Below are 57,671 nucleotides of genomic sequence, written 5' to 3' on the forward strand. Positions count from 1 at the left end.
TTTTTTTTTTATTTTTTATAAAATTATACCCGTTTGGGCCCCCCCCCCCCCCCCCCCCCGATACTATCTTTTAACGTTGAAAATTTCAACGACTATTATTTCTTTTTCAAAATTTCGTCAATCTTTGAAAGCATTTCCTTAGCATTTTGGTTTGCAGGTTCAAGCTCTAAAACCTTTTGATAATCTTTTCTCGAAGTCAAATATTCTTTTTTATTAAAATAAGCTTCACCACGACTGTCGTAAACATTTGCTGAATTTGGAAATTCAGAAACATTCAAACTGAAAATTTTGATTGCAGAATCTATTTTATGGTTTTGTAAAAACTTGTAGCCTAAAGAATTCAATTCACCTTCATTAGAGAAATTGTATTGATTGAGTTGAGTTTTCTTAAGATTTTTGTAGAGTTGAATACCTTTATCGATATTTTTTTTACATTCTTTTTTGATAGCCAAGGCAATAGATTCTTTAATCGGTTCCAAAGGATAATTTTTCCATTGATTCAAACTTGCAATACTTGAAACTATTTCTTCCACAAGCTTCATATTGCTTCCATTTGTCATTACGACGATCCCGTTTCCATCCTCAAGGCTTCCAACATAATGACAAACAAAACCTTCATTTCCACCGCTGTGACCGAAATATTTTGTGCCTTTAAAATCATTCAAAAATACGCCAAGATTATGATCTACTCTTTTTACGGATAGTTCTTTAGACAAAATTTTATTCGATTTTCCTAATAAAGACAGTTGCGTTTCGATAATATAATTGGCTAAATCTGTTGGGTTTGTCCATAAACCAGCCGCTGCTTTTTCAGGGTAAATATGGTATTTTCCTTTCACTTCTTTTCCGTTCTCATAAGCCGTTGCAAGCAAGTTTTCTTTGTCTTTAGAAGGAGGTTGATTGTAAGAACTGTTGCTCATTCCCAGTGGAATCAAAACGTTTTTCAGCATATAATCTTCGTACTTTTCTCCTGTCGTATTTTCAAGGATTAATTGAGAAATCGTAGTTCCACCGCCGGAATATTGAAACTTTGTAGAAGGCTCAAAAATAGAACGAACTGCGCTAGAATTAGAAGGTTTCAGTCCATCAAGAATCTGTATTGTCGTAGGCAATTCTTCCCCTTTTTTGTAACCACCAAATCCGTGTACAGACAATCCAGCTTTGTGAGATAGCAAATTAGCAATTGTAATTTTTTTACCATTTGAAGTTGCATCATACGGGAATTTCCAAGTTTTAAGATAATTATTAACGTCGTCATCCAAACCTAATTTTCCTTCCTGAACCAATTTTAGAATCCCAAGACTGTTGATAGATTTGCTGATAGAAGCCGCTTGGAAAAGTGTTTCTGGCGTTGCAATTCTCTTTTCAGAAACGTCTGCAAAACCGTAAGCTTTCACCCATTCGATTTTAAAATTTTTGATAACGGCAATACTTACAGCGTTGGCTTTGTAGAAAGCCATTCTGTCTTTTAAAGGCACTCTTTTGGTTTTCGATTTGTCCCAATAATTGAGATTGTTTTCTAAAATTTCGATTTTATCGTTTACACTTTGCGCAAAAGTGTTGAGCGATAAAAAAAGAAGGAGGATTAGGTTTAGTTTTTTCATTTAAAAATAATTGATTTTCTATTTAATAAGACAGTTTACACAATGATTTATTGCATTTTGAGACGGTTTTTATTTCCCAATTTCTTTCTCAATTTTCAAAAGCATTTGTTTTCCATTTTCATTCTCAGGATTTAATTTAATCGATTTTTTATACATTTCGACTGCCATATTTTTATTTCCTGTTTTTAATAATACTTCGCCATAACTATCATAAGCGTTCCAACTATTGGGAAACAAATGAACATTAAGCTTGAAAACTTCTGAAGCTTCAGTTTGCTGATTATTTGCCATCATTCTGTAAGCCCAATTATTCAATTCTACTTCTTGTGGATCAAATTCGGGATTTTTCTTTTTTGTCTTTTCTGTAAAATCAATCGCTTTATCAAATCCAATTTCTCGCAGGTTTTTCCTCAAAAAAGTTAAAGGATCGGCTTCTAAAATATCCGCATTGTAACATCCTGCAATCTCTTCCAAAAAATCTTCAGGAGCACTTCCGCCTAAGTTGGTCAAAACAATTATTGCCAATTTATCATCCGGATAAATCAACAAAGCAGATCTGTTTCCGCCAGACATTCCTATTGCTTTGTGGTTTTTTCTAAATTTTGCAATTCCCCAACCTCGTGTCCAGTTGGTCGGATTTCCATTGTTGAATTTGCTTGGCGACCACATCAAATCTAATGTTGCAGATTTTTGAAATAATTGACCACTTTGCAAAGCAATTACCCAGTTTGCCATATCTTCAGCTGTACTGTTGATTCCCGCTCCGGTTCTTGTGAAATCAGGAAATTCAGTATAATTATTTACCAATTTATCATCAGTTCTTTTGCCGTCAAATAAATTTCTGTAACGATAAGTAGGCGCAAATTGCGGAATCAAATCTCTGGAATCTCCAAATAATGTGTGTTTCATCCCAACAACTTCAAACTGCTTCTTTTCGAAATTATCCGAAAATGATTGATGACTAACTTTTTCGATAATCTTTCCTAATAAATAATAATTGGTTTGATTATAACTGAATTGTTCGCCTGTTTTAAATTCTAACGGAAGTGTTTTCAGTTTGTCCCAAATGGCATGTTCGGTTTTTAACGAGCCTATGCTACCTGTGAGAGGGTCAAGAAGTTCTAGGATTTCTGGCAAACCAGAAATGTGCGTCAACAATTGATCAACCGTTATATTTTGCCATTCTGAAGGTAAATCATTCAGATATTTTTTGAAAGGCGCATTGAGTTCTATCTTGCCTTGTTCTACCAATTGCATTACAGAAACACCAGTGAAAATTTTTGTATTTGAATTAATTGGAAAAATAGTCGTGTTTTTTACTGGGATATTATCTTGGATATTTGCAATTCCGTAAGATTTACTCAAAACAATTTTGCCATTTTGAACAACAGCCAATTGCAATCCAGGAATTCGTCTTTCTTTCATTTCACGACTAATGATTTCATCGACATTTGAATTTACGCTTTGTGCGAAAGTATTAAGTGATAAAAAGAGTATGATTATGAAGCTTAGTTTTTTCATTTGGGAATAATTGATTTCTAATTAATAAGACAACTCAGAAAAATGTTTGTTACATTCGGGAAGGTTTTTACTTTCCGATTTCCTTTCCGATTTTTTCTATCATTTTTTCTGCATTACCGTTGGTTCCACCAAGACTTATTGCTTTGTTATAGCTATCTAATGCCAAATCATATTGCTTATTTGCAAAATAGGCTTCTCCTAAACTATCGAAGAGATTGGCATCTTTAGGAAACTCTTTTGTAGCCAATTTAAATATTTCTATTGATTCATTATTTTTGCCACCTCTTAATAATTCATATCCTAATTTATTCAGTTCACCTGGGTTTTCAAAGCTATATTCATTTTTAGAATTTTTCTTGAGTAAATAGTATGTCGCTATCGCTGTATTTACATTATCGAGAGATTCCTTTCTTATCGCTTGATAAACAGATTTTTTAGGAATTTCGTACTCTTTCCCTAACATTAAATTGTGAATAGTATATCCTAAATCCCAAACTCTATTTAGATTATTGGACACTAGAATTATCGTAATATTATTTTTAAAATCGTTTAAAAAGATGGATTCAAATTTATATGATACGCCATTGTGTCTCTGTAGTTCATCTTTTTCAAAGTATCTGCCAAGTGAACCACCTTCATCTTTTGCGTATGGATTATTCAACAAAGTTTGAAAGGATTCTTTGGAAATTAAACGATTAGAGTTCATAGCCTCAATCCATTTATAGAAATCATTGATGTCTACCCAAAGCCATCCACTAATGAAATTCATTTCCGAACATCGTACATTGTCCATATCATAACAAGACGTTCGGTTTTTATAACCCAATTTTGGGTCAAAAACTGAATTTGTCATTTTCAAAGGTTTAACAATGTTTTTAATGACAAATTCTTGGAATGACATTCCGGTTAGCTTTTCAATGATTCTTCTTTGCAAAAACACATTGCCGTTATCGTATTTGTAACTTGTTCCAGGTTCAAACAATAAATTATCACTGCTTCTCAAAATCTTCCACGCATCTGCATCACTTACCGGATTTAGCCCAGACTCTATTTTAGGAATTCCGCTGGCGTAATTTATCAAATGTCGAATGGTGACTTTTTCTGCCCATTTTGGTAATCCCAAATTAAATTTGGAAATCGGGTCATCCAGATTGAGAATACCACGTTCCACCAAAATCATTATTGCAACAGCATTAAATTCCTTTGCAATAGAGCCAATGTTAAATATTGACTTGTTGTTTAGCTTAGTTTGTTTCGTTTCATCGGTAAAACCAAATGATTTTTGATAGATTATTTTATCATTTCTAACGATAAGAACATTTCCATTGAACAAACCTCTTTCGTAAGATTTTGTCATTAAGGAATTAATTTGATTGATTTCTGATTTTTGTTCAGTCGAATTTTGATGTAGCTTCTTTGTTTCTTTTGGATTATTTAATTCTTGGGCTAAAAGAACATTTGTAAATAAAACAGTTAGGAATAATAAGAAAAGTCTGTTTTTCATTTTAATTAATTTTTTGGAGGCAGGATTTGATTGATTGTTTAAAATCTTTCTGCAAAGATGCTTTAAAACGTCTTAGAACACGACCGATTAAAAAAAGTCGAACCCATTTTTCAGTAAATTAAATACTTAAAATGAATTTTTTCGAAACTCAGTAGGCGTTTTTCCCGTATGTTTTTTAAAAGAAGTGCTGAACGAAGATTTAGAATTGAAACCAACCTGATAGAGAATTTCCAAAATTGTCAGGTCTTTTTGGGAAGAATCTTTCAATATTTCCTTGGCTTTTTCGATTCGATATTCATTAATGAAATCAAAAAAATGTTTGTTCATATACAGATTAATCAAAGCGGATAAATCTTTGACCGGCATTTTCACCTGCTCTGCCAAATCCTGAATAGTCAACGATGAATCCAAATAGGGTTCATTTTTAATCATAAAATCTTTTAGAAATTCTATCTGTTTATTTTTTTCATCATCAATTGAAGGGGAAGATTTTTGTTTCGGGATAATTTCTTCGATTACTTTTAACTGTGAATTTACACCTCGAAAAAATTCCGGATTATTTAATGCTTCAAATAAATACCAACAAGTACAAATTAAAAATGCAAACCCATCAAGTGTTACAACCCATACCCGAATTTCGCCTGAACCGAAGATAAAAGTGACCAACCATCTTACAAGAACTATGAAATGCAGAAAGTAGTAGAGAATTGTTATTTTATGTAGGGCATTGAGTACAGAAATATTTGGATTCGTATAATTCTGAAGATAAACCGTTTTAGATTTTCTAATCACCAAAAATGAAGCAATAAAATAAACTTGAAACATACATTCAAAAAGAAACTGAAAAAACTGCATCAAAGGCATATCATTCATGCCATTAATAAACTGGATTTTAGAAGGTCTATCTACAAAATAAATTCCCCACATCAGATACAAATTGTAAGCAACGAATGGAATTGCATGCAATATATGTTTCTTTTTTAAACGGAAATTAGAATAGCAGACGGATAATGTATAAAGGTAAAACAATGCCGGAACCAAATACACAAAGCTCCAGCGAAATGCCTCAAGATTGATATAATTAACCGGAAATTCTCGCATCAAAAATTTTAATGCATCTAGGGCATTTCCGATAAGAAAAATAGCGAAAAGTCCGTTTCCTAATTTATGTTTCGTTTTCACGGTCAGCAAAAACAAGGCAAGAAATAGAATGACGAAAATTCCAATACAAGCAGTGATTTCTAAAAAGCTGAACTTATCCATGTTTTTTTTGCAAATCCAAATTTACTATTTCTGTGACTAATTTTTTCATAAAAAAACTCGGAACGACTTAGTCGTTCCGAGCTTCAATATAAATTAGTTTAATTTACTTTTCCAATTGCTTGTAACTTCTCTGGATGAAGTCTGTCAACTCTTTTCCTTTCAATAAATTCTGAGATAGTTTCGCCAAATCCAAAGCGTATTTAATCTGAGAACTTTTCTCCTCAGTATTTTCATTAGCCAAAATTTTAGTTGCAAATTCACTGTTAGAATTCACCACCAGATTATACATTTCCGGGAAGCCGCCCATTCCGAACATTCCGCCACCGCCGGTTGCTTGCATATCTTTCATTCTACGCATAAATTCCGGTTGGGTAATCGTGAAGGGTGCATCTGTACTGTCTAAATCTTCAAGTTGAACGGTGAATTTCTTGTCATTAATCGACTCTTCAACGTTTTTCTTTAAGGTTTCTTTTTCAGTTTCATTTAATTTAGAAATTGCAGGTTCGTCTTTTTTAATCAAATTATTAATGTGATCTGCATCAACTCTTGCAAAAGAAATTTTCTCTTTTGAAGTTTCTAATTTTTGAATTAAATGAGGAACAATTGGAGAATCTAAAAGAATAACTTCGTACCCTTTATCTTTCGCAGATTGGATGTAAGAGTGCTGTTCATCGGCATTAGTAGCATAAAGAATCACTAAATTTCCGTCTTTATCGGTTTGATTTAGTTTGATTTTTTCTTCCAATTCGTTCCAAAGGAAATATTTACCATCCGTCGTAGGATACAATGCAAATTTGTCAGATTTTTCGAAGAACTTATCTTCAGAAATCATTCCGTATTCGATAACGATTTTGATGTCATTCCATTTTTTGTCGTAATCTTCACGGTTTTCGTTGATTAATGACGCCATTTTGTCGCCCACTTTTTTCGTGATGTACGAAGAGATTTTCTTCACCGCACCGTCCGCTTGCAAATACGAACGAGAAACATTCAACGGAATATCCGGAGAATCAATCACACCTCTCAACAACATCAAAAAGTCAGGAACAATTCCTTTCACCTCATCAGTTACGAAAACCTGATTTTGATATAATTGAATTTTATCTTTTTCGATGTTTAAATTGTTCGCCAATTTCGGGAAATACAAAACTCCCGTCAAATTAAATGGATAATCAACATTCAAGTGAATATTAAATAAAGGCTCCTCAAACTGCATCGGATACAGCTCATGGTAAAATGCTTTATAGTCTTCATCCTTTAATTCGCTTGGAGATTTCGTCCAAGCCGGAGTAGGGTTATTAACGATATTATCTACCTCAACCGTTTCTGCAACGGCATCTTCCGCAGCACCCTCAGGTAAAGGAAGTGTTTCAGTTTTTGTTCCGAATTTGATTGGAACTGGCATGAATTTGTTGTATTTCGTCAACAATTCACGGATTTTATTTTCTTCTAAAAATTCTAATGAATCTTCTGCAATGTGAAGAATAATTTCCGTTCCTCTGTCAGTTTTGTCACTAGTTTCTTCTAAACTAAATTCAGGACTTCCGTCGCAGATCCAACGAACTGCGGGATTTTCGTCACGATAAGATTTAGTAAGGATTTCAACTTGTTCAGCCACCATAAAAGCAGAGTAGAAACCTAAACCGAAATGGCCTATAATTCCTGAATCTTTAGCAGAGTCTTTATACTTGTCCAGAAATTCTTCGGCTCCGGAAAACGCCACCTGATTGATGTATTTTTCAACCTCTTCGCCAGTCATTCCCAGACCTTGGTCGATGATGTGCAATTTTTTGTTTTCCTTATCGATTTTTACCTCGATTTTAGGATTTCCGTAATCTACTTTTGCTTCACCAATGTTGGTTAAGTGTTTTAATTTTAAAGTTGCATCGGTTGCGTTTGAAATTAATTCTCTTAAAAATATTTCGTGGTCGCTGTAAAGAAATTTTTTAATTAGTGGAAAGATATTTTCCACCGAAACATTGATATTTCCTTTTGTCATTGTATTTAATTTTTAAATTTGATTATCAATTCTCAAAAAAAATACCATTGAACGGAAAGTGACAGATTGGCATTTTTTTATCATCAATTTCTCCGAATAAAACATATTCAATAGTTCAGTTCAATATATGTTACGAAATAAAGAATACTGCATAATCGTAGTCAAAGGCTATACAAGTTTTCTTTAAACCTTCTTTATAAAACAAAAAAAGACAGCCTTTCAGCTGTCTTTTGTATTTCAATCAAAACAAATTACTTTTTGTTGTTGATGATTTCTTCTTTTACTTTGTTTTCAAGCTCTTCAGCCAGTTCAGGATTGTCTTTCAACAAATCTCTTACACCGTCACGACCTTGACCCAATTTAGTTTCGCCATAGCTGAACCAAGAACCGCTTTTCTTTACAATTCCCAAATCAACAGCTGCATCTAAGATTTCTCCAGTTTTAGAAACTCCTTCACCGTACATGATGTCAAATTCTGCCATTTTGAAAGGTGGAGCTACTTTGTTCTTCACAATTTTCACTTTCACACGGCTACCAACTGCTTCGTCACCATTTTTGATTGGTGCACTTGCTTTTCTGATGTCAACTCTTACTGAAGCGTAGAATTTCAATGCGTTACCACCGGTAGTTGTTTCAGGGTTTCCGAACATTACCCCGATTTTTTCTCTCAACTGGTTGATGAAAATTACGGTACATTTTGTTCTTGAAATCGTAGCTGTTAATTTTCTCAAAGCCTGAGACATCAATCTTGCATGAAGACCCATTTTAGAATCTCCCATTTCACCTTCAATCTCTGCTTTTGGAGTCAATGCTGCTACCGAGTCAATCACAACGATATCAATTGCGCCTGAACGAATTAAGTTATCTGCGATTTCCAAAGCCTGCTCACCGTTGTCCGGCTGAGAAATAATCAGGTTTTCAAGATCGATTCCTAATTTTCCTGCGTACCCTCTGTCGAAAGCGTGCTCAGCATCAATGAAAGCTGCAATTCCGCCTGCTTTTTGAGCTTCTGCGATTGCATGTAAAGTTAATGTTGTTTTACCTGAAGATTCTGGTCCGTAGATCTCAATGATTCTTCCTCTTGGATATCCGCCAACGCCCAACGCGATGTCTAATCCTAATGATCCCGAAGGAATAACTTCGATGGTTGTGTCAATCGCACTGTCTCCCAACGTCATTACCGTTCCTTTTCCGTATGTTTTATCTAGTTTATCAAGCACTAATGCCAATGCTTTTTTCTTATCTTCTAAGTTGCTCATTTTGTATTATAATAATTTATCAAAATTACATAATTTTAATTTCAAAAGCTAATATTATTTGTTTTTGGAAATTGTTTTTAGCGTTAAAAAATGATAAAGTTTTTGCTTTAAATTAAATACTAAATGAAGAAATTATAATCACAGATTGCTTATGATAGAGGATCCCTTTTCTTGGAGGTGGTGGTTCGGCCTTCGACCGAAGATGGTTGGTTTTTAGCCCCGATTGAACGGCTTGTTTGAGCTCTTTCTCTGTTTCGGCGGCGGCAAAGCCGCCGAAACAGAGAAAAGCGAGTAGTGAAAGCGGTAGTAAGCTTCTGAAAAAATTAATGAAAATTCGAATTCTGGGTAATACTTAGGTAATCTGACAAGACCTTCATTTGATCTTTATTTCCTTTTTTAATTCTGGCTTCACGGCTTACGGTAGAATCGTATATTTTATTGATGATTCTTTTCGTAGTAGGGAAACCTTTTTTGAAAGGCACATCAGGGATATGAAGTCTTTTGCAAACGTCATCACCCAATAAATACCAAGTACAGCAAATATGCAGATACCTTAGATTTTTTCTTTGAAACTCATATTTTAATATCGGATTTTCCAGCGATTCATTTAATAAAGAATGCGCAAGCAAAACCGAATCACTATCAGACGAAGGTTGTACAGAAGTCCATAAATAAAAGTACTCTGTTGCTTCTTTTTTATTGTTTGGTAAAAGCACTTCGGGAATTCCTAAAAGGTAGCCGACGTATTTCCAAAGGTGGAAATGACCTTTTTCTTCCTCTTCGGATATGGTATTTCCTAACTTGTGAAGACTATGCTGAAATACCAAGCTGAAACCAATGTAAGTCGCCATCATATCCCAGGAATTGATGGGTTCGCCCCAATTTTCTTTATCCCAGTTTTTATAATGTTTTTTGATAGAAAGTCTTGCGTAAGAATGAATTAGTCTCGTTTTAATGGCAAATTCATATCCTTTTTTATGAATTTCTAAAGCATCATATCTTGTCACATTGACCCAAAAATCCAACGTTTCCGAAAGTCTTTTTACTGCACCTTTTTTCAATGCTTCTGTGACAATTAACGGTTTGTTGAGGTAAGCGTAATCATAGCCGCCAATCAGACAGTAATCACGAAGGGAAATCAAAGAATCCAGATTGCAGCGCATGCAAAGCTCGGCACCTTTTTTAATTAAACTTAAATCAAGCCAATCGGGTAGGGCTTGTGTTTGCTGAAAAAGTTTTTTTACACTTTCCGGAACATCATCGTTGTCTGAAACTCCGTTTCGGATGTAGTTTTCAATCTCTCTTGAAGCTTCGTTGTATTTTTTGGTGAAATAAACATCTTTTACAACGTCATCACCAATTTCGTCTACATGATAAAAGAAATAAGAGAATTTATCAAAGTCCTTGAAGCTGACTTCGGCTCCTGAAAGATCAATCAGCTGCTTTCCGTTTCCTGTTGTCCAAAAATCTTTGAAATGTTGTGAATCTTTAAATCTTGGTTGTAAAGTATGCTCTTCCATCATTGATAAAGGTACACGTTTTACGCCGAAATAATATCGTGAGATTTGTCAGTTTTAAATTGAAGCTTGATTAGATTAATCCAAAATCAAAAGCTTTTTTCACCAGTTCTTTACTGTTCCTGCAATTAGTTTTGCTTAAAATATTTCTTCTGTGGGTACGAATGGTATGTTCTGAAAGTATTAAGATAGAGGAAATTTCTTTTCCTGAATAGCCTTTTGCAATGAAAGATAAAACCTCGGTTTCTCGTTTGGTGAGATTGTTTTCTTGCGTTGAAGATGAAAGTAAATTTTGATTAATTTTAATCTGATGGAAATCTTTTCTAGGCTCAATTCCTGTAATCAAAACGGTATAAGAATTCTCACTTGTAATGTGCTGGATGTTGGTGTGTATGTTGATGGACTGTACCAAATGTTTATTTTCATCTTCAAAAGTATGAATCGCCTGATGATGAAAAAGCTCATAATTTCCTTTGGCCGTTTTCATTCTGAAGCAGTAGCTTGGTTTTAAATAGAGTTGAAATTCTTTACCAATCTCAAGAATTTTATTGACTACAATTTGTTCAGCTTTTATAACAAATGGAATGTCGTCTGGATGAATAAGATCAATGAGTTCTTTGAGATGTAAAGGGTAGTTTTTTAACCCATGAATTTTGAGAATGCTTTCGTGATGATTCGTAATAGTACTGTTGTTGAGATTTAAAACGTAATAATAGTATTCTCCGATAGCAAACATCTCTCCGATAATACGCTCTATAGAAGGTTTCTCTAATATTTTATCGCTTCTTCGGGTTCCGGGATAAATATTCCAGACGTCTATGAGCGGATGTTTTTTCTCGGTTTTTTTCATGATGGTGATTTAGTAATTGAATTTAGTTAATTTTCCTTAAAAATACGCCTTAAGTGGTATTTTTTTATATTAAATAATTTAGAACCTTTGTGTGAACTAATAACCATGAAAACTTATTCTTTAAATAGTTTTTCTTCGTTTTATTTTAATTTTTATCTCTACACTACTAATAAGATATACCGAGTTTTGAAATGATTGAGAAACACATTTCATAACTTAATGATGAGAAGTTTATGTTTCAATGTGCCATTTAAATCTTATTTAAATGGTTTTTTTGTGAAAAATGATAAAAAAAATCCGCTTTCTTTCGAAAACGGATTCTGTATTTATAAAGTTTACTTAAATATTAAGCTAAAACTTCTTTTACTTTGTTAGCTGCTTCTTCTAAAGTAATTGCAGAGTGTACCGGAAGACCAGACTCGTCAATTAATCTTTTAGCTTCTACAGCATTAGTTCCTTGCAATCTTACGATCAATGGAACTGGAAGGCTTCCCATAGCGTGGTAAGCATCTACAACACCTTGTGCAACTCTGTCACATCTTACGATACCTCCGAAGATGTTGATCAAGATTGCTTTCACGTTCTGATCTCTCAAGATAATTTCAAAAGCAGTCTGTACTCTTGCAGCATCAGCAGTACCACCAACGTCTAAGAAGTTTGCAGGGTTACCACCAGATAATTTAATGATATCCATAGTAGCCATTGCAAGACCAGCTCCGTTTACCATACAAGCAACGTTACCGTCAAGCTTTACGAAGTTAAGACCCGCTTCACCAGCTTCAACATCTAAAGGATCTTCTTCTCTTGTATCTCTAAGGGCTTCAAGATCTTTGTGACGGAACAATGAGTTACCATCTAGAGTTACTTTAGCATCTACAGCGATAATTTTGTTGTCAGAAGTTTTCAAAACCGGATTGATTTCGAATAAAGATGCATCAATTCCTACATACGCATTGTATAAAGAAGTAATGAATTTTGTGAATTCTTTGAACGCATTTCCTTCAAGACCTAGGTTGAAAGCAATTTTTCTAGCCTGGAAACCTTGAAGACCCAAAGTAGGATCGATCAATTCGTTGTGAATCAAGTGAGGCGTTACTTCAGCAACGTGCTCAATGTCCATACCACCTTCAGTAGAATATACGATTGTATTTTTACCTTCAGCTCTGTCTAAAAGAATAGAAACATAAAATTCTTTAGTTTCAGATTCTCCCGGATAATATACATCCTCTGCTACCAATACAGAATTTACCAATTTACCTTCAGCAGAAGTCTGAGGCGTGATCAATTGCATTCCGATGATGTTTTGAGCGTTTTCTTTCAACTTATCCATGTTCGGAGAAAACTTTACACCGCCACCTTTACCACGACCACCTGCGTGAATTTGTGCTTTTACAACCCAAGCCTGAGCTCCGGTTTCTGCAGTAAGTTTTTCAGCAGCAGCTACAGCTTCGTCTACATTATTAGCTACGAAACCACGTTGTATTGCTACTCCGTACTTTGATAAAATCTCTTTTGATTGATACTCGTGAAGATTCATATTATTTTTATTATTATATTTTAATTTTTAAAGATTGACAAATTTAATAAAAAGACACGGAAGTTCAAGATTATTAGGATAAAAATTAAAACTTACATGATTTTGTCTGAAATTTAAACCAGAAACTGTTTTGTTTTTTGAAATATATTGTTGAAGATATTAGATTCTATTCTTTACAAAATAAAAAATCAACATTCCCCAACTCAAGATCATAAATAATCCACCAAGAGGAGTAATAGGTCCTAAAAATTTCAGGTTTGCTCCTAAATAATCCTGTAAACTCAAGCCGTAAATACTAAATGAGAATAGTATTGTTCCCACAATCATCAATATGGAAATCCATTTTTGAGATGAAGTATCAAATTTTAAAATATAACCTGCAATCAGCAAAAAGAAAGCGGCGTACATTTGATATCTTACTCCTGTCTCAAAACTCTCCAGTCTTTCTACAGATAAAATTTTCTTTAAAGCGTGTGCTCCGAAAGCACCTAAAATTACGGATAACATTCCGTAAACAGCGCCGAAGACTAAAGTAATTGTTTTCATTTTATAATTCTTCTAATTCTATTTTTAAATATTTTTTTGTTTTAAAATCTTGCCAAGTTCCAGACATTTTATTTTGTGTTAGATCCATTTCGATAGTGCTTTTAGTAATCCATTTTCTTGTTTTATCATCAAATGAATCTTTTTCAATTATTGAGATATGATTTCCTGTAAAATTTCCATCCCAAGTATTTAATTTTTTTTCGTCATCTGTCCAATAAATAGCAGAAAAAGAACCGTCTTCATTAATTGTACTAAAAAGAAATGTGATAGGATTTTTACCCTCTATTTTTCCTTTATATAATTTATAATTTAAATTTTTAGTTGGAATAGCATTTTCATTATTCGAAAGCAAATTTTTGGCATATTCGGAAAAATAAGATTCCAATTCTTTGTTGGAAAACGAAATGTAAAATGTGCCCAAAATATCCAAATTTGGTAAATTATTAGCACATCTTGGAGCCATAAAAGTTATAGATTGATTCTCAAAATAGTAATCCAAATACATTAAAATGTTGTCTGTGATACAGGTTTCGTAAATTTCTATCTGTAATTTGGTGTTTTTGTCAGGATTTTTTTTAGCTGTTATTTCTTTTAAAAAATCATCAATTTTTTTCTTAATTTTACTTTCAATCAGTTTTTCTACAGTAGAAACAGAATTTTCTTGAAATAAATCTGTGTTACTGATTAGATTTCCTGTTCTCGCATCAAAATTTTTATACAGATTAAACTTTATGGGGGTTCCATCAATAGATTCACCCAAAATAGATAAACTTAAAATGTTTTTTGGAGTGTTTAGCTTTTTCCATTCATAAAAATGCATAGGTTCTCCATAAATAAGTTTTTCTGACTCAGTATAAACAAAAGGATTTTTCTTTGAGTTGGGTATATTTTCCAGATGGGAAACTTGCAGAAAAGTATTAATTTTCTCTTCTGCTTTTTTGTTATTTGTAATAGAAACTAAAGGAAAAACGCTTATATCTGTTTTGGGTTGTAGATTTGTAATGCTTACATTTTGTTGAGAAAATCCAAACGCAAACATGGTAATTGCTGATAATAAAAATATTTTCTTCAAAATTTATATACTTCTTAGTTTATTTAATTCCGCAATCACCTCATGATGACTCACTGTTTTATCTTTAAAGTAGGTCACAAAATGTTGCTTTTCCGCTTCCGTTGCTCCCATTTGATTTAAAATATTAAATAAATGCATTTTCATGTGACCTTTCTGAATTCCTGTGGTTACCAAAGATCTCAGTGCTCCAAAATTCTGAGCCAATCCTGAAACCGCCAAAATACTCATCAATTCCTGAGCAGAAGGTTTTCCAAGCAATGCTAAAGAGAATTTTACCAAAGGATGAAGATTCGTTAAGCCACCGACAACACCTACGGAAATTGGAAGATCTATCCAGAATCTGAAAATTCCATTGTCAATCGTGCAATGCGTCAGTGAAGAATATTTTCCGTCTCTTGCTGCGTAAGCATGTGCACAAGCTTCGGTTGCTCTGAAATCGTTTCCGGTTGCGATGACTACGGCATCAACTCCGTTCATAATTCCTTTGTTATGAGTCGTTGCACGAAAAGGTTCAATTTCTGCAATCGTTACCGCCTGCTTGAATTTTCTTGCAAATTCTTCGTTTGAAATTCCGCTGTCATCTTTTAAATCTTCAATTTTACATGAAACTTCGGCTCTTACGATACAATCCGGAGTGAAATTGGAAAGAATATTCATCACCACCTGCAAAGAATCTTTTTCTTCCTGTGTGAAATCTTCTTCCAGAGAAATTTCCTCTTTTAAAGTTTTACCAAATTGTTCAAGGCAAGAATTGATGAAGTTGGCACCCATAGAATCAACGGTATCAAAACTTGCTTTCAATTGGTAATAATTTTGCATTTCAGCGGTTTTGTCCACCAGCTTTATTTCTAAAATTCCGCCGCCACGATTTCTCATGTTTGCCGTTATGCTTTCTGTGGCTTCAAACAATTTTTTCTTTAATTTAAAATTAAAAAAATGCTGAAGTTTATGAGATTCTACATCAATGATGAAATGAGTGTGACCTAATTTTTTGGTGTTGATAATGGTCGTTTTAAAACCTCCTTTATCAATCCAGAATTTTGCTGCTTTGGAAGCGGCCGCAACTACTGAACTTTCTTCAACAGCCATCGGTAAAGCCAATAATTTTCCGTCGATCAGGAAGTTTGGTGCAATTCCGTAAGGCATATAAAAATTGGAAATGGTGTTTTCAGAAAACTCATCATGAAGTTTCTGAAGATCTGCATTTTCATTCCAATATTGATTCAGTATATTTTGATAATCTGAGTTTCCTTGGAGATATTGATTGACGAGCCAGTCAATTTTTTCCTGCTTGGTCAGTTTAGAAAAACCTTCTACCGGTTGATGATTCATATAGTAAGTTATTTTTGATAAAGAAAAGTGGAATCGACCGTTTACGATTTCACGCATAAATTAATAATGGTAAATATAGTAAATTTGTTTGTGCCTATTGTGGATAAGTTCGTTGAAAAAAGAGTGATATTTCTCAATTTTGGACATAGTTTTGTATAGTAAATTGAATATTTATAATAAATTCCAACTACAATAAATGAATTTTGACCGCCTTAAAGAAAAATTAGAAATCCTTGCCGATGCTGCGAAATATGACGTGTCATGTTCGTCTAGCGGAGGTTCAAGGAAGAATAAGAAAGGCGCTTTGGGAGATAGTTCTGCAAGCGGAATTTGTCACACCTATACCGAAGACGGTCGATGTGTTTCTCTTTTAAAAGTTCTCTTAACCAATCATTGCATTTACGATTGTGCATATTGTGTTTCACGAAGTTCGAATGATATTAAAAGGGCAGCTTTTACAGTTGAAGAAGTGGTTGATTTAACCATTAATTTTTACCGCAGAAACTATATTGAAGGATTATTTCTAAGCTCAGGAATTTTCAAAAATGCTGATACCACAATGGAACGTTTGGTGCGTGTGGCAAAAAAACTTCGTCTTGAAGAAAATTTTAACGGATACATTCATTTAAAATCAATTCCTGGTGCAAGTGATCTATTGATGCAGGAAGCGGCTTTGTATGCTGACCGATTATCAATTAATATTGAAATTCCGACAGAAAGTGGATTGAAATTATTGGCTCCGGAGAAAAACCGACAAGATATGCTCAATCCGATGAAGTATATCCAAAGCGGAATTACCCAATATAAGGAAGAAAAGAAAATCTTCAGAAAAGTTCCGAAGTTCGCTCCGGCTGGTCAATCTACACAAATGATTGTAGGCGCAACCAACGAAAATGATTTACAGATTATTAAAGTTGCCGATCATTTTTATAAAAATTATAATCTTAAAAGAGTGTATTATTCTGGTTATGTTCCTGTTTTGGAAGATAATAGATTACCTGCTTTAACTACTGCGGTTCCTATGCTTCGAGAAAACCGTCTATATCAGTCAGATTGGCTGATGAGGTTTTACGGTTTTAAAGCTGATGAAATTCTGGATCCGCATATGCCGTTTTTAGATTTGGAGGTTGATCCTAAATTAAGCTGGGCTTTGAGACATCTCGATCAATTCCCGATCAATCTTCAGAATGCAGATTATCAGATGATTCTGAGGATTCCGGGAATCGGGGTGAAAACTGCGAAGAAAATTGTTTCAGCGAGACGTTTTCAGGTTTTGACGATCGATCATTTGAAAAAGCTTGGAGCAGCAGTAAATCGTGCAAAATACTTCATTGATTTTAATGCAGGAAACGTTTTTTTAAGGCATTTAACGGATTTAAATTTAAAAAAATTATTGATTGGTGGAAGTACTTCTAAATTTCAGGATCAGTTTTCGCAGCAGTTAACACTTTTTTAATGATGAGAACTAAAAAAGCTGTAAGATATGATGAACAGAAAATTAGAGATATTGAAAAAGCAGTTTCTCAATTCTCTCAGCATTTGATGTCAAATTCTAAGTGGATCAGATTAATTGAAGCAATTATAGACAATGCCCATGAATCCAAGAAAATCCAATTTAAAAAAATTCAGAATGATAGAATTGGAGAGCTGTATTTAAATGAAGACAGTATTTTTGAATTTGATTATTGGCAAAGAGGATTTGAGGGCAATAATTCTTTAGGTGACTGGCTTGAATATAAAGAAATTGAATATTTGATTTTCCCAAAAATTGTTGATTCTAATAACATTCAAAATTTAGAAGAAATTAAATTGATAATAGAGAAAGTTGGTCAGTTTTATCTTAAAATTAATGAAGATGAATTAAAACTGATTTGTTATAAAGAGTAATTTTAAACACAAATAGCACAAATATTTTTCACGAATTTCACTAATAATTCTTACTTGGCAAATCAGTTCACTCTAAAACTTTAGAACTTCAAAACCCTTCAACCTAAAATGACCACTTTACTCTACGACGGTAGTTTCGACGGACTTTTTACTGCGATATTCGAAGTTTTCGAGTATAAGTATAAAGATGTTGAAATTGTGAGCAGAGAAAGATTTCATCAGGAAAACATTTTTGCTGAAATTCATGAAGTGATCACACAACAAGAAAAATCGGAGAGAGTTTTAAATAAATTAGAAGGAAACATAGGCAAGTCGGGCATTCATGAATTGGTGAAAGTTTTTCTATCGGAAGAACCTGATTTGGATCAAGTTATATTGTCTGCTGTAAGGCAATCTATAAAATATCCCAAGGAAAATATTCTCCAAAATTATGCAGATCACGATATTTTGAGAATTGCTAAAATTTCAAAATCTGTTAGTCGGGAAAGACACAGAATGACTGCTTTTGTACGGTTTGAAAAAATGCAGGATGAAGTTTTTTTCGCTAAAATAGATCCGGATTTTAATGTGCTGCCTTTGATCAGAAAGCATTTCAAAGACCGTTATCAGGATCAGAAATGGATGATTTACGATCTCAGAAGAAACTTTGGACTTCTTTATGATCTAGAAACATGTGATTTCTTTTATCCCGAAGAAAAATTGGATCTAAAAAAATATCAAGAGAAATTTCATGATGAAGAAAATCAGTATCAAAAGCTTTGGCAACGGTATTTTTTTAAAACCAATATTGTGGAAAGGAAAAATTTAAAACTGCACATTCAGCATGTTCCGAAACGATATTGGAAATATTTAACTGAAAAGAATTGGTAAAAAAATACAGCTTCGAGTTTCATAAATTTAAAATGTAAATTATTCCTTAAACAATTTGCTTTAAAATTACAGGATACTAAAGGATGAAAAGTATTGGCAAGATACTGCCATTATCTGAACTTGTTTTTGTAAATTTGTGTTTGAAATTTTTTACTAAATGAATGAAAGTGCTGTAAAAAAAATTGCAGTTCTTACTTCGGGAGGTGACTCTCCGGGGATGAATGCAGCATTAAGAGCGGTAGTAAGGACCGCAAATTATTACAATATCGAATGTTACGGAGTGAGAGAAGGCTACAATGGTCTTATTCATGATGATTTCCTGAAAATGGGGGCTCGTTCTGTAAAAAATATAATCAACCAAGGCGGAACTATTCTAAAATCTGCCAGATCCAAAGAATTCAGAACCAAAGAAGGTCGTCAAAAAGCCTACGACAATTGCGTAAAATATGGAATTGACGGTTTGGTGTGTATTGGTGGTGACGGAACGTTCACTGGAGCAAAGATTTTCAATGAAGAATTCGGAATCCGTGTAATTGGTGTGCCAGGAACGATTGATAATGATATCTTCGGGACAGACAACACGATTGGTTTCGACACGGCTTTGAACACGGCAATGGATGCGATTGATAAAATACGTGATACAGCGACTTCTCACAACAGAGTTTTCTTTGTTGAGGTAATGGGTCGTGATGCAGGTTTTATTGCACTGAACAGCGGATTGGCAACCGGAGCTTTGGATATTTTGATTCCTGAGAAAAAAGACAGCATGGATGAATTGTTTACCAATTTCCGAAATGCTGAGAAAACAGGGAAATCGTCAAGCATCGTTGTTGTTGCAGAAGGTGAAAAGCTGGCAAACATCTACGAATTGGCAGAGCAGACTCAAAAGGAATTTCCAGAATACGATATTCGTGTCGCTATTTTAGGCCACATTCAAAGAGGTGGGTCGCCGAGTTGTGCAGACAGAGTTTTAGCGAGCAGACTGGGCTTTGGTGCTGTAATTGGATTAATGACAGGAGAAAACAATGTGATGGCAGGAATGCGTTCAAACGAAATTGTTTACACACCCATCGAAGATGCCATCAAAAAACACAACGAAATCAATAAAGATCTTTTACTGATTTCAGAAATTTTAGCAATCTAAATATTATATAATTAAATAAATCAAAACAATTATGTCAACAATTAAAGTAGGTATTAACGGGTTTGGTAGAATCGGTCGTCTTGTTTTCAGAGCAATGACTGAAAGAGACAACATCGAAGTCGTTGGTATCAATGACCTTATTAATGCAGAATACATGGCTTACATGTTAAAGTATGATTCTGTACACGGTATTTTCCCGGGAGAAGTTTCTGTAGAAGGTAATGACCTTGTAGTAAACGGTAAAAAAATCAGAGTTACTGCAGAAAGAGATCCAAACAACTTGAAGTGGAATGAAATCGGTGCTGATTACATCGTAGAATCTACAGGTTTATTTTTAGATAAAGAAAGTGCTACGGCACACATCAATGCTGGTGCAAAAAAAGTAATTCTTTCTGCTCCTTCTAAAGATGATACGCCAATGTTTGTAATGGGTGTGAACCACAAAGAATTGACTGACGATATCAAAATCTTATCAAACGCATCTTGTACTACAAACTGTTTAGCTCCTTTAGCTAAAGTAATTCACGATAACTTCGGTATCGTAGAAGGTTTGATGACTACTGTACACGCTACTACAGCTACTCAAAAAACTGTTGACGGTCCTTCAGTGAAAGACTGGAGAGGTGGTAGAGCTGCTCTTAATAACATTATTCCTTCTTCTACAGGTGCTGCAAAAGCAGTAGGAAAAGTAATTCCTTCATTGAACGGAAAATTAACTGGTATGTCTTTCAGAGTACCAACTGTTGATGTTTCTGTAGTTGATTTAACGGTAAGATTAGAAAAAGGTGCCTCTTACGAAGAAATTTGTGCTGTAATCAAAGCTGCTTCTGAAGGTGAATTGAAAGGTATTCTTGGATACACTGAAGATGCTGTAGTTTCTCAGGATTTCATCGGAGATAAGAGAACTTCAATCTTCGATAAAGATGCTGGTATTATGCTTTCTCCTAACTTTGTGAAGCTTGTTTCTTGGTATGACAACGAAATGGGTTATTCTAACAAATTAGTTGATATGTTGATCCACGCTTCTACATTATCTAAATAGTAAGCAGCACTCAGCTAAAAATAATGAAACCTTCCAGATTTGGAAGGTTTTTTTGTTTTATCTAAATTGAAATACATTATTAAATATTCTCTTTCGGTGGCTCAATTGCTGGAGTATTGGTGATGTTAATGCTCGTCGGAGTTACTAAAGGAATTCCTTGCTCATCGAGACTGCCTTTTATTTTCATTAAAATATCACTTTTTACGTGGGCTAAATTTTCTCCGACTTTCATCCAGAATTTAACCTGTAAATTAAAAACTCCTTGTTTCAAGCTTGTAAAAATAACTTCCACCTTATCCTGCTTATCAATATATTCCTGACTGAGAATAACATGATTAATGCTTTCCTGTGCTTTCACAATATCCTCATCCGCCGGAATTTCAAAATCTAAAATAATCCTTCGCTGAGGTGAAGCCGTAATATTGTAAAATGGAGCATTGAAAATAACCTGATTCGGGATGTAGGCTTTCTTTCCGTCATCAGTAATCAGTTTTGTGGTTAAAAAACCAATATCCTGCACTGTTCCGGAATGATTTCCGATGGTAATATAATCTCCGACTTTAAAGGCTTTATCAATTCCAATCAGCATTCCTGAAAATATACTTGAAACCAAATCTTTTAAAGCAACCCCGGCAATCACCCCCGCAACCCCTAGACTTCCGATAAATTTCCAGAGAAATCCACTGAAGCCCATGATTTCTAAAGCAATAAAAGATCCCATCACGATAATGATAAATCTGAAGATATTAATGATTGTGATTACAGATCCTTCATTTTTACTTTTCGGAAAAAGCTTGTGCATGATTTTTACTGCAAGTTTACTCAAGTATTTACTTGTCATTAAGAAAAACGTGAAGACAAGAATTCCTACCACCAGCTTTGGAGTAAGTTTCGCAAAAGCGATATACCAATTTTGTAAAACTTTATAAACGGTATCTACATAGCTTAATCCATATTCCATAAAAACATTTTTTTTCAAAATTATAAATAAATTCTTTAGCAAAAATTTTGCCAGTTGCAAAAAGTCTATTAAATTTGTAGACTAATAGAAACAACATCGTATGTCAATTAAACTAGGAGATACCGCACCCAACTTTCAGGCAGATACTACTGCAGGAAATATAGATTTTCACGAATATCTTGGAGATTCTTGGGGGATTTTATTTTCCCATCCCGCAGATTACACTCCGGTTTGTACTACTGAATTGGGCTACACTGCAAAGCTGAAATTAGATTTTGACAAAAGAGATACTAAAGTTATAGCCTTGAGTGTCGATGGAGTAGAAGATCATAAAAACTGGATCAAAGACATCAACGAAACTCAAAATACAGAAGTGCAGTTTCCGATTATTGCAGATAAAGACAGAAAAGTTTCAGAGCTTTATGATTTCATTCATCCCAACGCTTCGCTTACCGCAACAGTCCGTTCTTTATTAATTATTGATCCCGCTAAGAAAGTAAGATTGATTATCACCTATCCTGCTTCAACAGGAAGAAATTTCAATGAGATTCTTAGAGTTTTAGATTCACTGCAGTTGGTAGATTCTCATAAAATTGCAACTCCTGCCAATTGGTATGATGGTGATGATGTTATTATTCCGCCATCAATTTCTACCGAAGATGCGAGAAATATTTTCCCGAAAGGTGTTACTGAGATTAAACCGTATTTGCGTTTTACTCCTCAACCCAACCAATAGGTTTAGATTTTTTATTTATTATATATAGTTTAGTTTTAATTTGAAAAAGCGGCTCGGGAATTTTTCCGAGCCGCTTTTGTATGTTGTATGAAATATTTAATTATTTCAAATCGTTAGCAACTGCTTTTGCCTTAGACGTTGGTAAATAAATACTGAAACCTACATTGAAAGTAATGTTTGAGTTCAAACCTTCGTTACCAAATCCTGACTGACCTTGATATTTTACTAAACCTTCAACACCAATGTTTGGAGTAATGAAGTAAGAATAACCAGGACCTACACCGAAGTCTAAACCTGTTGTAGAGTTTCCGCTTTCTACAGAAGATCCACCTACACCTAAGTTACCTTCGAAGAACCATCTACCATGGTTTAATAAATTGTCTACACCTTTTTCTCCCGGAGATAAGAAGTAACGACCTAAAGCACCTACACCATAATCAAATCTTGTAGGACTTCCGTTTGTAACTTTGCTGATTCCTAAGTTAACATATCCACCCAAGGCTACATTGTCTTTAATAAAGTAAGCAGCTTTTGGTTGTAATGCAATGCTGTAACCACCACCTGTATTTAAACCAAAGTTGCTAGAAAGTAAGCTACTACCAACCATCCAGTTTCCTTCTTGAATTTGTGCGTTTGCTGTAGCTGTCAATCCTGCAACAGCTAATATTCCTGTAAAAATTAGCTTTTTCATAATTTATAATTTTAATAGTTAATGTTAATTATTTTGATATGCAGTTCAATTCAATAAATGTGCCACAATGCTTGAGGTACTAATTTATGTGAAAAAGTCATATTTTAAATTTGTGAATAACATTAAAAATTTAACTAAAATTATATAAAATATGTAATTTAAATAAACAATAAGATAATGGAAACGATAAGACCTGCCACTGCAAATTTAATTCCTCGCTTGAAAGGTTTACTTTTCGTATTAAACATCCAAAAGCTTGAGATAACAAAGAAAAAAAGACATACTCCGAAAAAAGCATTCAGTGGTGAAAGTGTGTCAGCAGATTTTGCCTTGTGAAGTTTAGTCATTTTATCAATCACAAAAGGAAGCTCTTTTTTTGTGTATTTTGCCTGTCCGGTCGCTGAATTGTATGTTCCGTCTTTGAAATATAAAATACTATTTTCGGTCTTTTTTATTTCAAGATTCTTCATCTTCAATTCTTTCTCCAATTCTTTTTCAGAAAGATTTTTAGCAATTACTTTATCATACAGTTTTTCTTTTTTCAGAAAATCTGTATCTCTGTAAACCAGAAGAATTCCACTTAATGCATAAATCGCCATTATACCGGCCATGAAGAATCCTAAATAACGGTGAGTGATTCTCATGAAACTTCTGGTATCCTTTATTTTATCCATAATTTATTGTTTGTTTTTAAATTTCAAAAGTGGAGGCTGCAAAAATGCAACTTCCACTTTGATTATAGAAATTTTTACGATTATAAAATTTAAATTTTACAGTCTGTATGTTAATGTGAAATAGTAATTTCTTGGTGTAATAGGGTTCACTGAGTAATTTTCATGTACATTATAATTGACTACATCAAATAGGTTACCCACTTTTCCTTGCAGCGAGAATTTATTCCAGTCATATCCTAATGATAATGAAACGGTAGTGTAATCTTTCAGATCCATCATTCTGCTTACATCTTTTCTTGTAATATTCGTAGATTTAGAGTCGTTCCAGCCTGCAATTCTGTCTCCAATATAATATACTCCGATTCCCGCTTTCAAACCAGGAACATAGTTAGTGAATTTATAAAATACAGATGCGTTTGCAGTAGTTGCAGGTGTTCTTACCAATCTTTGCTTTTCTACATATCCTTTTTCAGGTGTATCTAAATATACAGAGTTGTTGTATGAAAAACCTCCAATGATAGAAATGTTTTCAGTAGGATTTCCGGTAATATCTACTTCTACACCACGGCTTCTCATTTTTCCTGCAAACTCTTTTAAATTAGTGTCTGGTGTTTGTACCGTACCTGAAGTATCTGTATAAAAGAAATTCTGATAGAAGTTGTGATATAAAATCTGATAAAGCGTAACGTTAACTGCTAAAGCATTGTTCCAGATATTTTTCTTCACACCAACTTCGTATTGATCTACGGTGGTAGGCTTTATCCCTTGTTTCGGTAATATTGCTACTCTGCTTTGTACCTGTGTTAGAGATCCTGAAGTATCTAAGTTATTAACGGCATCAGAAGTATAACCTGCGTTGGTCGCAAATGAATTGGTATAGGTCGCAAATGCTGAAAAATTATCATTTGGCATATAAACAAAACCTACTTTTGGCGAGAAAGCATTATCAGATGTTGCGGAATTTAATACTTCAGTTTTTACATTTGTGGTAAAACGGGTGAGTAAACTAGGCATATTTTCAATATATGACCAACGAAGTCCTGCAAGTACTTTAAATTCTTTTGTTAAGCTAATAAAATCCTGAGCATAAACACCTACTCTTCTTGTTTTTGTTCTGGTTTTGGTATTTAAATTAGAATCGGGCATTGCCAAGCTTCCATTATCCCAAGAACTCGGATCATCCAAGTACAAGATGTTTGTAGGAGCTTTTATCAAATTGTAAGCATTCGCATCAGATTGTCCATAGTCTGCATCTGCACCAATCAATACTTTATGATTGATCTTTCCTGTATTGAAATCTCCATTTACGTTGACCTGTGCAGAACCATAGTTTTGTTCGTTATAGGTTTTGTTTAAAGGACTGTTCCAAGATAAGCTTGTCGCAGTGGGAGATGCATAAGCCCATTGTGTTCTTTCTGTTGAAAAGTAATCTTTCGTGTAATTTTGATATGATGCAGAAGCATTCAATGTCCATTTATCATTGATTTGATGATTGAATGTCACATTGGTCGATGCTTGCTGTACATTTTGATATTGCCAGTCGGTTCCAAAAAAAGTATTTCTTGGTAACCAATCAATCAGTGAATAGCTTTGGTCTTTATTGGTAATTGATCCGATTCCAAAATCTGGAGTAAGGTCATTTTTAAGATAATCAGCCTCAATAATTAATTGTGATTTTTCTCCTAAATTAAATAAAAACGAAGGATTGAAATAGTATTTTGTTGACTTTACAACATCTCTGAAACTCTCTGCATATTCATAGGCACCATTAATTCTGAAAGCAACGTTTTTAGAAATTGGTCCGTAGATGTCAACCGTAGGTTTATAAGAATTCCAGCTTCCTGCGTTCATGCCTACACTTCCTCCAAAATTGAATTTAGGTTTTTTTGTAACCAAATTGATGATACCTCCTGCTGCGGCATTTCCGTAAAGCATTGCAGTTGCCCCTTTTAGAACTTCCACTCTTTCAAGTCCGCTCACTTCTGGGAAAACTCCGCTGTTGACTCTAGCTCCGTTTTTATAAATATTATCATTTCCGAAAATAAAACCACGACCTCCGAAACTGTCTTGTGAGCCACCTCTTGAAGAAGTTACATAAACTCCGTTTACATTTTGAAGAACATCACTTAGTTGTTTAGCTTGCTGCTGTTCGATAATCTCATGGGTGACAATAGAAATCGCCTGTGGATTTTCCATTATCGTAAGATTAGACTTTGTCGTTGCCGGCTTTGCTGTATTAGGATTTCCGGTTTTGTGAAGGTTGACGTCTTCAATGGTTTGAATTCTGATGGTGTCATTTTCAGAATTATTTCTCATCTGAGCACCAACCGATGATGTGATAGCGACAAGACCTAAGGAGATAATCCTTCTTTTCATAGTTTAGATTTTTGGAATAGAATTATGATTCCGCAAAAGTAAAAATAAACTTATTATTATTTAGAATTATTAAAAATAAATTTTCTTGATTTTTATCATATTTAATATTGTAGATGCTTTTCCATATCCAAAAACATCCAGTAAACATTTTTTATAAATATATTTGTTTAAAATTTAAAGATATGCAACTGGTAAAAGTGGGGCTTTGTGCCTTTGGGATGAGTGGGAAGGTTTTTCATGCTCCGTTTTTAAAAGAACATCCGGGATTTTTTATGTCTGCAATTGTAGAAAGGTCAAAAGAAGAATCGAAAGAGAAATATCCTGATGCAACCATCTATCGATCATTAGATGAGATGCTCCAAAATGCCGATATTGATGTAGTGGTAGTAAATACTCCAGTTCAGACGCATTTTGAATTTACAAAAATGGCATTGGAAGCCGGTAAAAATGTAATTGTTGAAAAACCTTTTACCGTAAATGTTGCAGAAGCCGAAGAATTGGTAAGATTGGCTGAATCTAAAAATCTCTTTCTAAGTGTTTATCAGAACAGAAGATTTGATCGTGACTATCTGCAGGTGCAAAAAGTAATTTCTGAAGGAAAATTAGGAAATATTAAAGAGGTTGAAATCCGTTTTGACAGATTCAGAACCGAGCCAAGTGCAAAAGACCATAAAGAAAATCCTGAATTAAACGGCTCAGGTTCTGTTCATGATTTAGGTTCTCATCTTGTGGATCAGGCAACACAGTTTTTTGGTTTTCCTGAAAAGTTGTTTGCAGATGTATTTTCGATGAAAGGAGAGGAGTTTGCCAATGATTATTTTGAAATTTTGCTTTATTATAAAGATGGTGTAAGAGTGAGATTAAAATCTTCAGTTTTCACCAAAGAGGAACATTTTGCTTATAAAATTCATGGAGATAAAGGAAGTTTCTTACAAGAACGAACAGATGATCAGGAGGCCGAATTGGTAGCCAGAGCAATCCCAACGTACGGAAAAGACTGGATGCAGCCTCTGAAAGAATCTGACGGAATTCTGAACTATTTGGATGAAAACTCAGAAACGAAAAGGATTTTGACCTCAAGCCAACCCGGAAATTACATGAATTATTATCAGCAAATCTACGAACATATTGTTTTCGGATACGCTTTGCCTTCACTAGGAAATGAAGTTGTTCAAAACATGAAAATTATCGAAGCTGCTTTGGAGAGTTCTAAAAAAGGGAAAATTGTTGATCTAAATTAATATGAAAAAAAGAAGTTCAAGTTTTACAGTGATCGGTCTTTTGTTTGTAGGAATCGGTTTGACTTTGGTTAACGACAATATGTATCTGAAATATGGGTTTCTTATTTTGGGAACTGCTTTTCTTCTATTCAGTATTCTTACTTTGGTCAAGAAAAAATAAAAATTTAATTATAAAAAAAGAGCTGTTCAATTTCTAAACAGCTCTTCATATTTTAAATTTATCTTAGTCCTGAAGCTCAAGCCATCTCATTTCGTGGTTTTCGAGTTTTTCGGAAAGGCTTTCCAGTTCTGCAGAAAGTTTTGAAATTTTCTCGTAATCAGCTTCGTTATTCAGTTGTTCTAAAATTGCTGCTCTTTTTGCTTCAAACTCAGGAATTTCTTTTTCAATCGTTTCCAGCTCGCGCTGTTCTTTAAAAGACAATTTCTTTTTCGGAGCCTGCGGTGTTGAAACAACTAATTCTACTGGTTTTTCAACGACTTTCTCAACTACAGTTTTTGCTTTTTTATCTTCATTCTTCTGGTTTCCGTCTTCCAACTTCTTATTTTCTCTGTATTCTGAGAAGTTTCCGATAAAATCTTTGATTTTTCCTTCGCCTTCAAACGCTAAGATATGATCAACAATTCTGTCCATAAAATATCTGTCGTGGGAAACGATAATCAAACTCCCTTGGAAATTTAAAAGGAAATTTTCCAAAACCGTCAAAGTCGGAAGATCAAGATCATTTGTAGGTTCATCAAAAATCAAAAAGTTAGGATTTTGATATAAAATGTACATCAAATGCAATCTTCTTTTTTCTCCACCAGAAAGTTTAGAAATTGGAGAATATTGTGTTTGATCATCAAATAAGAATAATCTCAAAAACTGCGAAGCTGTAATCGTTCTTCCGTTTGCTAACGGGAAGTTTTCTGAAATATCTTTAATGAAATCAATTACTCGTTCTTCCTCTTTATATTTCAAACCTTTCTGAGAAAAATATCCGAATTTGATCGTTTCTCCCGTTTCAATTTCTCCGGAATCTTTTGGCTCAAAACCTTGAATAATATTTAATAAAGTAGATTTTCCTGCACCATTTTTCCCTACAATTCCTACTTTCTCGCCACGTTGGAACGAATAACTGAAATCTTTCAGTAACAATTTATCACCATAGCTTTTAGAAATATCTTTAAGCTCCAGAATTTTGTTCCCTAATCTTTTCATTTCAAAATCAAGCTCCAGAGATTCTTTTCGGGTATCGGTTTTTGCTACTTTTTCAGTTTCATAGAAATCATCTTGTCGAGATTTTGATTTTGTAGTTCTCGCTTTCGGTTGTCTTCGCATCCATTCCAGCTCCTTTCTGTAAAGATTTTGTGCTTTGTCGATGGTTGAGTTCATATTATCCTCACGAATCATTTTGTTCTCCAGATAAGTTGCGTAAGAACCATTGTGAAAATAAAGATTCTGATCTTCCATTTCCCAGATAATTCCGCAGACTGCATCAAGAAAATATCGGTCGTGAGTTACCAAAAGAAGAGTGATTTTGGCTTTATTCAAATAACTTTCAAGCCATTCTACCATTTCCACATCCAAGTGGTTGGTAGGCTCATCCATGATCAATAGGGTGTGGCGGTGTTCGGCTCTGGTTTCGGTTAAAAGTTTTGCCAATGCAACACGTTTGATCTGTCCACCAGAAAGCATCCCCATTTTGGCAGTCAGGTCTGTGATTTTAAGCTGAGACAGAATTTGACTCATTTCATTTTCAAGATCCCAGGCTTTGTGAATTTCCATTTCAGCTAGTGCAGTTTCCATCTCATCTGGATTTCCCGACAGCAATGCATGATGATATTTTTTTAAAGCCAAAATTGGTGCAGAATCTAAGGTCATCATAAATTCTTCAATCGTCAGGTCAGATTCAAAATCAATTTCCTGATCAAACAAAACCACCTGAATATCTTTATTAATGATTACCGAGCCGCTGTCTGCGATTTCTTTCCCCATTAAAATTTTCAGCAAAGTAGATTTACCGCTTCCGTTTTTGGCAACAATGGCAATTTTGTCGCCCTCATTGATGTTAAAAGAAATGTTTTTAAAAAGAGTTTTGATCCCGTAAGATTTTGTAAGATTCTCAGCCGCAACGTAATTCATTGATATCCAAATTTTGTGGTGCAAAAATACGAAATATTAGAGCTTTTAAGGTTAATATATCATCGTAAACTTTTTTAATGTAGATTTGAGAAACTAAACTATATTTAAAACTATGTTACAAATCAACTTTCTGGCAATACTTTTTGCTTCATTAGTCCCGTTGATCATGGGATTTATCTGGTACAATCCAAAAGTTTTTGGAAAAGCATGGATGAGAGAATGTGGACTGACCGAAGAAAAAATGAAGGGCGCAAACATGGGAATGGTATTTATTGTTTCCATTATTTTATCAATTTTGATAGGCTTTTTTCTGCAGATGGTAACCATTCATCAGTTTGGCGCAATGGGAATGATTGGTGGTGATGAAAATTTAGCTAAACCTTCCTACACGGCGTTTATGCATGATTATGGGAATGCTTTCAGATCATTTGGTCACGGTGCGTTGCATTCGTTTATGACAGGAGTTTTCTTTGTCTTTCCTTTGGTTGCTATCAACGCAATGTTTGAAAGGAAATCCTGGAAATATATTTTTATCAATACCGGCTATTGGACGATTACGATTACCATAATGGGCGGAATTATCTGCGGTTGGTATGCGATCGATGGATTTAATCTTGTGACACCGAAATAAAAATTTGAAATCTAAATTATAGGCTACATTTGTAGCCTTTTTTATGTCTTATACTTTTAAAAAATACAAATCTTCATCAGAAATTCCCAATAACTGGAATGAGATAATCGGGCAGCATAATATCATGTTGTCTAAAGAATATTTCGAGACTCTGGAAACGTCATGTCCTGAAAATATGAAGTGCTTTTATGTTGGATTTTTTGCAGATGAAAAATTAATTGGCGGTGCATTATTTCAGTATTTAAATTTTATCGAGCATAAAACTTTTCAGAAAGACGAAGCTTTTTGCAATGTGAAAAATTTTGTGGCTAAAAAATTCAGTAAAAACGTGATGATTCTGGGGAATAATATGCTGACCGGACAAAACGGATTTTACTTTGATACTTCAAAAATTACCATTGAAAAAGTGATTCCGCTTTTGGATGAGGCTGTTCAGGAAATGCAAAGACAGGAAGGGAAGACCTCTCTGATTATTTATAAAGATTATCAGGAAAGTTTTATTAAATATTTTCAAGGCAAAAATCATCAGTCATTTTATAAATTTTCGGTGCAGCCGAATATGATTTTAAGGTTAAAAGAGAACTGGCTGACTTTTGAAGATTATCTGAATGCATTTTCCACAAAATACCGAACCAGAGCCAAAGCTGCAAAGAAGAAAATCGCTGGAATTGAAAAATCTGAAATGCATCTTCACGACATAAAAATTCATCAGAAAGAAATGAATCTTCTGTATCAAAATGTTGCTGAAAATGCTCCTTTCAATACCTTTTTTCTCACCGAAAATCATTTTGAAAGCATGAAAGAATCTTTAGAAGATAATTTTAAAGTTTTTGGATATTATTTAAATGAAAAACTGATTGGTTTTTATACTTTAATCCTGAACAATAAAGATATTGACACGTACTTTCTCGGTTACGACAAAGAGTTGCAAAAAGAAAAACAAATCTACCTGAATATGCTTTTAGACATGGTAGAATTCGGCATTAATGAAAAGTTAAACCGAATTATTTTTGGCAGAACAGCATTGGAAATAAAATCTACGATTGGCGCACAGCCCGTCGAAATTTTCGGATTAATTAAACATAATAATCTTCTGATCAATCAATTCATGGAAAGGATTTTTACCTCATTAAATCCAGCAGTTGAATGGATTCAGAGAAAGCCGTTTAAATAATATTAATGAATCGGTTCACTTTATTGTGATTTTTTTAATTTTATTTAACTAAATCTTCTTTAAATTTAATAAGGTTTTAAGAATGTTTTTGTGCTGAAATACTGATTTTTGCATCAAACTTTTATTATGAAGAAACTCAATATTTTTGTTCTGTTATTTACTGCAGTTTTTTTTCATGCTCAGGTAATTTCCGGAACTGTTTTGTCCAAAGAAGAAAATATTCCAATCGCTTATGTGAAGGTAGGTGTTGAAAAGGAAAATGTGGGAATCATCAGTGATGAGAATGGGAAGTTTTCTATCGACCTTTCTAAGATAAATCCTGCTGCTAAAGTCAGAATCGATGTTGCAGGGTACGAGAGCTACACAGAAACCGTTCAGGATTTTGTAAAACAAAATGACAGGAAAATTTATCTAAAAGAAAAATTCAAAAATATTCAGGAAGTAAAAATTGCACCTAAAAAACTGGTTGATAAAAACTGGGGAGTAAATACGAAAACGAAAAGTGTAATGTATTCTGTAAAACCTGAGCTAAGCAAAGATGATTTTTTAGGTGAAACCGCTTTAGAATTTAAGGCGAGTAAAAGATCAAAGATTAAAAATATTCACCTGAATATTGCAAGCATCACCGCAGATCGACCGATAATTATGCGATATACCATTTATAATGAAAAGAATGGCTTGCCGGGGGAGAGTATTTTGGATGAAGAAATAACGGTGGAACTAACCAAGGATAAAATTATAGATGATGCCTTTACTTTAGATGTCAATGAAAAAAATATTTGGGTTCAGGGTAAGTTCTTTGTCGGAATTCAGTTTTTAAGGGAGTTTGAGGGAAGGCTCAACATCAGCGCCGCACTTTTTAGAACCGGTTATCTGAGAAAATTTTACGGCGATTGGAAAAAAATGACCATTGCTGCACCAGCCATTAATATTGATGTGAAAGTCGATAAAAACGGAAAAAATGAAATTCAGGAAGAATATGATAACGACAGTGGAGTATCAAATCTTTTTCATGATGTAAGCAAATATCAAATGGAAGCCGAACAATCAATTTACGGTAAAAATGCATCTGCGGGTAAAGTTTTAAAGCTAAAAGATGCAGATTTATATTATGAAACGTATGGTGAAGGCGAACCTTTGCTTTTACTCCATGGAAATTCAGGGAGCATCAGAGATTTTTATCAGCAAATTCCGGAACTTGCAAAGTATTTTAAAGTGATAACTGTTGACACCAGAGCGCAGGGAAAAAGCACTGATGAAACTGAAAAGGATTTTAGTTACAAAATTTTCGCAGATGATATGAAGGCTTTAATTAATGATTTAGGCTTGAAAAAAGTAAACATTGCAGGCTGGAGTGATGGTGGAAATACCGGACTTGAGTTTGCGTTGAAATATCCCGAAAATTTAAATAAATTAATTATCATTGGAGCGAATGCCTCTGTTGATGGGGTAGATGAGGAGTTGGTAAGTGAGTTCAGATTGAGTCTGAAAGCCATGCAGTATGAAAATAAACCGGGAAAATTCAACGAAATGAGATTGCTTAAACTGATGTTGAAAGAACCCAATATTTCTAATAAAGATTTAAATAAAATTCAATCTGAAGTTTTGGTGATTGCCGGAGAAAAAGATGTGATCAAACCTGAACATTCTGAATTACTGTCAAAGCAGATTCCCAATGCAAAGCTGAAAATTTATAAAGATGCAACGCACATGATTCCGTTTGAAAATGCGGATCAGCTGAATAAAGATCTTGTTGAATTCCTGAAGAAATAATTTAATCTAAAGTCAAACTTTTTAAAGACCAAACTCCGCCATTGTAAACATCAAGGTCAACTTTGGTATTGATGCCATGAACGATTCCGTTTTCACTGAACTGCCAGAAATCCCATTGGTCATCAGGTGATGGAGTAGGAACGTCGTTGTAATTGGCCAGCCAAAGAGGATAATCGTCAAATTCACCCTTCAAAAAATCTTTGTAGTAATGGTAATAGGTATAAATGATGGGTTTTTCGCCGTAGGTTTCTTCAATAATTTTGCACCATATTTTCAAGTCTGCAACCAAATTTTTATTTGATTTTCTTCTCGGGATTTTTTCAATATCTAAAATCGGCGGAAGGTCACCACTTTCCAGTTTTACATTTTCAAGAAAATTATTTGCCTGAATTACCGGATCTTCATCGGCTCTGTAAAAATGATAAGCTCCACGTACAAGATTGTGCTTCTTTGCCTGCTGCCAAAACTCATCAAAATGTTTGTCAGCACTGCGGTTTCCCATCGTTGCACGCATCACCACAAATTCAAGCGGAATGGTCTTGTTTCCGATGCTCAGACTGTCCCATTTGATATCTTCCCGATTCTGGTAATGAGAAATGTCAAAACCATACGTTTTATCAAGATTATTGCTAAGAATTTTCTGGATTCTTAAAGTTTCTTTTTCGTTGTTGTGAAGCTTTTTATGAGTGAATTTGTTAAAATATAAAGCATAATAGTAACTTATTGACTGCTTGAGGTATAATCCCGTTCCGAACAACGCAATAATCAATATTCCCAGAAGAATTTTTCGTCGGAAAAAATAGTTCTTCCGACGGTTTTTATGGATGCTTTTGGCAGTTTTTTTGGTGTACTTTTTTGGGCTCATAAAGTTTTGCAAAACTAACTTTTTAAGCCATAAAATACTAAATAAAATAAGTAAATTTGTTACTATGGAAACACGCGAAAAGATCATCATCATCGGAGGAGGTTTTGCGGGGCTGCAGCTTGCGAAAACATTAAACAATAAAAATAAAAAAGTAATCGTTCTCGATAAAGTAAACCATCACATGTTTCAACCGTTGTTTTATCAGGTCGCATGTGGCAGGATAGAGCCTTCCAATATTTCATTTCCCTTCCGAAAGATCTTTCAGGAATCCAGAAATACACAGTTTCGTTTGACGGACGTTAAAGAAATTATTCCTTCTCAAAATAAAGTCATTACTGACGGAGCCGAATTCACTTATGATAAACTGATTATTGCTACGGGTTGCAAAACCAATTTCTTTGGAAATAAAGATTTGGAGAGCAAAGCTTTCGGGATGAAAAATACTCAGGAAGCCATCGGAATCAGAAATCATGTTTTGATGACTTTCGAAAAATTAATTCTTGAAAAAAGCCGCAGTGACGACGGAAATTGGAACATCGTTATCGTAGGAAGCGGACCAACAGGAGTGGAATTGGCAGGAGCTTTTTCTGAAATGAAAAAAGATATTCTTCCCCGCGATTATCCTTACATGAATTTTGATAATCTTAAAATCATTTTGGTAAGTTCTACAGAAAAACCTTTGGCGGTGATGAGCCCCGAGGCACAAGAGAAATCTGAAAAATATCTGAAAGATCTTGGTGTTGAATTTATGAGCGGAGAAATTGTTACCGATTATGATGGCGACAAAGTCTACATGAAGAGTGGAAAACAAATTCCATCTAATAACGTGATTTGGGCAGCCGGAGTTGTAGGAAACGTAATTGACGGTTTCCCCACAGAAAAACTGATCAGAAACAGATATATTGTTGACAGATTTAATAAAATTAAAGGCTACGAAAATATTTATGCAGTAGGTGATATCGCCTATATGGAAACTCCAAAATATCCGCAGGGACATCCTCAGGTTGCTAATGTTGCTATTAATCAGGCGAAAAATTTAGGAAAAAACTTTCTGAAAAAAGATGCTGGTGAATGGACGGAATATGAATACAAAGACCAGGGTTCTTTAGCTACCATCGGAAAACACAGAGCTGTTGTCGATTTACCTTTTATTAAATTTCAGGGATTTTTAGCATGGTATTTTTGGATGTTTTTACATTTAATGCTTATTTTGAGCGTTCGAAATAAATTGGCCATATTTTTCAATTGGATGTGGAGCTACTTTAACAAAGATTCCTCCTTACGTCTGATTATTTCGCCAAGTAAAAAAAATAATACGCAGCAATGAGAATTGATATAATAAGCGTACTTCCAGAATTGATGGAAAGTCCGTTCAGAACTTCTATTTTGAAGAGAGCAGTTGATAAAGGTTTGGTAGAAGTGCATTTCCATCAGTTGAGAGATTGGTCGATCAACAAACACAGACAAATCGATGATGAACCTTATGGTGGTGGAGCAGGAATGGTAATGATGATTGAGCCTTTAGATAAATGTATTTCCGAATTGAAATCTCAAAGGGATTATGATGAAATTATCTATTTGACTCCCGACGGAGAAACGCTGAATCAGAAAATTTCAAATACTCTTTCTATAAAAAACAACCTGATTTTCCTTTGTGGGCATTACAAGGGGATTGATCAAAGAGTTCGTGATCTTCATATTACAAAAGAAATTTCCATTGGAGATTTTGTCCTAACAGGCGGGGAATTAGCTGCTTGTGTTTTGGCAGATTCTATTATTCGCCTTGTTCCCGGAGTTTTAAATGATGAGCAGAGTGCTCTGACTGACAGCTTTCAGGATGATCTTTTGTCACCTCCTATCTACACCAGACCAGAATCTTACAAAGGTTTAGATGTTCCGAAAATTCTTTTGAGCGGAAATTTTGCTAAAATTGAAGAATGGAGACATGAAGAAGCACTAAGAATTACTGAAGAAAAACGCCCGGATCTATTAAAATAACATGTATTTTCTTGTGGTTTTTTGCGATTAAACATTAGTGCAATCGTTTTCAAATAATGATTTCTGAAATTTAAAAATGTTCGAGAGAAGAGTTTTTATGAATGTAAGTTCATTTTTATTAAAATTTTCGCTGAAATAAATTAACAAGCTTACGATTATGTCAATTTTTTCGCGTTTTATGTGAAAATTTAATTATGATTAGTGGTATGATACTAAAAAAAACAATAAATTTACACTCTGAAATTAAAATTGAAAATTTCTGAATGCCAATAGAAAAACGTGTAGATGGAACTGTTTGCTTTTTATAATGTAGAAAATTTATTTTTGCCAGACCCGCCGCCTAATCATAGGCTAGATCCTACCACCTCGGGACTTAGAAACTGGGACGAAAGAAAATACAGAGACAAACTTTTCAAAATTTCACATGTCTTTCAATTGATGAAGGATGAAACAGGCATTCTTCCGTGCATGATTGGTCTTTCTGAGATTTCTGGAAGAAAAGTTCTGGAAGATCTTGTAGAGATGAGTCCTTTCAATTCTCAATATGGCATCGTTCATTACAACTCTATGGATGAAAGAAAGGTTGATGTAGCCTTACTTTATGACAAATCTAAAATTGAAATTATAGATTCTGAAGCCATCACATTTTTCTTTGAAATTGTAGACAATAATCCCGAAAACTACGATACAACAAGAGATGTACTCTTCTCGAAAGTTAAATTTAAAGAAGAAATTATCAATGTTTTTGTAGCGCATCTTCCGTCAAAAAGAGAGAAAGATATTAATCAGCCGAAACGCGATTATATTTTAAGCGAAATCAGAAACAGAATTGTTCAGATCGTCAATGTTGAAAAGGAAAACGTAATTCTCTGCGGTGATTTTAATGAAAATCCTGACGGCGAAGGTTTACTGAAAATCCTTTTTGATGATAAAAATGAAAAAGTTCTGATTAATCCTTTTCAGGAATTGTATACTACCAAAAATTACTCTGCTTTTCATTATAAATCAGGTCTTTTGTTTGACCAGATTTTATTATCAAAATCATTTTTTGATGACAATCAATCATTATCATATTACGACGCCAAAATTTTTAAGCCAGAAAAACTGAGAAGCAGAAATAAAATGTTTAGTGACAGGCCTTTCAGAACCTATGCAGGAAGCCGCTATTTGGGCGGTTACAGTGATCATTTTCCTGTTTTTATAGTTTTAAAGAAATAAATGACAATATAAAAAAAAGTAATAATCTAAGATGAAAAACTCAACCAGTACAAGCTATCATTTAGACCCTTTAGATAAAGAAATTATCTATATGTTGATGGATAATGCTAAAAGCTCTTTGGCATACATTTCTAAGCAGGTAGGGATCTCAACTACAGCTGTGCACCAAAGAATCAAAAAGCTGGAGCACGCAGGCGTAATCGAAAACTCTATTTCATTTCTGAACCCAAGAAAAATAGGATATAAAGTAGTTTCGTACATCGGGATGTTCCTCGATCAGCCAAGTCATTATCCGGATGTGGTAAAAGCACTGAAAGATGTAAATGAAGTAGTAGAAGCACATTACACTACAGGAAATTATACCATTTTCCTAAAGGTTTTATGCATAGACAACGACCATTTGATGCAGATTTTAAATAAACTTCAGAAAATGAAAGGAGTGACAAGAACGGAAACTTTTATATCTTTGGAGCAAGGGATCAACCGACAACTCAAAGTATAATTAAAATGAATATTGCTCAGTATTTAGATTCAACTTATTTAAAAACACCGTTACAGGCAGGAATTTCTGAAGAGAAAACTTTGCGAAAAGTAAAAGAACTCACTCAGGAAGCAATTGAAAATCATTTGTTTGCTGTTATGATTCGTCCGGATTATGTAGCTGAAATCAGAAAATACATTCTGGAGAAAAATGCCGATGTTGTTCTAGGAACGGTCATCGGTTTTCATGAAGGAACTTATTCTTTAGATGCAAAATTAGCTGAAGCCCAAAAAGCAATTGAAGAAGGTGCAGATGAATTAGATTTCGTCATCAATTATTCTGCGTATTTGAAAGGAGATTTAGTAAAAGATGAATTTTTGCGATGCACACAATTGTGTATGAATCATCATAAAGTTGCAAAATGGATTATTGAAATTGCAGCTTTAACGGATGAGCAAATTGCCAATCTGACTAGAAATATTTCCAATTGGGCAGAAGAAAATTTTCCTGAAAATGATTTATCTAAAATTTTCGTTAAATCTTCCACAGGTTTTTACGAAACGAAAGACGGAAAACCCAGTGGAGCAACATTTGAAGGTATAAAAATTATGCTCCATAACGCAGGGAAACTTCCTGTAAAAGCGGCAGGTGGAGTAAAAACTCCCGAAGATGCCGAAAAGATGATCAATCTCGGTGTCAAAAGGATAGGAACTTCCTCAGCGTTGGCATTAATTAAAAATGAATCTTCTTCTGAAGCATATTAAAATAAGCAAACCCATCAAATTCTGATGGGTTTGTTGTGTTTATATGTTTCTGATTACTTTACTCGAACAATAAAAACCTTGAGCAACCCGATACTCTGGGAAACAAACCTAAAAATTTTGATTTTAAGTAAAATAAAGTAGTAATTTTAATCTAAATTTTTAAATACAATGAAAAAAACAATTTCAATTCTGGCAATTTTAATGATTACATTCTCTGCCAATGCACAAGAAAAGCAAACTGTAAAAGAAACAGTGAAAAAAGACGCTCAAGCTGTAGGAAATGCTGCTAAAAAAGGGGCAAATGCTACCGAAAAAGGAGTTCAGAAAGGAGCGAAATGGACTGGTAAAACCGCAAAAAAAGGTGCTAAAGCCACGGAGAAAGGTATAAAGCAAGGAGCAAAATGGACGGAAAAAACTGCTAAAAAAGGTGCAAAAGCTGTAGGAAAAACATATCAGGACGTGAAAACTGATATCAAAAAATAATTTCTTTTTCCAAGCAAAGTAAAAATAAACAAACCCATCAAATTTTGATGGGTTTGCTGTTTTATATAAAGTTTAATAGTTTTAATTAACCTTAACTTAAACCTGTGCCTGATATTCCTCATAAAACCCTTGAGTTTCTTTGATTACTTCATCCATTTCAACCAAAGAATATACTTCCAAAAATTTTCTTCTAAAATCTTTAAAATGAGGAATTCCACGGAAATAATTGCTGTAATGCTGTCTCATTTCGATCAATCCTAATTTCTCGCCTTTCCATTCTGCGCTCCATTCTGCGTGTTGGCGAACAGCCAAAAGTCGGTCTGAAATTGTGGGTGCATCGAGATGTTCTCCGGTTGCAAAGAAATGTTTGATCTCATTAAAGATCCACGGATAACCAATCGCAGCACGGCCAATCATAATTCCGTCGCAAGCGTATTTATTTTTATATTCTAAAGCTTTTTCGGGAGAATCTATATCACCGTTTCCAAAAATAGGAATTTCAATGTTTGGGTTTTGTTTGATTCTTGAAATGTGTTCCCAGTCAGCTTCACCTTTATACATTTGTCCGCGCGTTCTTGCGTGAATCGTCAAAGCTTTGATTCCCGTTTCCTGAAGACGTTCTGCAACCTCATCAATATTGATTGAGTTGTTGTCCCATCCCAAACGGGTTTTCACCGTCACAGGAAGACTTGTAGAACTTACAACAGCTTTCGTTAAACGAACCATCATGTCAACATCTTTCAAAACTCCGGCTCCTGCACCTTTGCAAACCACTTTTTTTACCGGACAACCAAAATTGATGTCCACCAAATCAGGGTTTACGGTTTCCACAATTCTTGCAGACATCGCCATCGCTTCTTCATCACCGCCAAAAATTTGGATTCCCACAGGTCTTTCATAATCGAAAATATCCAGCTTCTTTCTACTCTTCATCGCATCGCGAATCAAGCCCTCAGAAGAGATAAATTCTGAATACATCATATCTGCACCATGTAATTTACACAGTCGTCTGTACGGCGGATCACTTACATCTTCCATCGGAGCGAGCAAAAGCGGAAATTCCGGCAGTTCTATGTTGCCTATTTTTATCATGCTGCAAATTTACGAAATTCTAAACTTTCAGCATTTTGAAATTATCTATTGCTGTTATCGTTAAGAAATCAATCTGAAATTCTCCACTTTTTTGCCTTCCAAATGTTTTTCCCAGCGTTCTAAAACAGGTTGTTCCAGTTTAAATTCACGGTATTCGTCGGGTGACATAATGGGGATTCCGCTGATGATTGGGTAGACTCTTTTACAGTCGTCACAGATCAATAAACCTTCTGTGATATTTTCACTTTCATCTTGTGAAATGATGGTTAAATTTAAATCTGATTTATCAAACGGACAGCACAATTTTTCTATGGTTTTTATTCTCATTTTTTAATTTTTTTAATTTTTTGATGATACTTTTTAATGGTTTCTGACGGGTTTTCCGCGCTCATAATTCCTGAAACGACAGCGATTCCGTCATAATTTAATTCATCTAAATTTTTAATATTATTTAAATCAATTCCTCCAGCTAAGAAAATCTTTCCGCCGTAAATACTTTTCGCTTTCTGAACGGTTTCAAAATTTACCAATTCGCAGCTGTTTGCGGTTTTTGATGGAAACATTGAGCAGAACGAAATATAATCGAACTGATGTCCTTCAGCATATTCAATGGTGGAAAACTCATTATTGCAGGTAATTCCAACGATGAAATCACGGTTGATTTCCTTTTTAATTTCATTGAAATTTTCAGGAATCTCATCAAAATGAATTCCATCCAAAGGAATTTGTTTTAAAAGTTCCCATCGATTATTGATGATCAAAGGAGTGTTATAGAAAGAAGTCGTTTCGTGGATTTTTAAAAGCAATTCTTCAATATTCTGATTTTGTTCGAAATGATCCCAAACCTGAATTACTGCAATGTTCTCTTTTACAATTAAATTTAATTTGGGAAAAAGAATTTTCTCATCCATCGAAGGATCAATGATTAAATAAATTCCGGATTCTATGGTTTGTTTTCTCATTATTTCCAGCCGTTTTTATAAGCGTTAAAAAATGCTTTCCAATAAGGATCTTCTTCAAAATACATTAAATCATTTACTTTTTCGTTCTCAATTAATTTAATTCCGTCAGATTGTTCGGTAATCGTTCCGACTTCTGTACATGGAATATGATTAGTTTCCAATCTCGAAATAATTTCCGAAGCCTTCTCTTTTTTACAGGTAATAATCATGGAACCTGCACCAATGCAATATCTGGGATCCAAAGCGAACAGATTACAAACAGCGGACTGTATCTCTCCAGTCGGAAGTTTTTCGTTAAAAATTTCAGCTCCATTTCCTGACGCAATCGCCAATTCGTAAATAGCTCCCAAAACTCCGCCTTCTGTCACATCATGCATGGCTGTCACTCCTGAATTCTCATTTTGTACGGCAGTCAAAGCATCTTTCAATGATGAGGTTTCGTAAAAGGAAGCCGATGCTGAATAGTAAAATTCTTTCCCCGCTTTATTTTTTACAGTCTCAGGGAAACTCATGGCTAATATTGCTGCGGATGAAAGTGCGCTTGTCTTGGTCACTAAAATTGAATCGCCAAAGTTTGCATATTTTGAAACCAAAATTTCTTCTTTCGGAGCGACCGTAATAAAAGTTCCACCGCCTGCGATGGTAGAATTTTGACCTTCGATAAATCCGGTATGTCCTCCGGTAATGCTTACACCTATATCTTTACAAAACTGATGAATATAATTCCAATAGATTTCAAAATCATTTTTAGTAAGATGAGCAGGAAGGTTTAAAATAAATTGCCCAAACATCGGAGCAAAACCCGTCGTCGCCATATCATTCGCCATAAGATGTACCGATAACCAAGCGGATTCCTCCAAACCTAAGGACGGAATTAAAGACAGCGGATCGCTAGTCAAAACCATTGCTTTTCCGCCGTGCAAGTCGACAACTGAAACATCAACGCCAAACTCAGGACCGACACTTACTTCATCACGTTCTTTTCCGCAACGCTGTTTCAGGAAATCTTCAAATTGGGAATGATTTATTTTGCCTAAAGTTTCACTCATTCCACATCATTTAGCTGAATGTATAAACCAAAAAAATCACCAACCGGCACATTCCATTGCTGTACTGGAAACCATTTTGGAAGTCCGGTGCAAGTCCATTCTATCGTGTATTTTCTTCCAACTAAAGCTTTTTCGATAATTTCAGTCAGCATTTTCGGCGTGTAGAAAATTGCCGTCACATAGAAAGGGTTTTTTCCAAATAACTGCTGCACTCGTCTCCTTGCAACTTTCGGGGAATTCCTGTTCATCATGCCCATTGCAATTCCGTATTTGGCAACACGGGCGGCTTCTCTGATAACTTTTACGGGATCTTTATAATATTCAAAAGTTGTGATGAATGCCAATGAATCAAACGTATGATCTTTGAAAGGCATGAAATGAGAGTCGGCCATTACCAGATCGCCTTCAAAAAGATGAACTGCCTGAGATAACATCAATGGCGAAATGTCTCCACCGGTCGCTTCAATCCCGATGTTTTTCCACCAACGGGTAAATCGGGTAGTGCCACAACCAAATTCTAATAATGTTTTAACTCTCTGATCTTTGGAAACGAGCTGTTCCATTACTTTTTTTTGCCAGATTTCAGCACGTTTGTACCTGCCTTCATACCATAATTCGTAGGTGTCGGTATGTTCTCGGTTGAAAAACCATTCAGATCTTCCTTGCCAGTTTTTGTCTTGTTGGGGGATTAGTTCTCCGGAAAACTTTGTTACTTCCATTTTATTTTAAGTTGATTATTCAGTTCAGACCACAGATAAGCATGCGAACGAATAAAGCATAAAATGAAAATATTTTAAGCAGACATCCCTACGTTGGCATTATCCAAATCAGGTCATCGGGTATGATCTCAGCCTTGCGGCACCCCGTGTATTTATTACTAATGCAAATATAAGTTTTGATTATTAGAATTGCCAAAAAACTTGTGCAAAAGATGCCAAAAAATAAATGCATAATAAGTGAATTGTTTTTTTCATATTTGCAAAGTAAAATTATAATACACAAAATATGAAAAAAAATAATTTCCTAATGCTTCTAGCATGTTTTCTTCTATTTTTTGGCTGCCGTCAAGAGTTGGATTTAGTGAATCAAGAAGATCAAACTAGTAAGTACAATCTGACTAAAGACAATGTTAAAACACAGATTTTAAAAAAAGCTGATTATGAAAATATAAATTTCTTAAAAGCAGATATTAACAAAATCTCGGGTTTCCTTAAGACTCAAAAGGATGAAAATTCATCTTCATCAAAATCTACACAAATAATAAGTGGATATGAGATTTACACTGATACTTTTGAAGAAGTTTCTTATCTTAATGCAAAGTACCATTCTTTCTATATTATTGGACAAGAAAATGCTGAATACGAAGAGAAATTAGTTTTAAAAAGTATTGACAATCAAATAATAGAAAAGTATATTTTAAGATATAAAAGAAAACTTAATTTTTCTATAGATCCTAACTCTTATCAGACAATAAAACTTTCAGATTCGCAAAATACAAGTGGGAAGATGATGTTTATTGATACTTTTTCAATGGGATGTTCTACATATACTGTTACTTCTTATGAATGTGGATATACTGGACATCACACAAATGGTCAGTATTGTTCAGTTCTAAATGCAAGTATGCCTTTTAATACTGTTTCAGTTTCTTTTGACCCCAACTGTATGGCTAGTGAAGGAGGTGGTTCCTCAGGAGGTGGAGGAGGTGGAGGAGGTGGAGGTGTTCCTGGAAGTTACACGCCCCCCGTAATTTCTATTCCTACTTCTGCTCCACTTTATGTAACACATGGGCCAAAAGGTAAAACATGTAATTCTTTAGGATTAGATGCTTCCGAAGTAGATCAAATAAATAGTGATCAAAGTTTAAGATTAAAAATATACCAATATATTGCTGTATCAGGGTCGACATATCCTTTGCCTTGTGAAAATGATTTTTTTATGGATGAATATAAAACTTTTATAAAGGCGATCATTAAATATGTTTCAGAATCAGGCACGCCAGCAAATGACTTGACTTTCAATTATTTAAATTCAGCATACCAGTTTTTTCAGAACGAGTATTATGATATGACAGAACCTGAAAATTTCTTTCATCGTCTGAAAGCTTTAGATAATGCTTTAGCTCAAAACCAAAATTTATTGTTAGATATTCCGTGTGGTGAATTAGATGATTGGCAAGCCGTAGCGCAACACAACATTTCACAATCAGTAAAAGACAAATTACAAAATATTAAAAACCAAACAAGTTGGTGGAGTAATTGGCAAATTACAAATTTAGATGATGGAGCAAGTGCAAGAATTAATATGGATGTATTTCCTGTACAAATTAATTCTTTACCTAATAAACCAAATAGTAATCAAAAATATTCTCCAGAAGAATTTTTTAATTTTTTTAGACTTAATTTAAATTTGTTTGCAGAGAAATTTACACCAATCGTTGATAATCATTACGGAATTAACGATACGGCCTTATGGAATTCATCAAATCCTCTAGGTACACTCCTTCATATTGAAATTCCAATTGATAATGGGACAGTAGTTTGCAGTGGGTTAGGTCCACAAGCATGGATATTTTCGACAATAAAGGCTCCGATGAGTATGGGGTATGATGGCGTACATCCAGTCGCTGGAAACAGATTGTTTGGTTTCTATGTAAATCCAACTGATAATACAATGTATATTTATACTAGAGGTGTTGATAGAGTTTCTCAAGTAGCAACAAGTTTTCCTAATCTTGCTAATTATTTAATTGTAAGTGCAGCATTTCATGGAGCCGACCAGCTCTGGACAGGGATGCAAGATAAATTATCAAAATATATAAATGATAGGGGTGGAAATGCTAATAAACTTCCAGAAAAAACCTATAGACCTAATTACTCAAAAATAAGAAATTATTTAAAAGGTAAAGCTCTCTTAAGTTCTTTAGGATGTAATTAAATAAAATATTATGAAGTTATTAAATAATATTCCTAAGCTTTTAGCTACCATGTATTTTGGCATTTTAGCTAAGAATATTTTACAATTAATTATTGGATATTTATGTAATTCTAATAATGATATTAAATTGTATAAATTATATAATTTACAAGAAAGTAGTTACTCATATGGTTATTTACTTCAACTAATTTTTATTTATGATTTTCTGTTTTTGGCAGTTATATTTTATTTTCCATTATATTTAATATTATATTTGATTATTATAAAACTTGGTAACAGAATTTGGCTTCAATTAATTTATTCCTCAGGAACTTATCTAATAACAATTTACATTTTTGATAAAAGTAATTTCAGCTCCTTCTTTATTCTTATAACAATTTTAGTAGGACTTTTGAATTGGTACCTTTTTAGAAAAGTGATTAAAATAATTTAATAATGTATCAAAAAATATTTACTATTATAGTTTTATCTTTTTGGCAATCATTATTTTGCCAAAATTTAGAAAATTGTCCGAAAAACTTAACATATTTTGCTTATACACTTCCTATTGATGGTGATAAATGGTACACCCCTATTAAATATAAAATTCAGAGTGATGTAATTGATTTAAAGATTATACATAAAGAAAAAGAGGAGCTATTTATTCGATTTAAAATAGTTGAAAACCTAATTTGTGATTTTAAAAACATAAATAATTGTAATCTCAAATATAAAATTTTGACTTACGATGAAGAAACTGATTCGTACGAACAAAGAGTATCCGAAATTGAATTCAAATTTTCTGAAGGAATAGGGAAAATTTGTATTCAGCATCCAAACTTTCCTCAAATTGTTAGTGATGCAACAACTATAAATGAAAGTAAGTAGCAATGTATTTTAGCAAAGATGGAATTTAAGAGATAATTTATGTAAAGGTTTGATATTCTTATTTTTTACTCCACTCTTTCATATTCAAATCCTGGAATACAAATGTTAGACTCTTTTCCAATTAAGGGATATACTTTGTCAAAATTTTCTCATTCTGCTGTAGTGCATTTACTATACCAAATAATTTAGGTTGGGAATCAGGAACAAGATTTATAACGGGAAGTAATAGTAGGAGTGATCGATGATAAACCTGTTGGTTCAGTACTTCATCTTGGAGGAATTTGTACTACAAAGATTACTCTTCAATAACCATACAATAAGATTATATATAAACCTCTAAAGGATTATTTAAAAATCTCTCGAGGTTTTATACAAATCGTAGAGAGCTTTTCAAAAAAGCAGGCGTGCAATTTTAAAAAGCACGCTTGCTTTTTTATTTTTGCTCACTTAGCTTTTCAAATTTCATTCAAGAAAACTTATCAATTGTAAAACAACGAGGTTTAGATTCCTCCAGAAATCAATGATTCCAAGAAGTGAATAATAAACTTGATGACATGATTAAGGGCTTTGCTATATAAAAAAAAGAAAATTCTTCTTCGGTTTTTATTTTATTCTTTATCTAATTTTTGTAGTAACTTTTCGACCAGCATTACTAATTTTTCAGCAGCTTCTTTATCAGTAATGTTAATTATCAATCCATGTTGTCCACCCGAAGCATGATCACTATTTGTTGAGTTGTTAACGAAACTTACTTTCTCTTTATCCTCGAACAAATCTTTAATCTCTACATTGAAGATTTCGGAAAGTTTTGGCAGATATTCAGATTTTATATCGTTGGTTTCACTTTCCCAATTGGCATAGGTATTTCGCTCAACACCCAAAAGGTCTGCAATTTCTTGCTGTGTCTTTTTAGATTTCGTTCTTATTCTTCTGATATTATTTCCTATGCTCATCGGTTTATTTTTTTAACAAATATAAGGATTTATATGTAGGTAGTAAGTAGCAATTTAACTTCTAATTCTAAAAACTCGCCTTCACCTGCATACTTCCAATATGAATCGTACGGTCACCGGAATTTCTACCTTCATAATTTAAATTTAACTGCAAGAAAGAGTTGATTGCCTGTTGTACAAAAACACTCCAGACCTGGTTTTTTCCTGGTTTTAAACCATCGAGCATTTGGTTTCCTACGATGCTGAAATTGTTTCCGGTAAAGTTGTTGTTGATGAATGAGAAGTTTCCTCTGATGGAAGTTTTCTTGCGCTCCCACTGAAGCGTTCCGGTGATGTCAAAAGCTTTCAGAAGTTCTTCACCGTCCACTCTTTTCTTTTCTCGGTAAGCAGAAGAAAATTCGGCTTGTATGGCGTCTGTAAATTTGTAAGTTGCTTTTGGTTTTGTTTCGAAATTATTCAGTCTGTAATCTCTCGTTGCAAAAAGCTGTGAAGAGTTTTGCAAATCGTGAACAGAGTTTTCCCAATCGACCCTGAATTCTTTATTAAACCAATATCCCAAATTCACGAAATGAGAAGTCTGATTTCTTTCTTCGTTGCTGAAATTGGCATTGATGAGGTTATCGTTAGCAATGAAACGGTAATTTCCGTTCCAGCCGGATATTTCGGTTGGGTTAAACTGAACGGAAGCTAAAATATTCTGGTTTTTGAGAATCTGGTCATCACTTTTTTCAAACGGATTTAAAACCAAAACTTTCTCTCTTTTAAAATAAGAGTTTTGTGAATTTAATGAAACATTGAAATTCCAACGCTTTAAAAACTTATTTTCCGAATCAAATATAATTGCCGGATTCACAAATAGCGCCAACTGGAGTTTATTTTTGTTGGAAGGAATATACCGTACAGAATTGGTGTAAATCCTGATATACTGCGCCAAATCTGAGTATTCGGCAATCTCAAATTCATCAAGCTGCTGAACGCCGTCACCATTGTAATCGGTCCATTTGTACACACCTTGCCCGTCTGTCACTTTGATGTATTGGAACTCACGTTGTGCTTCCTGTCCGTTTCCTAATTCATAGAAAGCCTGCAAACGCATTCCGTTTTTGAATAACTGTTGATTGTAAAGTATATTTCCTACGACAAAATCTTTATTCTGATTCATATCTACATCTTCATTTTTGTAGAAGAATTTTCTGTAATGTATCAAAGCATTTAAAGTAGTTTTTTCTGTTTTGATCAACTGGCTTTCTGCCATGAATCCTAAGATCCTGTTCATATTCTGAAGCCTGTTGTCACGCACAGAGTCGTTATCTCTGATATACATTTTAGCCAAAAGCTTGGTTCTTGTACTGTCACCGATTTTCTTTTGAACAAACAATTCTTTCCAGCTGAAACTGGTGACATCCATCAGCTGAGTTTCATTAAATTTCTTTTCGTTGTGCTCCATGCTTCCACCTAAAGCCCAGCTTCCTTTTTTGCCTGTATATTCTGTGGCAGCACCTCCACGGATGAATTTTGTGTCCTGTAAAGTAGCATTCGTATCGAGATAAGATAAGTTTCCTTTGGTTAGGAATTTCCCTTTGATCCAGCTGAAGTCTAAATCGTTTTTAATTCCTTTGTAAGAATCCTGCTCGTCAAGATAGTTGACACGGTAATTTAATGCCGATTTATTATTCCATTTATTTAAAAAATTAAAGATAAATCTGTTTTGTGTTCTTCCGCTGAATTCCTGAGCTAAGTTGAAATCTCTCGAAAATTCCACATCATTAATACGGTCGAGGATGTGAAATTGTTTGTCTATGTATTGATATTCAAAGCTTGGAGTTCCCTTCCAACTATTTTTTGTGAATGTTTTATTTCCAAAAACTCTGTACGCATATCCCAAATTTTGGTCAGAATCTTTTGAGGAAAATAAATTGAGATCATAATTGCTTAAAGAAATGTCTGCACCTATTTTTCCGTCTTTTAATAGATATTCTGAATTTACAGTATATACCTGAGATTTTTGTGGAGAAGGCAACTTTCTTACCGCTCTGTAATCCCCCATATTGGGGCCGACGTATTCGAAAACACGACCGTTATTGGTAGTTTGCGTCAGTTTATAATCTCCCAAATTCACTCCGAAATACGTAAATGAAACGGTATACAAAGTCTGTGTAACATCAGTGGAAAATTGATAATGACTTCCGTTGGTGTCTGGTACGAGAATGTAAAGTATTTTGTTGACGTCATATTCTGTAACTACACCCGAAGGAGCATACATCAGATTAGGATCATTGCCGGCATCGGCTAAAATCTGTTCGTCTTCTTTGGATAAATTTAAAGCTAAAGGTGCATTTTTATTATCATTTTCCATAAACCAGTTCAGCCCGATTCTGAATTTCTCACGCTGATGTTCAAGCTTTCCTGTAAATAAATATCTTGAATAATTTCTGTTGGTATAATTAAATGAAATCGTAATGAAATTCTGCTGGAAAATCGGTCGGAAGCTCGTAAAAGTAACCTCACCGGTGTTGTAGTTAATCACGTAATCCTGATTCTCACCACGTTTCATTAAAATTCCGTCAATAAAAACCTGCTCAGATCCTGAAATCAATGTGATAAACTGCTCACCATTTTTTCCAGTCAATCGGTAAGGTCCTTGGTTTCCTTCCACACCCTGAAAACGGATTCTGTGAAATTCGCTTCGTGCCACACCCATAGAAACATCTACAAAGGTCTTGTTTTCAGTTCCGAATTGGGTCTGAAACTGAAGTCCCATGCTTCGTCGCTGGTATTTTGCGAAATAATTTTTGTCATCTAAAAGATCCAAATGCCCGGCTCTAAGAATTGATTTGTCCTTAATATTAAGCTGCATGTAAATCTTGTCAAATTCTTCAAGAGTCTGCGTGTATCCATCGGCCTGGATTGGTAAATTGTGATCTGAAATACTAGCTAAAATACTGACGTCTTTTGACAGTTTTCCTGAAATTTGTAAATCCATGGAACTCTGTACAGACTGCCCCTGATTATTGCCGAAAGTAATCCCACGAATGATTGAACCTTTAGAATTTAGTTCGCCTAAAAACCGTTTCTTATCATTTTTGGCAAGCACAGCTTCATCAACGATAATCCGGTTGCTGGTTTTTACAAAATCCATTGTGTCTTTTGCGAAAATGTCCTGTTCAAGCCTTGCTGCAAGTATGCTGTCCTTCTTTATACTGTCTTTTGGAAGGTTCGGATTTTTCCACGAGAAAATTTGAGCGTTATTCAGTGATAAGCCCAAGAGAAAAACGAAGAATATCAGTAGAGAATTCCGCAAGTTTTCGAAAATAATTTGTAAAAATAACTAAAAAATATGAACAGTTTTAGTTTTAATATTATTAACAAAAAATTAATCTTATTTTTGACTTAAAAGCAAAAAGACCCCTAATTTTGCGGTATAAATTATTAATAATAAAATTTTAAGTTATGAAAAAGATTTATTCTTTAGCAATGATTGGGTTGGCAAGTTTGGTATTCGGACAAATAAGTCTTACGAATATCGGTACTGCATATACTCAGAATTTTGATGGTTTAGCAAGTGGTACTTCTACAGTATTAACTGGTTCATTAGCGGGTTGGGCTATTTCTGAATCAGGAAGTAATGCTAATACATCTTACGTTGCTGATAATGGAAACGCAAATGCAGGTAATACTTATAGTTATGGAACAATAGGTTCTACAGATAGAGCTTTAGGAGCACTTGCAAGTGGAAGTTTAGAGTCAAGATGGGGAGCTCAGTTTGAAAACAATACGGGCTTAGTTATTAATCAACTGTTGATTTCTTATGTAGGAGAGCAGTGGAGATTCGGTGGTGGCAGATCTACTCAAGATCATATTATTTTTGAAATAAGCACAAATGCGACATCTTTAAATAATGGAACTTGGACGGCTGTGACTGCTCTTGATTATCTCTCTTCAAATATTGCTGGTAATGCAGGATCAAGAGATGGTAATAACTCTACTTATAAAACAGCTGTTAATGGTACAGTTACCGGATTAAATATTTCTGCTGGATCTACTTTTTGGATTAGATTTGTTGACGAAAATATTACAGGAAATGATGATGGTTTAGCAATTGATGACTTTTCTTTAACTCCTCAAAACTCTGGAAGTCTATCTACTGCTGATGTTAAAAATTCTAAGAATTTATTTGTGAAAAATACGGTAGTGAAAAATGAGATTACATTCGGGACAAAGGCACAAGTGAAAATTTATTCTGTAAATGGGCAGCTTGTAAAAACTGCAGATGTTACTGAAAATAAATCTTTGAATGTTGCTGATTTACAAAATGGTATCTACATTGTTACAGGATTAGTGGAAGGTAAAAACGTTTCTCAGAAAATTATTAAAAACTAATTTTAACTAATTGTTAATTATAAACCGTGACTTTTTGTAAGTCATGGTTTTTTATTATTTTTACAAAAATAAAATATTTAAATTATGAAAAAAATCTTTACAATTTTAGGTCTAATATCAACAGCGGCGTTCATGAACGCACAGATTGTTATTAATGAAGTGTATGGTGGTGGTGGTAATTCTGGAGCTACCTTTAAAAGTGATTTTGTTGAGCTAATTAATAATGGAAGTAGTTCAGTTGTTTTGAATGGTGCCTATTTACAGTATGCTTCTGCAGGAGGTAACTTTGGACCTGCTGGAACTAGTACTGATCCTTTAAACAATAAACTGGCTTTGCCTTCAATAACTTTAAATCCTGGACAAAAATATTTGATTAAATTAGCGACAGGAACTGGAGGTACTGTTGATTTACCTGCACCTGATTTTACACCTAGCGGAACGGCCTATCCAAATCAACCTCTAGCTCTTTCTGGTACAGGAGGGAAAATTGCGTTAACTTCTAATAGTACAAACCCTACAGCTGCAAATAGTTCAAATGTTTTAGATTTTGTAGGCTGGAGTAGCGGAGCTAGTTTATTTGAAGGCACTAGTTATGCACCTGGAACAGCAAATGCAACATCTATATCAAGAACTAATGGTATTGATACCAATAATAATAATACTGATTTTACAGTTGGTACACCGACTCCTGAAAATTCCACTTCTGGTTCATTAGCAGTTTCAGATTTAAACAAAACAAAATCAAGTTTCATCAAGAATACATTCGTTAAAAACGAAGAAATTACTTTCGGAGCTGATGTGAAAGATGTGAAAGTTTACACACTTACAGGCCAGGTTGTAAAAACAGGTTCTGTGAAAAACGGAGCTACTCTTAATGTTGCTGAATTACAAAAAGGAAACTATATTGTAACAGGAACTGTAAACAATCAATCGGTTTCTCAGAAAATTTTGAAAGACTAAATATTTTAAAATATTTAAATCAAAAAAACCGCTTCGATAAGCGGTTTTTTTACGTTGTTTGGTGAAAGTTTTTTTTTGAATTTTTTAAAATATGTGGTATTTGATTATTTATTTGGTATTAAATTTGCATAATTTATTGTAAAATCAATAAATATTATCACCATGAAAAAAGTATTTACTTTTATCGGACTAGTTTCGATAGCTGCATTTTTTAATGCTCAGATTGTAATTAATGAAGTCTATACTGGAGGGGGGGTGCTCGGAATTGCAGTTCTCACCCATGATTTCATAGAACTTAAGAATATTGGCTCTTCTACAACTACATTAAATGGAGCAACCATTCAGTATGGTCCCGCAACTGGCGGATTTACTCAATACCATACGCTTCCTTCCATTACTTTGAGTCCGGGACAGACTTACTTAATTCAGGAAGGTACTAAAGGAGGAGGAGTGATCAATCTTATTAATCCAAATCTTGTAGTTGGTGTTGTTGTGAATTTTGATGGATCGCCGGCTGTGGGTATAGGATTAGGGATCGGACTAACCTCTGGTAAAGTCGCTTTGGCAAGTAATGCTACTCAGGTTACTGGGCCAACTGCATCGAATGTGATTGACTTTGTAGGTTACGGATTGGTAAATCAATATGAAGGTTCCGGGGCTGCGCCATCACCTACAATTTTAAATTCAATTACAAGAACTTCAGGTGATACCAATAATAATGCGGCTGATTTTACTGTAACGCTTCCAAGCCCGTCATCAAGTGTTTTGGCTGTAAATGATTTTAACAATACGGATAAACAATCATATTTTATTAAAAATACATTCGTGAAAAATAATGAAATCACCTTTGGTGCTGATGTGAAAGATATAAAAGTCTATAACTCTACAGGACAACTAGTGAAAACTGCTTCCGTAAAAGAAGGGGCTGTTTTGAATGTAGCAGAATTGCAAAAGGGAAATTACATTGTGACCGGAACGGTGAATAATCAACCGATTTCTCAGAAAATTTTAAAAGATTAATTTAATGTTAGTTTTGATTAAATGAAACAGCTGCATGATGATAATCGCAGCTGTTTTTTAATATTAGTACCAACCTCTTCTCGCAGCATTAATAATGGTGCTTAAATTTAAAATCAAAGTATATCTGATTCGTTTTCCGTAATCTTTAAACCCAGGCTCAAAACCTAAAGTAGATTGTACCGGAAAGTAAATTTCAAGAAAATCAGGAATTAGTCTTACTTTTACACCGCTGTCCCAAATAAACTGTGTAGGATTGTTTTTATTTTTGTAAACTCCCGCATCGGCGTAAATGTGGAAAATTTTCCAAACGCTGGTGTCAACATTTAATGATGTGATAAATTGGTTAACCGTTCCCGGAATAAAAGATTTAAAACCGCCATCAGCCAAAATAAATTGTTGCGAGAGAATTCCTCCGGTTGCACTCTGTCCCAAGAGGTTGTAAGAAAAAGAATAGTCAGAAACTCTTGCAATTCCAAAATCGAACGTGTTGTTTCGGGTTTCGTTTCTGGCAAAATATCCGGCAAATAATCTTAAACTTAATTTCTGTCTTGGTGCAAATTCCCATCTGTAAAAAGCTTCCCCAGTGATTTTATTGAAATCTTTCATCGCCTGAGTGCTGATGCTGAAACTTTTCTCATGGATCATCTGATTATCGGCATATCCGTATCCTAAAGCCCAAAGATTATATTTGTCATAATCACGGTTTGCAACCATTTTTGCATTCAGATCTCGCTGAAAATAATTGTATGAAAAACTCACACCCTGACTGACAGTGCTTCGCGGATCTTTTCTGAAATTGATGTTGGAGTACAGAGAGCCTTTGCGATATGCCAAATCATAATCATAATGAAAATACGATCCGGAAACTCCGAAAGTTAAACTTCGAATGACGCTTTCTGCAGGCAGAAAAGAGTAGGCTACTGCACCCGATCCTGTAAGTTTTCCGGTTCCTGTACTGAAAGACGGAGTAATAGAATACAAAAACTTCTGATCAAAAAGTGACTGGTTTTTAAAATTTATCCCAATCAAAAATTTGTCATACGTGTTGGTAAAACGAATTCTCGGGTTCAGGTAAATTTCATTGAATTCCGGATTGGGAATATCTTTGATCAGTTTAAATTTAATTTTTTTTGAATTTGAAAATAATCCTTTTGTATACAGTAAGTTATCTCGGTAATTGGCTTCCGGGAAAATGTAATCGTCATTTAAAGTTATCTTATAAATGTTTTCTGACGGAAGATTAACGGTTTTCTGTCTTTCGTTTTTCTCGGTTTCTATCCAGTACGATTTTTTCTCACCGCTTCTGGTTTGGGTTTCCAGTTTTACGGGAATTGCATCATCTGTATTTTTAGCAATTCTGATTTCCAGAGAATCTTCTTTCGTCTTAAATTTTTTAAGTTTAAAATTAACTCGGTTTTTCTGTTTTAAAAACTCTGTTAAATAATCTGTTGAGGGTTCTTTTTGAGAGAGTTCTTTCAAAAATGCTTCAGGATTGATTGGTTTGTCTCTGTTTTCTGCGATATATTTTTTAACTAAATCATTGAAGTTTCCTTCACCCATTTTATTCGCAGAAAAACTGAAAAGACTTCCCGTCTCAAAACTGCTGATGGCCATATCGTTGAAATTACTCAAAGCAGAAAATGGTTCGTCAATTTTTTGATCCAAATTCTGAGACATAATGTATTGATATGCCAAGCCATAACGGTCGAGTAACTTTACGTCGGATGCGTGAAACCATTTTAAAGGTTTGATTCCTAAAATATTGGTTTCGGGAAGATTGCCCAGAAGTTTGGTTTCTCCGTAGAATTTTTTTAAATATTGAGTTTCAAGATAAGATTTCAGTCCGTTTTTGAACCAATGGTGATCTTCTTTATCGGTGATAAGGCTTTCGTCTAAAATTTTCTTGGCGATAATCCCAAAATAGTCGAGGTCAACCTTTTCAGCATCTGTGAAAAGTTTAAAACGATATTTCCAAAAACTGATGTCGTTATTTCCGAAAAAATCTTCCTTAGTTCTGAATTTATCTGAAATGAAAAGTCTCTCAGGGACAAAACCTATTTTCTCTTTGATAAATTTTAAATGCAGAGGAAGATAAAATTCCAAATTCTGAATCTCTTGCGGACTGATATTGTAACCAAATTTTATTTCAGTACGAATATCTTCCGTATTCACATTAATCGTAGGGAATTGATTTTGAGAAATGATAAATTCGGGATCAGAATCTAAATATCCGTTGAAAGAATTAATATTGTTCTGTTGAAGATTTCCTTCTACAAAATAATTAATTGGCAAATCGAAATTAACAGTCCAATGCGTATTGAAGTTTACCGATTCTTCAATGTCGTGGTAATTTCTTTTAGAAATATTGTCCGGATCAAAATGATCCGGAACAATAAAGAAATATTTTAAAGCGATGTTGTTTTCAGAAGTTCCGTATCCTGTAAAATTTTTATCAGGAAGTTGAATCTGATACTGTAATTGTAATGTAATGCTTTCGCCAACTTGCAAAGGTTGATTGAGAATAAAAAATAAATTTTCTTCAGATACGTTGCTGACGGAAACGGGCAGATTCTTTTCGCTATTAATTTTAAAGTCTAAAATTTTACCTAATGCTTCCGGCTTTGCAAAATGGAGACTGTTATTTCGGTCTTCGAGTTTTCGGTAGACTAAAGATGTTCCTCTTTTGTTGTAAGCGGCCACCCAATTGAGAAGTTTAATGCTGTCTAAGGGTTTTTCAGAGTGATTATGATAAATAATTTCCTGATTAACTTCCAGAATTTTTTTGTTCTGAGATAATTTTGCAGCAATATAAATGCTGTCTTTTTGTGCAGAAACCTGTACAACTCCCCAAAACAAAATAAAACAAATACTAAACTTTTTCAAATTGATGATAAAGCACCAAATATAACTTATTTAAAATACAATAAAGATGATTTTACTGCTGAATTGCTTTTTTTTCTAAAGAATTAATATAGGCTTTCCAACCTTCATTTTTGTAAGTTACAGCGGCTTCTCCCGGATTTTCAGATTTGTAAATTCCTCTTCCTACGATAATGAAATCGGTATGAAGCGTTTTGAAAACATGATCCGGAGTGTTGTATTGCTGACCTTTTCCATCTCCCGAATCTGCAAGGTTCACACCTGGAGTAAACAATAAAATTTCTTCAGGAATTGCATTTTGAGAAACACCACCAATCACGTTTGGATGCGAAAGAGCAACTTTTAAAGCTTCTTCTCTGTAGCTGTTTGTGGTTAAAGTTCCTTTAGAAGACATTCCGATAATCGCAACAACGCCTACATTTTTGAAACAGTCTAAAGATTCAAAACCACCAATTACCTGAGAAGTTACGAAGTCTGCCCAATCTGTAATTTTGAAAACTCCGCTTGTAAACTGAAGTTCCTGAGTGTTTCCGATGTCAGCAAATTTTCTGTCTTCCATTAATAAAAACTGATGTTTTGCAGCCAGTTCTTTCAAAGGAACAATTGTATTTTGATAATCAAAATCAGAAATAATATCGATGTGTGTTTTTAAAGCAATGATGTGTGGGCCAACTTTATCTGCCAATTCAAGCAACTCTTGTGTAGTAGTCACATCTGCAGAAGCAATAAGGTTGGATTGTTTTGCTAAAGCAGTTTCTAATAATTTTTTTGAAACCGAATGTTGTGCATTTTCATACTTTTCCTGATATGAAAGTCTTGTTTTTTCTTCAAACTGAATGTGGTTTCCGGCAAGAAAATCCTGAATTCTTTTCACTTCCTCATCAGAAAGTTCCCCTTCTTCCTGAAGAATAGTGCAAACTTCTGAAATGTTGAAAAGGGTATGAACTCTATAGCCTTTGCTTTCTAAAAGTTGTTTTCCGCCTTGCTCTCTGTCTAGAACAACTACGATATCGGCAACTTTAAGGTCTTCCTGTTCAACTTCAGAAATGGTTTCTATCAAAGATTTTCCGGAAGTAATTACATCTTCTACCAAAAGGCAGTTTTGTCCTTTTTGGTAAATTCCTTCAATTAATTTTTTGGTACCGTAGTTTTTAGCCTCTTTTCTTTTAATAATTAATGGAATATAGCTTTCAAGAGACATCGCTGTAGCCATCGGAAGTGCAGCGTAAGGAACTCCGCAAATCAAATCAAAATTATCCAAAGGAAGCATTTCCAATAAATAATTAGCCAAATTTTTTAAAATTTTAGGATCTGAAGCCAAAGGTCTTAAATCTACATAAAACGGACTTTCAATTCCGCTTTTTAAGGTAAATCTTCCGAATTTGATGATGCCAAGCTTGTAGCACTCTAAAAAGAATTCTTTTTTACTTTCCATT

At 34.2% G+C, this 57,671-nt stretch carries 49 protein-coding genes and 1 riboswitch; of the genes, 22 read left to right on the forward strand and 27 right to left on the reverse strand.

Annotation, left to right across the window (positions count from 1 at the left end; all coding sequences use genetic code 11):
* Positions 1-95 precede the first annotated feature (95 nt).
* From MQX03_RS11085 to MQX03_RS11140, 12 genes are all read right to left on the reverse strand, one after another.
* Positions 96-1,604 carry a serine hydrolase domain-containing protein gene (locus MQX03_RS11085; RefSeq protein ID WP_242803214.1) on the reverse strand — a complete coding sequence of 503 codons (1,509 nt, stop codon included), beginning with the start codon at positions 1,602-1,604 and terminating at the stop codon, positions 96-98.
* A 69-nt stretch (positions 1,605-1,673) separates the two neighbouring features.
* Positions 1,674-3,125: a serine hydrolase domain-containing protein gene (locus MQX03_RS11090; protein ID WP_242803215.1), complete on the reverse strand. Its 1,452-nt coding sequence runs from the start codon at positions 3,123-3,125 to the stop codon at positions 1,674-1,676.
* Between the two features lie 67 nt (positions 3,126-3,192).
* Positions 3,193-4,629 (reverse strand): serine hydrolase domain-containing protein, encoded by a 1,437-nt coding sequence (locus MQX03_RS11095; RefSeq protein ID WP_242803216.1) that lies wholly within the window; start codon positions 4,627-4,629, stop codon positions 3,193-3,195.
* A 126-nt stretch (positions 4,630-4,755) separates the two neighbouring features.
* Entirely contained in the window at positions 4,756-5,892 is a 1,137-nt protein-coding gene (locus tag MQX03_RS11100; protein ID WP_242803217.1) for a helix-turn-helix domain-containing protein, read from the reverse strand.
* Positions 5,893-5,995: 103 nt separating this feature from the next.
* Positions 5,996-7,891 carry a molecular chaperone HtpG gene (gene htpG, locus MQX03_RS11105; RefSeq protein ID WP_242803218.1) on the reverse strand — a complete coding sequence of 632 codons (1,896 nt, stop codon included), beginning with the start codon at positions 7,889-7,891 and terminating at the stop codon, positions 5,996-5,998.
* A 251-nt stretch (positions 7,892-8,142) separates the two neighbouring features.
* The gene (recA, locus tag MQX03_RS11110; protein WP_242803219.1) at positions 8,143-9,150 is read right to left on the reverse strand and encodes a recombinase RecA; all 1,008 of its coding nucleotides are present in this window, start codon (positions 9,148-9,150) and stop codon (positions 8,143-8,145) included.
* 323 nt (positions 9,151-9,473) lie between these two features.
* Entirely contained in the window at positions 9,474-10,673 is a 1,200-nt protein-coding gene (locus MQX03_RS11115) for an oxygenase MpaB family protein (RefSeq protein ID WP_242803220.1), read from the reverse strand.
* 67 nt (positions 10,674-10,740) lie between these two features.
* The gene (locus MQX03_RS11120) at positions 10,741-11,517 is read right to left on the reverse strand and encodes a response regulator transcription factor (RefSeq protein WP_242803221.1); all 777 of its coding nucleotides are present in this window, start codon (positions 11,515-11,517) and stop codon (positions 10,741-10,743) included.
* A gap of 346 nt (positions 11,518-11,863) precedes the next feature.
* Positions 11,864-13,054 carry an ADP-forming succinate--CoA ligase subunit beta gene (gene sucC / locus MQX03_RS11125; protein ID WP_242803222.1) on the reverse strand — a complete coding sequence of 397 codons (1,191 nt, stop codon included), beginning with the start codon at positions 13,052-13,054 and terminating at the stop codon, positions 11,864-11,866.
* A 159-nt stretch (positions 13,055-13,213) separates the two neighbouring features.
* Entirely contained in the window at positions 13,214-13,600 is a 387-nt protein-coding gene (locus MQX03_RS11130) for a DUF423 domain-containing protein (protein WP_242803223.1), read from the reverse strand.
* 1 nt (position 13,601) lies between these two features.
* Positions 13,602-14,672: a hypothetical protein gene (locus MQX03_RS11135; protein ID WP_242803224.1), complete on the reverse strand. Its 1,071-nt coding sequence runs from the start codon at positions 14,670-14,672 to the stop codon at positions 13,602-13,604.
* Between the two features lie 3 nt (positions 14,673-14,675).
* Positions 14,676-16,061: a hydroxymethylglutaryl-CoA reductase, degradative gene (locus MQX03_RS11140; protein WP_262916936.1), complete on the reverse strand. Its 1,386-nt coding sequence runs from the start codon at positions 16,059-16,061 to the stop codon at positions 14,676-14,678.
* 139 nt (positions 16,062-16,200) lie between these two features.
* On the opposite strand from MQX03_RS11140, the gene MQX03_RS11145 reads away from it, so the two are divergent.
* The 5 genes from MQX03_RS11145 (at position 16,201) to gap (ending at position 20,947) form a co-directional block, all read left to right on the forward strand.
* Positions 16,201-17,460: a putative DNA modification/repair radical SAM protein gene (locus MQX03_RS11145; RefSeq protein ID WP_242803226.1), complete on the forward strand. Its 1,260-nt coding sequence runs from the start codon at positions 16,201-16,203 to the stop codon at positions 17,458-17,460.
* Complete coding sequence (locus MQX03_RS11150; protein WP_242803227.1) at positions 17,460-17,891, forward strand: hypothetical protein; 432 nt, start codon at positions 17,460-17,462, stop codon at positions 17,889-17,891. Before MQX03_RS11145 ends, MQX03_RS11150 begins: the two co-directional genes overlap by 1 nt.
* 108 nt (positions 17,892-17,999) lie before the next feature.
* Positions 18,000-18,761, forward strand: coding sequence for a TIGR03915 family putative DNA repair protein (locus MQX03_RS11155; RefSeq protein WP_242803228.1), 762 nt, complete (start codon positions 18,000-18,002; stop codon positions 18,759-18,761).
* A gap of 157 nt (positions 18,762-18,918) precedes the next feature.
* A complete protein-coding gene (gene pfkA / locus MQX03_RS11160) occupies positions 18,919-19,905 on the forward strand; it encodes a 6-phosphofructokinase (protein ID WP_242803229.1) in 987 nt (328 codons plus the stop codon).
* Between the two features lie 31 nt (positions 19,906-19,936).
* Positions 19,937-20,947 carry a type I glyceraldehyde-3-phosphate dehydrogenase gene (gap, locus tag MQX03_RS11165; RefSeq protein WP_242803230.1) on the forward strand — a complete coding sequence of 337 codons (1,011 nt, stop codon included), beginning with the start codon at positions 19,937-19,939 and terminating at the stop codon, positions 20,945-20,947.
* 79 nt (positions 20,948-21,026) lie between these two features.
* Here gap and MQX03_RS11170 read toward each other — a convergent pair whose 3' ends face one another.
* Positions 21,027-21,908, reverse strand: coding sequence for a mechanosensitive ion channel family protein (locus tag MQX03_RS11170; RefSeq protein WP_242803231.1), 882 nt, complete (start codon positions 21,906-21,908; stop codon positions 21,027-21,029).
* 100 nt (positions 21,909-22,008) lie between these two features.
* Here MQX03_RS11170 and MQX03_RS11175 point away from each other — a divergent pair, with 100 nt between their 5' ends.
* A complete protein-coding gene (locus MQX03_RS11175; RefSeq protein WP_242803232.1) occupies positions 22,009-22,644 on the forward strand; it encodes a peroxiredoxin in 636 nt (211 codons plus the stop codon).
* A gap of 100 nt (positions 22,645-22,744) precedes the next feature.
* Here the strand turns inward: MQX03_RS11175 and MQX03_RS11180 are convergent, their stop codons facing one another.
* From MQX03_RS11180 to MQX03_RS11190, 3 genes are all read right to left on the reverse strand, one after another.
* Positions 22,745-23,335 carry a hypothetical protein gene (locus MQX03_RS11180; protein WP_129534909.1) on the reverse strand — a complete coding sequence of 197 codons (591 nt, stop codon included), beginning with the start codon at positions 23,333-23,335 and terminating at the stop codon, positions 22,745-22,747.
* Positions 23,336-23,493: 158 nt separating this feature from the next.
* Positions 23,494-24,009, reverse strand: coding sequence for a hypothetical protein (locus MQX03_RS11185; RefSeq protein ID WP_129534908.1), 516 nt, complete (start codon positions 24,007-24,009; stop codon positions 23,494-23,496).
* 96 nt (positions 24,010-24,105) lie between these two features.
* Entirely contained in the window at positions 24,106-26,385 is a 2,280-nt protein-coding gene (locus MQX03_RS11190) for a TonB-dependent siderophore receptor (protein ID WP_242803233.1), read from the reverse strand.
* 182 nt (positions 26,386-26,567) lie between these two features.
* Between MQX03_RS11190 and MQX03_RS11195 the strand changes: the two genes are divergently transcribed.
* Both MQX03_RS11195 and MQX03_RS11200 read left to right on the forward strand, forming a co-directional pair.
* Positions 26,568-27,626 carry a Gfo/Idh/MocA family oxidoreductase gene (locus MQX03_RS11195; RefSeq protein ID WP_242803234.1) on the forward strand — a complete coding sequence of 353 codons (1,059 nt, stop codon included), beginning with the start codon at positions 26,568-26,570 and terminating at the stop codon, positions 27,624-27,626.
* A 1-nt stretch (position 27,627) separates the two neighbouring features.
* Positions 27,628-27,786, forward strand: coding sequence for a hypothetical protein (locus tag MQX03_RS11200; protein WP_242803235.1), 159 nt, complete (start codon positions 27,628-27,630; stop codon positions 27,784-27,786).
* A gap of 63 nt (positions 27,787-27,849) precedes the next feature.
* Here MQX03_RS11200 and MQX03_RS11205 read toward each other — a convergent pair whose 3' ends face one another.
* On the reverse strand, positions 27,850-29,748 hold the full coding sequence (locus tag MQX03_RS11205) for an ABC-F family ATP-binding cassette domain-containing protein (RefSeq protein WP_242803236.1): 1,899 nt from the start codon (positions 29,746-29,748) through the stop codon (positions 27,850-27,852).
* A 112-nt stretch (positions 29,749-29,860) separates the two neighbouring features.
* Between MQX03_RS11205 and MQX03_RS11210 the strand changes: the two genes are divergently transcribed.
* From MQX03_RS11210 to MQX03_RS11220, 3 genes are all read left to right on the forward strand, one after another.
* A complete protein-coding gene (locus MQX03_RS11210) occupies positions 29,861-30,379 on the forward strand; it encodes a DUF1761 domain-containing protein (protein ID WP_242803237.1) in 519 nt (172 codons plus the stop codon).
* 43 nt (positions 30,380-30,422) lie between these two features.
* Positions 30,423-31,553 carry a peptidogalycan biosysnthesis protein gene (locus tag MQX03_RS11215; protein WP_242803239.1) on the forward strand — a complete coding sequence of 377 codons (1,131 nt, stop codon included), beginning with the start codon at positions 30,423-30,425 and terminating at the stop codon, positions 31,551-31,553.
* Between the two features lie 126 nt (positions 31,554-31,679).
* Entirely contained in the window at positions 31,680-33,326 is a 1,647-nt protein-coding gene (locus MQX03_RS11220; protein WP_242803241.1) for an alpha/beta fold hydrolase, read from the forward strand.
* Position 33,327: 1 nt separating this feature from the next.
* On the opposite strand, the gene MQX03_RS11225 is transcribed toward MQX03_RS11220, so the two are convergent.
* Positions 33,328-34,191 carry a glycoside hydrolase family 25 protein gene (locus tag MQX03_RS11225; RefSeq protein ID WP_242803243.1) on the reverse strand — a complete coding sequence of 288 codons (864 nt, stop codon included), beginning with the start codon at positions 34,189-34,191 and terminating at the stop codon, positions 33,328-33,330.
* Between the two features lie 64 nt (positions 34,192-34,255).
* Here MQX03_RS11225 and MQX03_RS11230 point away from each other — a divergent pair, with 64 nt between their 5' ends.
* The 6 genes from MQX03_RS11230 to MQX03_RS11255 all read left to right on the forward strand — a co-directional run bounded on the left by MQX03_RS11230 (position 34,256) and on the right by MQX03_RS11255 (position 39,135).
* A complete protein-coding gene (locus tag MQX03_RS11230) occupies positions 34,256-35,518 on the forward strand; it encodes an NAD(P)/FAD-dependent oxidoreductase (protein ID WP_242803245.1) in 1,263 nt (420 codons plus the stop codon).
* Positions 35,515-36,189, forward strand: a complete 675-nt coding sequence (trmD, locus tag MQX03_RS11235; protein ID WP_242803247.1) for a tRNA (guanosine(37)-N1)-methyltransferase TrmD — start codon at positions 35,515-35,517, stop codon at positions 36,187-36,189. Before MQX03_RS11230 ends, trmD begins: the two co-directional genes overlap by 4 nt.
* A gap of 285 nt (positions 36,190-36,474) precedes the next feature.
* Positions 36,475-37,407, forward strand: a complete 933-nt coding sequence (locus MQX03_RS11240; protein ID WP_242803248.1) for an endonuclease/exonuclease/phosphatase family protein — start codon at positions 36,475-36,477, stop codon at positions 37,405-37,407.
* Positions 37,408-37,438: 31 nt separating this feature from the next.
* Positions 37,439-37,909, forward strand: coding sequence for an Lrp/AsnC ligand binding domain-containing protein (locus MQX03_RS11245; RefSeq protein WP_129534898.1), 471 nt, complete (start codon positions 37,439-37,441; stop codon positions 37,907-37,909).
* 5 nt (positions 37,910-37,914) lie between these two features.
* Complete coding sequence (gene deoC, locus MQX03_RS11250; RefSeq protein ID WP_242803250.1) at positions 37,915-38,652, forward strand: deoxyribose-phosphate aldolase; 738 nt, start codon at positions 37,915-37,917, stop codon at positions 38,650-38,652.
* Between the two features lie 168 nt (positions 38,653-38,820).
* Positions 38,821-39,135 (forward strand): hypothetical protein, encoded by a 315-nt coding sequence (locus MQX03_RS11255; protein WP_242803252.1) that lies wholly within the window; start codon positions 38,821-38,823, stop codon positions 39,133-39,135.
* 96 nt (positions 39,136-39,231) lie between these two features.
* Here MQX03_RS11255 and dusB read toward each other — a convergent pair whose 3' ends face one another.
* The 5 genes from dusB to MQX03_RS11280 are packed head-to-tail and all read right to left on the reverse strand — an operon-like array spanning position 39,232 to position 42,957.
* Entirely contained in the window at positions 39,232-40,227 is a 996-nt protein-coding gene (gene dusB / locus MQX03_RS11260) for a tRNA dihydrouridine synthase DusB (protein ID WP_242803254.1), read from the reverse strand.
* A gap of 60 nt (positions 40,228-40,287) precedes the next feature.
* Positions 40,288-40,554, reverse strand: a complete 267-nt coding sequence (locus tag MQX03_RS11265; protein WP_242803256.1) for a Trm112 family protein — start codon at positions 40,552-40,554, stop codon at positions 40,288-40,290.
* A complete protein-coding gene (locus MQX03_RS11270; RefSeq protein ID WP_242803257.1) occupies positions 40,551-41,189 on the reverse strand; it encodes a thiamine phosphate synthase in 639 nt (212 codons plus the stop codon). The genes MQX03_RS11265 and MQX03_RS11270 overlap by 4 nt, the downstream gene beginning before the upstream one ends.
* Positions 41,189-42,238 carry an AIR synthase family protein gene (locus MQX03_RS11275; RefSeq protein WP_242803258.1) on the reverse strand — a complete coding sequence of 350 codons (1,050 nt, stop codon included), beginning with the start codon at positions 42,236-42,238 and terminating at the stop codon, positions 41,189-41,191. Before MQX03_RS11275 ends, MQX03_RS11270 begins: the two co-directional genes overlap by 1 nt.
* Positions 42,235-42,957 (reverse strand): class I SAM-dependent methyltransferase, encoded by a 723-nt coding sequence (locus MQX03_RS11280; protein WP_242803259.1) that lies wholly within the window; start codon positions 42,955-42,957, stop codon positions 42,235-42,237. Before MQX03_RS11280 ends, MQX03_RS11275 begins: the two co-directional genes overlap by 4 nt.
* Positions 42,958-43,025: 68 nt before the next feature.
* Positions 43,026-43,114: riboswitch (TPP riboswitch) on the reverse strand.
* 129 nt (positions 43,115-43,243) lie between these two features.
* On the opposite strand from MQX03_RS11280, the gene MQX03_RS11285 reads away from it, so the two are divergent.
* Both MQX03_RS11285 and MQX03_RS11290 read left to right on the forward strand, forming a co-directional pair.
* Entirely contained in the window at positions 43,244-45,175 is a 1,932-nt protein-coding gene (locus MQX03_RS11285) for a hypothetical protein (protein ID WP_242803260.1), read from the forward strand.
* 435 nt (positions 45,176-45,610) lie between these two features.
* Entirely contained in the window at positions 45,611-46,042 is a 432-nt protein-coding gene (locus tag MQX03_RS11290; protein ID WP_242803261.1) for a hypothetical protein, read from the forward strand.
* A gap of 608 nt (positions 46,043-46,650) precedes the next feature.
* Here MQX03_RS11290 and MQX03_RS11295 read toward each other — a convergent pair.
* Entirely contained in the window at positions 46,651-46,995 is a 345-nt protein-coding gene (locus MQX03_RS11295) for a helix-turn-helix transcriptional regulator (protein WP_242803262.1), read from the reverse strand.
* Positions 46,996-47,062: 67 nt separating this feature from the next.
* On the reverse strand, positions 47,063-50,134 hold the full coding sequence (locus MQX03_RS11300; protein ID WP_394801746.1) for a hypothetical protein: 3,072 nt from the start codon (positions 50,132-50,134) through the stop codon (positions 47,063-47,065).
* Positions 50,135-50,445: 311 nt separating this feature from the next.
* Here MQX03_RS11300 and MQX03_RS11305 point away from each other — a divergent pair, with 311 nt between their 5' ends.
* The 3 genes from MQX03_RS11305 to MQX03_RS11315 all read left to right on the forward strand — a co-directional run bounded on the left by MQX03_RS11305 (position 50,446) and on the right by MQX03_RS11315 (position 53,355).
* Positions 50,446-51,375, forward strand: a complete 930-nt coding sequence (locus MQX03_RS11305) for a T9SS type A sorting domain-containing protein (protein ID WP_242803264.1) — start codon at positions 50,446-50,448, stop codon at positions 51,373-51,375.
* A gap of 84 nt (positions 51,376-51,459) precedes the next feature.
* Positions 51,460-52,335: a lamin tail domain-containing protein gene (locus MQX03_RS11310; RefSeq protein WP_242803266.1), complete on the forward strand. Its 876-nt coding sequence runs from the start codon at positions 51,460-51,462 to the stop codon at positions 52,333-52,335.
* Positions 52,336-52,497: 162 nt separating this feature from the next.
* Positions 52,498-53,355 carry a lamin tail domain-containing protein gene (locus MQX03_RS11315; RefSeq protein WP_242803267.1) on the forward strand — a complete coding sequence of 286 codons (858 nt, stop codon included), beginning with the start codon at positions 52,498-52,500 and terminating at the stop codon, positions 53,353-53,355.
* Positions 53,356-53,418: 63 nt separating this feature from the next.
* Here MQX03_RS11315 and MQX03_RS11320 read toward each other — a convergent pair whose 3' ends face one another.
* Positions 53,419-56,238, reverse strand: coding sequence for an aminopeptidase (locus tag MQX03_RS11320; protein WP_242803268.1), 2,820 nt, complete (start codon positions 56,236-56,238; stop codon positions 53,419-53,421).
* Positions 56,239-56,290: 52 nt separating this feature from the next.
* Positions 56,291-57,670, reverse strand: a complete 1,380-nt coding sequence (pyrF, locus tag MQX03_RS11325; protein ID WP_129534890.1) for an orotidine-5'-phosphate decarboxylase — start codon at positions 57,668-57,670, stop codon at positions 56,291-56,293.
* Position 57,671 lies beyond the last annotated feature (1 nt).

This window comes from Chryseobacterium aahli (assembly GCF_022699665.1).
Lineage (GTDB): Bacteria > Bacteroidota > Bacteroidia > Flavobacteriales > Weeksellaceae > Chryseobacterium > Chryseobacterium aahli.

What these genes read in the sequence shown, in the direction of transcription:
- MQX03_RS11200 (WP_242803235.1), top strand. Translation starts at nt 27,628, where the DNA reads ATGAAAAAAAGAAGTTCAAGTTTTACAGTGATCGGTCTTTTGTTTGTA.
- MQX03_RS11265 (WP_242803256.1), bottom strand. Translation starts at nt 40,554, where the DNA reads ATGAGAATAAAAACCATAGAAAAATTGTGCTGTCCGTTTGATAAATCA.
- MQX03_RS11170 (WP_242803231.1), bottom strand. Translation starts at nt 21,908, where the DNA reads ATGGAATATGGATTAAGCTATGTAGATACCGTTTATAAAGTTTTACAA.
- MQX03_RS11140 (WP_262916936.1), bottom strand. Translation starts at nt 16,061, where the DNA reads ATGCGTGAAATCGTAAACGGTCGATTCCACTTTTCTTTATCAAAAATA.
- MQX03_RS11215 (WP_242803239.1), top strand. Translation starts at nt 30,423, where the DNA reads ATGTCTTATACTTTTAAAAAATACAAATCTTCATCAGAAATTCCCAAT.
- MQX03_RS11255 (WP_242803252.1), top strand. Translation starts at nt 38,821, where the DNA reads ATGAAAAAAACAATTTCAATTCTGGCAATTTTAATGATTACATTCTCT.
- htpG (WP_242803218.1), bottom strand. Translation starts at nt 7,891, where the DNA reads ATGACAAAAGGAAATATCAATGTTTCGGTGGAAAATATCTTTCCACTA.
- pfkA (WP_242803229.1), top strand. Translation starts at nt 18,919, where the DNA reads ATGAATGAAAGTGCTGTAAAAAAAATTGCAGTTCTTACTTCGGGAGGT.
- MQX03_RS11095 (WP_242803216.1), bottom strand. Translation starts at nt 4,629, where the DNA reads ATGAAAAACAGACTTTTCTTATTATTCCTAACTGTTTTATTTACAAAT.
- MQX03_RS11225 (WP_242803243.1), bottom strand. Translation starts at nt 34,191, where the DNA reads ATGAGCCCAAAAAAGTACACCAAAAAAACTGCCAAAAGCATCCATAAA.
- MQX03_RS11270 (WP_242803257.1), bottom strand. Translation starts at nt 41,189, where the DNA reads ATGAGAAAACAAACCATAGAATCCGGAATTTATTTAATCATTGATCCT.
- MQX03_RS11315 (WP_242803267.1), top strand. Translation starts at nt 52,498, where the DNA reads ATGAAAAAAGTATTTACTTTTATCGGACTAGTTTCGATAGCTGCATTT.
- MQX03_RS11180 (WP_129534909.1), bottom strand. Translation starts at nt 23,335, where the DNA reads ATGAAAAAGCTAATTTTTACAGGAATATTAGCTGTTGCAGGATTGACA.
- MQX03_RS11150 (WP_242803227.1), top strand. Translation starts at nt 17,460, where the DNA reads ATGATGAGAACTAAAAAAGCTGTAAGATATGATGAACAGAAAATTAGA.
- recA (WP_242803219.1), bottom strand. Translation starts at nt 9,150, where the DNA reads ATGAGCAACTTAGAAGATAAGAAAAAAGCATTGGCATTAGTGCTTGAT.
- MQX03_RS11310 (WP_242803266.1), top strand. Translation starts at nt 51,460, where the DNA reads ATGAAAAAAATCTTTACAATTTTAGGTCTAATATCAACAGCGGCGTTC.
- dusB (WP_242803254.1), bottom strand. Translation starts at nt 40,227, where the DNA reads ATGATAAAAATAGGCAACATAGAACTGCCGGAATTTCCGCTTTTGCTC.
- sucC (WP_242803222.1), bottom strand. Translation starts at nt 13,054, where the DNA reads ATGAATCTTCACGAGTATCAATCAAAAGAGATTTTATCAAAGTACGGA.
- MQX03_RS11115 (WP_242803220.1), bottom strand. Translation starts at nt 10,673, where the DNA reads ATGATGGAAGAGCATACTTTACAACCAAGATTTAAAGATTCACAACAT.
- MQX03_RS11305 (WP_242803264.1), top strand. Translation starts at nt 50,446, where the DNA reads ATGAAAAAGATTTATTCTTTAGCAATGATTGGGTTGGCAAGTTTGGTA.
- MQX03_RS11145 (WP_242803226.1), top strand. Translation starts at nt 16,201, where the DNA reads ATGAATTTTGACCGCCTTAAAGAAAAATTAGAAATCCTTGCCGATGCT.
- MQX03_RS11100 (WP_242803217.1), bottom strand. Translation starts at nt 5,892, where the DNA reads ATGGATAAGTTCAGCTTTTTAGAAATCACTGCTTGTATTGGAATTTTC.
- MQX03_RS11275 (WP_242803258.1), bottom strand. Translation starts at nt 42,238, where the DNA reads ATGAGTGAAACTTTAGGCAAAATAAATCATTCCCAATTTGAAGATTTC.
- MQX03_RS11195 (WP_242803234.1), top strand. Translation starts at nt 26,568, where the DNA reads ATGCAACTGGTAAAAGTGGGGCTTTGTGCCTTTGGGATGAGTGGGAAG.
- trmD (WP_242803247.1), top strand. Translation starts at nt 35,515, where the DNA reads ATGAGAATTGATATAATAAGCGTACTTCCAGAATTGATGGAAAGTCCG.
- MQX03_RS11285 (WP_242803260.1), top strand. Translation starts at nt 43,244, where the DNA reads ATGAAAAAAAATAATTTCCTAATGCTTCTAGCATGTTTTCTTCTATTT.
- MQX03_RS11230 (WP_242803245.1), top strand. Translation starts at nt 34,256, where the DNA reads ATGGAAACACGCGAAAAGATCATCATCATCGGAGGAGGTTTTGCGGGG.
- MQX03_RS11210 (WP_242803237.1), top strand. Translation starts at nt 29,861, where the DNA reads ATGTTACAAATCAACTTTCTGGCAATACTTTTTGCTTCATTAGTCCCG.
- MQX03_RS11220 (WP_242803241.1), top strand. Translation starts at nt 31,680, where the DNA reads ATGAAGAAACTCAATATTTTTGTTCTGTTATTTACTGCAGTTTTTTTT.
- MQX03_RS11280 (WP_242803259.1), bottom strand. Translation starts at nt 42,957, where the DNA reads ATGGAAGTAACAAAGTTTTCCGGAGAACTAATCCCCCAACAAGACAAA.
- MQX03_RS11290 (WP_242803261.1), top strand. Translation starts at nt 45,611, where the DNA reads ATGTATCAAAAAATATTTACTATTATAGTTTTATCTTTTTGGCAATCA.
- MQX03_RS11240 (WP_242803248.1), top strand. Translation starts at nt 36,475, where the DNA reads ATGGAACTGTTTGCTTTTTATAATGTAGAAAATTTATTTTTGCCAGAC.
- MQX03_RS11185 (WP_129534908.1), bottom strand. Translation starts at nt 24,009, where the DNA reads ATGGATAAAATAAAGGATACCAGAAGTTTCATGAGAATCACTCACCGT.
- MQX03_RS11120 (WP_242803221.1), bottom strand. Translation starts at nt 11,517, where the DNA reads ATGAAAAAAACCGAGAAAAAACATCCGCTCATAGACGTCTGGAATATT.
- MQX03_RS11205 (WP_242803236.1), bottom strand. Translation starts at nt 29,748, where the DNA reads ATGAATTACGTTGCGGCTGAGAATCTTACAAAATCTTACGGGATCAAA.
- MQX03_RS11175 (WP_242803232.1), top strand. Translation starts at nt 22,009, where the DNA reads ATGTCAATTAAACTAGGAGATACCGCACCCAACTTTCAGGCAGATACT.
- MQX03_RS11245 (WP_129534898.1), top strand. Translation starts at nt 37,439, where the DNA reads ATGAAAAACTCAACCAGTACAAGCTATCATTTAGACCCTTTAGATAAA.
- MQX03_RS11300 (WP_394801746.1), bottom strand. Translation starts at nt 50,134, where the DNA reads ATGGATTTTGTAAAAACCAGCAACCGGATTATCGTTGATGAAGCTGTG.
- MQX03_RS11155 (WP_242803228.1), top strand. Translation starts at nt 18,000, where the DNA reads ATGACCACTTTACTCTACGACGGTAGTTTCGACGGACTTTTTACTGCG.
- MQX03_RS11190 (WP_242803233.1), bottom strand. Translation starts at nt 26,385, where the DNA reads ATGAAAAGAAGGATTATCTCCTTAGGTCTTGTCGCTATCACATCATCG.
- gap (WP_242803230.1), top strand. Translation starts at nt 19,937, where the DNA reads ATGTCAACAATTAAAGTAGGTATTAACGGGTTTGGTAGAATCGGTCGT.
- MQX03_RS11130 (WP_242803223.1), bottom strand. Translation starts at nt 13,600, where the DNA reads ATGAAAACAATTACTTTAGTCTTCGGCGCTGTTTACGGAATGTTATCC.
- MQX03_RS11090 (WP_242803215.1), bottom strand. Translation starts at nt 3,125, where the DNA reads ATGAAAAAACTAAGCTTCATAATCATACTCTTTTTATCACTTAATACT.
- MQX03_RS11085 (WP_242803214.1), bottom strand. Translation starts at nt 1,604, where the DNA reads ATGAAAAAACTAAACCTAATCCTCCTTCTTTTTTTATCGCTCAACACT.
- deoC (WP_242803250.1), top strand. Translation starts at nt 37,915, where the DNA reads ATGAATATTGCTCAGTATTTAGATTCAACTTATTTAAAAACACCGTTA.
- MQX03_RS11295 (WP_242803262.1), bottom strand. Translation starts at nt 46,995, where the DNA reads ATGAGCATAGGAAATAATATCAGAAGAATAAGAACGAAATCTAAAAAG.
- pyrF (WP_129534890.1), bottom strand. Translation starts at nt 57,670, where the DNA reads ATGGAAAGTAAAAAAGAATTCTTTTTAGAGTGCTACAAGCTTGGCATC.